Origin of the sequence: Nitrosomonas marina (assembly GCF_900111605.1) — a bacterium.
GTDB classification, from domain to species: Bacteria; Pseudomonadota; Gammaproteobacteria; order Burkholderiales; family Nitrosomonadaceae; genus Nitrosomonas; species Nitrosomonas marina_A.
Genome location: NZ_FOIA01000008.1, coordinates 1 through 57,671 on the forward strand (window position 1 = coordinate 1; position 57,671 = coordinate 57,671).

The 57,671-nt window shown below is 44.6% G+C and carries 52 protein-coding genes and 1 tRNA gene; 32 read left to right on the forward strand and 21 right to left on the reverse strand.

All coding sequences use genetic code 11. The features are described from left to right. Nucleotides 1–290 precede the first annotated feature (290 nt). A tRNA-Thr gene (locus tag BMY62_RS04925) sits at nucleotides 291–366 on the reverse strand. A gap of 176 nt (nucleotides 367–542) precedes the next feature. On the opposite strand from BMY62_RS04925, the gene BMY62_RS04930 reads away from it, so the two are divergent. Then, on the forward strand, nucleotides 543–1,559 hold the full coding sequence (locus tag BMY62_RS04930) for a metal-dependent hydrolase (protein ID WP_090657268.1): 1,017 nt from the start codon (nucleotides 543–545) through the stop codon (nucleotides 1,557–1,559). A gap of 23 nt (nucleotides 1,560–1,582) precedes the next feature. Here the strand turns inward: BMY62_RS04930 and BMY62_RS04935 are convergent, their stop codons facing one another. Beyond that, the gene (locus BMY62_RS04935; protein WP_090657269.1) at nucleotides 1,583–2,284 is read right to left on the reverse strand and encodes a type 1 glutamine amidotransferase; all 702 of its coding nucleotides are present in this window, start codon (nucleotides 2,282–2,284) and stop codon (nucleotides 1,583–1,585) included. Nucleotides 2,285–2,478: 194 nt separating this feature from the next. Here BMY62_RS04935 and BMY62_RS04940 point away from each other — a divergent pair, with 194 nt between their 5' ends. The 9 genes from BMY62_RS04940 (at nucleotide 2,479) to BMY62_RS04980 (ending at nucleotide 12,502) form a co-directional block, all read left to right on the forward strand. Beyond that, nucleotides 2,479–3,864 (forward strand): DUF2868 domain-containing protein, encoded by a 1,386-nt coding sequence (locus BMY62_RS04940; protein WP_090657271.1) that lies wholly within the window; start codon nucleotides 2,479–2,481, stop codon nucleotides 3,862–3,864. 6 nt (nucleotides 3,865–3,870) lie between these two features. Further along, a complete protein-coding gene (locus BMY62_RS04945) occupies nucleotides 3,871–5,280 on the forward strand; it encodes a GTPase/DUF3482 domain-containing protein (protein WP_256207429.1) in 1,410 nt (469 codons plus the stop codon). 194 nt (nucleotides 5,281–5,474) lie between these two features. Then, entirely contained in the window at nucleotides 5,475–6,701 is a 1,227-nt protein-coding gene (locus tag BMY62_RS04950) for a type II secretion system F family protein (protein ID WP_090657275.1), read from the forward strand. 115 nt (nucleotides 6,702–6,816) lie between these two features. Then, nucleotides 6,817–7,677 (forward strand): prepilin peptidase, encoded by an 861-nt coding sequence (locus BMY62_RS04955; RefSeq protein WP_177170293.1) that lies wholly within the window; start codon nucleotides 6,817–6,819, stop codon nucleotides 7,675–7,677. Between the two features lie 6 nt (nucleotides 7,678–7,683). Continuing rightward, nucleotides 7,684–8,280 carry a dephospho-CoA kinase gene (gene coaE / locus BMY62_RS04960; protein WP_090657278.1) on the forward strand — a complete coding sequence of 199 codons (597 nt, stop codon included), beginning with the start codon at nucleotides 7,684–7,686 and terminating at the stop codon, nucleotides 8,278–8,280. 265 nt (nucleotides 8,281–8,545) lie between these two features. Continuing rightward, nucleotides 8,546–8,959 carry a septal ring lytic transglycosylase RlpA family protein gene (locus BMY62_RS04965; RefSeq protein WP_090657430.1) on the forward strand — a complete coding sequence of 138 codons (414 nt, stop codon included), beginning with the start codon at nucleotides 8,546–8,548 and terminating at the stop codon, nucleotides 8,957–8,959. Between the two features lie 99 nt (nucleotides 8,960–9,058). Then, nucleotides 9,059–10,222 (forward strand): acetylornithine deacetylase, encoded by a 1,164-nt coding sequence (argE, locus tag BMY62_RS04970; RefSeq protein WP_090657280.1) that lies wholly within the window; start codon nucleotides 9,059–9,061, stop codon nucleotides 10,220–10,222. Nucleotides 10,223–10,353: 131 nt separating this feature from the next. Continuing rightward, nucleotides 10,354–11,898 carry an AbgT family transporter gene (locus BMY62_RS04975; RefSeq protein WP_218142936.1) on the forward strand — a complete coding sequence of 515 codons (1,545 nt, stop codon included), beginning with the start codon at nucleotides 10,354–10,356 and terminating at the stop codon, nucleotides 11,896–11,898. A gap of 277 nt (nucleotides 11,899–12,175) precedes the next feature. Continuing rightward, a complete protein-coding gene (locus tag BMY62_RS04980) occupies nucleotides 12,176–12,502 on the forward strand; it encodes a WXG100 family type VII secretion target (RefSeq protein ID WP_090657282.1) in 327 nt (108 codons plus the stop codon). Nucleotides 12,503–12,856: 354 nt separating this feature from the next. Here BMY62_RS04980 and BMY62_RS04985 read toward each other — a convergent pair whose 3' ends face one another. Both BMY62_RS04985 and BMY62_RS04990 read right to left on the reverse strand, forming a co-directional pair. After that, a complete protein-coding gene (locus BMY62_RS04985) occupies nucleotides 12,857–15,289 on the reverse strand; it encodes a spermine/spermidine synthase domain-containing protein (RefSeq protein ID WP_090657284.1) in 2,433 nt (810 codons plus the stop codon). Between the two features lie 8 nt (nucleotides 15,290–15,297). Beyond that, nucleotides 15,298–16,047 carry a protein-L-isoaspartate(D-aspartate) O-methyltransferase gene (locus tag BMY62_RS04990; RefSeq protein WP_090657286.1) on the reverse strand — a complete coding sequence of 250 codons (750 nt, stop codon included), beginning with the start codon at nucleotides 16,045–16,047 and terminating at the stop codon, nucleotides 15,298–15,300. A 307-nt stretch (nucleotides 16,048–16,354) separates the two neighbouring features. On the opposite strand from BMY62_RS04990, the gene BMY62_RS04995 reads away from it, so the two are divergent. Together BMY62_RS04995 and BMY62_RS05000 are read left to right on the forward strand one after the other, a co-directional pair. Next, on the forward strand, nucleotides 16,355–16,840 hold the full coding sequence (locus tag BMY62_RS04995) for a surface-adhesin E family protein (protein WP_256207430.1): 486 nt from the start codon (nucleotides 16,355–16,357) through the stop codon (nucleotides 16,838–16,840). 571 nt (nucleotides 16,841–17,411) lie between these two features. Then, nucleotides 17,412–18,296: an HDOD domain-containing protein gene (locus BMY62_RS05000; protein ID WP_177170295.1), complete on the forward strand. Its 885-nt coding sequence runs from the start codon at nucleotides 17,412–17,414 to the stop codon at nucleotides 18,294–18,296. Nucleotides 18,297–18,451: 155 nt separating this feature from the next. Here BMY62_RS05000 and BMY62_RS05005 read toward each other — a convergent pair whose 3' ends face one another. Continuing rightward, entirely contained in the window at nucleotides 18,452–18,934 is a 483-nt protein-coding gene (locus tag BMY62_RS05005) for a hypothetical protein (RefSeq protein ID WP_090657289.1), read from the reverse strand. A 368-nt stretch (nucleotides 18,935–19,302) separates the two neighbouring features. On the opposite strand from BMY62_RS05005, the gene ggt reads away from it, so the two are divergent. The 5 genes from ggt to folE2 all read left to right on the forward strand — a co-directional run bounded on the left by ggt (nucleotide 19,303) and on the right by folE2 (nucleotide 25,115). Beyond that, the gene (ggt, locus tag BMY62_RS05010) at nucleotides 19,303–20,973 is read left to right on the forward strand and encodes a gamma-glutamyltransferase (RefSeq protein ID WP_218142937.1); all 1,671 of its coding nucleotides are present in this window, start codon (nucleotides 19,303–19,305) and stop codon (nucleotides 20,971–20,973) included. A 204-nt stretch (nucleotides 20,974–21,177) separates the two neighbouring features. Continuing rightward, a complete protein-coding gene (locus BMY62_RS05015) occupies nucleotides 21,178–21,432 on the forward strand; it encodes an exodeoxyribonuclease VII small subunit (protein ID WP_090657291.1) in 255 nt (84 codons plus the stop codon). After that, nucleotides 21,422–22,315: a polyprenyl synthetase family protein gene (locus BMY62_RS05020; RefSeq protein ID WP_090657293.1), complete on the forward strand. Its 894-nt coding sequence runs from the start codon at nucleotides 21,422–21,424 to the stop codon at nucleotides 22,313–22,315. The genes BMY62_RS05015 and BMY62_RS05020 overlap by 11 nt, the downstream gene beginning before the upstream one ends. Before the next feature lie 41 nt (nucleotides 22,316–22,356). Further along, nucleotides 22,357–24,201, forward strand: coding sequence for a 1-deoxy-D-xylulose-5-phosphate synthase (gene dxs, locus BMY62_RS05025; RefSeq protein ID WP_090657295.1), 1,845 nt, complete (start codon nucleotides 22,357–22,359; stop codon nucleotides 24,199–24,201). 101 nt (nucleotides 24,202–24,302) lie between these two features. Further along, the gene (gene folE2, locus BMY62_RS05030) at nucleotides 24,303–25,115 is read left to right on the forward strand and encodes a GTP cyclohydrolase FolE2 (protein ID WP_090657297.1); all 813 of its coding nucleotides are present in this window, start codon (nucleotides 24,303–24,305) and stop codon (nucleotides 25,113–25,115) included. A 4-nt stretch (nucleotides 25,116–25,119) separates the two neighbouring features. Here folE2 and murJ read toward each other — a convergent pair whose 3' ends face one another. After that, nucleotides 25,120–26,676, reverse strand: a complete 1,557-nt coding sequence (murJ, locus tag BMY62_RS05035; protein ID WP_090657299.1) for a murein biosynthesis integral membrane protein MurJ — start codon at nucleotides 26,674–26,676, stop codon at nucleotides 25,120–25,122. Nucleotides 26,677–27,279: 603 nt separating this feature from the next. Further along, on the reverse strand, nucleotides 27,280–28,008 hold the full coding sequence (locus tag BMY62_RS05040) for a hypothetical protein (protein WP_090657301.1): 729 nt from the start codon (nucleotides 28,006–28,008) through the stop codon (nucleotides 27,280–27,282). A 454-nt stretch (nucleotides 28,009–28,462) separates the two neighbouring features. On the opposite strand from BMY62_RS05040, the gene BMY62_RS05045 reads away from it, so the two are divergent. From BMY62_RS05045 to BMY62_RS05055, 3 genes are read left to right on the forward strand one after another with little or no spacing between them, the layout of a single operon-like run. After that, nucleotides 28,463–28,816 (forward strand): HvfA family oxazolone/thioamide-modified RiPP metallophore, encoded by a 354-nt coding sequence (locus BMY62_RS05045; RefSeq protein WP_177170296.1) that lies wholly within the window; start codon nucleotides 28,463–28,465, stop codon nucleotides 28,814–28,816. 23 nt (nucleotides 28,817–28,839) lie between these two features. Beyond that, entirely contained in the window at nucleotides 28,840–29,700 is an 861-nt protein-coding gene (locus BMY62_RS05050) for an HvfB family MNIO-type RiPP peptide maturase (RefSeq protein ID WP_090657303.1), read from the forward strand. Beyond that, entirely contained in the window at nucleotides 29,669–30,457 is a 789-nt protein-coding gene (locus BMY62_RS05055) for an HvfC family RiPP maturation protein (protein ID WP_256207431.1), read from the forward strand. The genes BMY62_RS05050 and BMY62_RS05055 overlap by 32 nt, the downstream gene beginning before the upstream one ends. A gap of 75 nt (nucleotides 30,458–30,532) precedes the next feature. Here the strand turns inward: BMY62_RS05055 and BMY62_RS05060 are convergent, their stop codons facing one another. Then, entirely contained in the window at nucleotides 30,533–30,880 is a 348-nt protein-coding gene (locus tag BMY62_RS05060) for a putative signal transducing protein (protein WP_090657307.1), read from the reverse strand. A gap of 192 nt (nucleotides 30,881–31,072) precedes the next feature. Here BMY62_RS05060 and BMY62_RS05065 point away from each other — a divergent pair, with 192 nt between their 5' ends. Further along, complete coding sequence (locus BMY62_RS05065) at nucleotides 31,073–31,969, forward strand: recombination-associated protein RdgC (protein ID WP_090657308.1); 897 nt, start codon at nucleotides 31,073–31,075, stop codon at nucleotides 31,967–31,969. A 119-nt stretch (nucleotides 31,970–32,088) separates the two neighbouring features. On the opposite strand, the gene BMY62_RS05070 is transcribed toward BMY62_RS05065, so the two are convergent. From BMY62_RS05070 to BMY62_RS05100, 7 genes are all read right to left on the reverse strand, one after another. After that, nucleotides 32,089–32,787, reverse strand: coding sequence for a DUF6781 family protein (locus BMY62_RS05070; protein WP_090657310.1), 699 nt, complete (start codon nucleotides 32,785–32,787; stop codon nucleotides 32,089–32,091). A 46-nt stretch (nucleotides 32,788–32,833) separates the two neighbouring features. Beyond that, entirely contained in the window at nucleotides 32,834–34,147 is a 1,314-nt protein-coding gene (gene serS, locus BMY62_RS05075) for a serine--tRNA ligase (protein ID WP_090657312.1), read from the reverse strand. Between the two features lie 82 nt (nucleotides 34,148–34,229). Beyond that, complete coding sequence (locus tag BMY62_RS05080; RefSeq protein ID WP_090657314.1) at nucleotides 34,230–35,576, reverse strand: replication-associated recombination protein A; 1,347 nt, start codon at nucleotides 35,574–35,576, stop codon at nucleotides 34,230–34,232. Next, entirely contained in the window at nucleotides 35,554–36,195 is a 642-nt protein-coding gene (gene lolA / locus BMY62_RS05085; protein ID WP_090657316.1) for an outer membrane lipoprotein periplasmic chaperone LolA, read from the reverse strand. Before lolA ends, BMY62_RS05080 begins: the two co-directional genes overlap by 23 nt. A gap of 73 nt (nucleotides 36,196–36,268) precedes the next feature. Further along, complete coding sequence (locus BMY62_RS05090; protein WP_090657319.1) at nucleotides 36,269–38,569, reverse strand: DNA translocase FtsK; 2,301 nt, start codon at nucleotides 38,567–38,569, stop codon at nucleotides 36,269–36,271. Between the two features lie 141 nt (nucleotides 38,570–38,710). After that, on the reverse strand, nucleotides 38,711–39,652 hold the full coding sequence (locus tag BMY62_RS05095) for a GGDEF domain-containing protein (RefSeq protein WP_090657321.1): 942 nt from the start codon (nucleotides 39,650–39,652) through the stop codon (nucleotides 38,711–38,713). Between the two features lie 518 nt (nucleotides 39,653–40,170). Further along, entirely contained in the window at nucleotides 40,171–40,587 is a 417-nt protein-coding gene (locus BMY62_RS05100; RefSeq protein ID WP_090657323.1) for an RDD family protein, read from the reverse strand. Nucleotides 40,588–40,796: 209 nt separating this feature from the next. On the opposite strand from BMY62_RS05100, the gene BMY62_RS05105 reads away from it, so the two are divergent. Then, a complete protein-coding gene (locus BMY62_RS05105; protein WP_177170298.1) occupies nucleotides 40,797–41,390 on the forward strand; it encodes a TetR/AcrR family transcriptional regulator in 594 nt (197 codons plus the stop codon). Nucleotides 41,391–41,555: 165 nt separating this feature from the next. On the opposite strand, the gene BMY62_RS05110 is transcribed toward BMY62_RS05105, so the two are convergent. Beyond that, the gene (locus BMY62_RS05110) at nucleotides 41,556–43,871 is read right to left on the reverse strand and encodes a penicillin-binding protein 1A (RefSeq protein WP_090657326.1); all 2,316 of its coding nucleotides are present in this window, start codon (nucleotides 43,869–43,871) and stop codon (nucleotides 41,556–41,558) included. A 213-nt stretch (nucleotides 43,872–44,084) separates the two neighbouring features. On the opposite strand from BMY62_RS05110, the gene BMY62_RS05115 reads away from it, so the two are divergent. The 5 genes from BMY62_RS05115 to BMY62_RS05135 are packed head-to-tail and all read left to right on the forward strand — an operon-like array spanning nucleotide 44,085 to nucleotide 49,021. Then, a complete protein-coding gene (locus BMY62_RS05115; RefSeq protein WP_090657328.1) occupies nucleotides 44,085–45,188 on the forward strand; it encodes a pilus assembly protein PilM in 1,104 nt (367 codons plus the stop codon). Further along, nucleotides 45,185–45,772 carry a PilN domain-containing protein gene (locus tag BMY62_RS05120; protein ID WP_090657330.1) on the forward strand — a complete coding sequence of 196 codons (588 nt, stop codon included), beginning with the start codon at nucleotides 45,185–45,187 and terminating at the stop codon, nucleotides 45,770–45,772. The genes BMY62_RS05115 and BMY62_RS05120 overlap by 4 nt, the downstream gene beginning before the upstream one ends. 12 nt (nucleotides 45,773–45,784) lie before the next feature. Next, nucleotides 45,785–46,396 carry a type IV pilus inner membrane component PilO gene (locus tag BMY62_RS05125; protein ID WP_090657332.1) on the forward strand — a complete coding sequence of 204 codons (612 nt, stop codon included), beginning with the start codon at nucleotides 45,785–45,787 and terminating at the stop codon, nucleotides 46,394–46,396. Beyond that, on the forward strand, nucleotides 46,393–46,905 hold the full coding sequence (locus BMY62_RS05130) for a pilus assembly protein PilP (RefSeq protein WP_256207432.1): 513 nt from the start codon (nucleotides 46,393–46,395) through the stop codon (nucleotides 46,903–46,905). Before BMY62_RS05125 ends, BMY62_RS05130 begins: the two co-directional genes overlap by 4 nt. 10 nt (nucleotides 46,906–46,915) lie before the next feature. Then, complete coding sequence (locus tag BMY62_RS05135; RefSeq protein ID WP_090657335.1) at nucleotides 46,916–49,021, forward strand: type IV pilus secretin PilQ; 2,106 nt, start codon at nucleotides 46,916–46,918, stop codon at nucleotides 49,019–49,021. A 4-nt stretch (nucleotides 49,022–49,025) separates the two neighbouring features. Here BMY62_RS05135 and BMY62_RS05140 read toward each other — a convergent pair whose 3' ends face one another. Then, nucleotides 49,026–49,490, reverse strand: coding sequence for a tRNA (cytidine(34)-2'-O)-methyltransferase (locus BMY62_RS05140; RefSeq protein ID WP_090657337.1), 465 nt, complete (start codon nucleotides 49,488–49,490; stop codon nucleotides 49,026–49,028). A 38-nt stretch (nucleotides 49,491–49,528) separates the two neighbouring features. Further along, nucleotides 49,529–50,239, reverse strand: coding sequence for a ComF family protein (locus BMY62_RS05145; protein WP_256207433.1), 711 nt, complete (start codon nucleotides 50,237–50,239; stop codon nucleotides 49,529–49,531). Nucleotides 50,240–50,356: 117 nt separating this feature from the next. Between BMY62_RS05145 and bioB the strand changes: the two genes are divergently transcribed. The 5 genes from bioB to bioD are packed head-to-tail and all read left to right on the forward strand — an operon-like array spanning nucleotide 50,357 to nucleotide 54,920. Next, nucleotides 50,357–51,373, forward strand: a complete 1,017-nt coding sequence (gene bioB, locus BMY62_RS05150) for a biotin synthase BioB (RefSeq protein WP_256207434.1) — start codon at nucleotides 50,357–50,359, stop codon at nucleotides 51,371–51,373. Between the two features lie 25 nt (nucleotides 51,374–51,398). Then, nucleotides 51,399–52,574: an 8-amino-7-oxononanoate synthase gene (gene bioF, locus BMY62_RS05155; protein WP_090657339.1), complete on the forward strand. Its 1,176-nt coding sequence runs from the start codon at nucleotides 51,399–51,401 to the stop codon at nucleotides 52,572–52,574. 26 nt (nucleotides 52,575–52,600) lie between these two features. Next, nucleotides 52,601–53,377, forward strand: a complete 777-nt coding sequence (bioH, locus tag BMY62_RS05160; protein ID WP_090657340.1) for a pimeloyl-ACP methyl ester esterase BioH — start codon at nucleotides 52,601–52,603, stop codon at nucleotides 53,375–53,377. Continuing rightward, a complete protein-coding gene (gene bioC, locus BMY62_RS05165; protein ID WP_090657343.1) occupies nucleotides 53,355–54,233 on the forward strand; it encodes a malonyl-ACP O-methyltransferase BioC in 879 nt (292 codons plus the stop codon). The genes bioH and bioC overlap by 23 nt, the downstream gene beginning before the upstream one ends. After that, on the forward strand, nucleotides 54,234–54,920 hold the full coding sequence (gene bioD, locus BMY62_RS05170) for a dethiobiotin synthase (protein ID WP_090657344.1): 687 nt from the start codon (nucleotides 54,234–54,236) through the stop codon (nucleotides 54,918–54,920). Between the two features lie 10 nt (nucleotides 54,921–54,930). Here the strand turns inward: bioD and nudB are convergent, their stop codons facing one another. From nudB to BMY62_RS05185, 3 genes are all read right to left on the reverse strand, one after another. Next, nucleotides 54,931–55,398, reverse strand: coding sequence for a dihydroneopterin triphosphate diphosphatase (nudB, locus tag BMY62_RS05175; RefSeq protein WP_090657346.1), 468 nt, complete (start codon nucleotides 55,396–55,398; stop codon nucleotides 54,931–54,933). A gap of 40 nt (nucleotides 55,399–55,438) precedes the next feature. Continuing rightward, nucleotides 55,439–57,220, reverse strand: a complete 1,782-nt coding sequence (gene aspS / locus BMY62_RS05180; RefSeq protein WP_090657348.1) for an aspartate--tRNA ligase — start codon at nucleotides 57,218–57,220, stop codon at nucleotides 55,439–55,441. A gap of 85 nt (nucleotides 57,221–57,305) precedes the next feature. Continuing rightward, a complete protein-coding gene (locus tag BMY62_RS05185) occupies nucleotides 57,306–57,644 on the reverse strand; it encodes an FmdB family zinc ribbon protein (RefSeq protein ID WP_090657350.1) in 339 nt (112 codons plus the stop codon). Between the last annotated feature and the right edge of the window lie 27 nt (nucleotides 57,645–57,671).

The window sequence follows — 57,671 nt, forward strand, 5'->3', positions numbered from 1 at the left end:
CTAACAGCCGTATCGATGAGTTGTTGCCACTCGCTCCGAAATTTATCGAAGCATTAAAACTATAAAAATTCTAGACGGACGTAACGGACGCATACAGTTATTTTTCAAGAAAGGTATTTTGCAAATTTGTATTTAAGTTTGTCTGCTGATTAAAGAAGATAAAGAAGAAATTCAAAAAATATTTGATTCCAATAAAACTACTTACTGGGACTGTAACTAGGACTAAATTGAGCGAACAATCTTATTAGTTCATATAGCTATCAGTATTGGCATATAACTTATTGATTTAATGGTGCTGTTGAGAGGAGTCGAACCTCCGACCTACTGATTACGAATCAGTTGCTCTACCAACTGAGCTACAACAGCTTTTTTGGTGTGCGTTTGAAATAATCCAGTATTATAGTTGTTAGTGGTGGGGCGGGTAAATAGTTGATTTGCTTTTGTGCAGATTTTGCACGTATCTTCGTGTGTTATAACGTATATACTTACATTTTTTAGCCTCAGAATCAGAATTTTGTTATGTATCTACTCATTCATAGACAATGGATTTATTAACACAAGGGTTGCTTGGTGCGGGTATGGCACAGTCGGGGGCACGGCGTGATGATGTGCGTCTAGCTGCGGGCGTGGGTTTTTTTGCCGGATTGATTGCTGATGCGGACATCTTGATTCGGTCAGAGAACGATCCTTTGCTGAATATCGAGTTTCACCGGCATTTCACGCATTCTGTTTTCTTTATTCCGTTTGGCGCGTTAATCGCGACTTTGCTGTTGTGGCCATTTTTACGCAAGCGTTTGCCGTTTGCGCGTATTTATTTGTTTGCGTTTCTGGGGTATTGCCTGAGTGGAGTGCTTGACGCGTTTACCAGCTATGGTACGCATTTGCTGTGGCCGCTTAGTGATGCGCGTATAGCGCTCAATATGATTTCGGTTATTGATCCGGTGTTTACTTTAATCCTGCTGACTGCGGTTGTGGTCGCTTTCAGGAAATATACCGTTATTGCAGCGCGTGTCGGATTGTTGCTGGCTGGGATTTATTTGTCGTTTGGCTGGACGCAGTTGCAGCGTGCAGAAAGCGTTGCTGAGAAACTGGCTGTTGAGAGAGGACATACGATCGAGCGCCTGCTGGTTAAACCGACTCTGGCAAATCTGGTGTTGTGGCGTTCGATTTATCAGTTCGATGGACAGTTGTATGTCGATGCGGTGCGCGTTGGACTGTTTTCAGATGTGCGGGTTTATCCTGGAGACTCAATTGAATTGTTTGATTTTTCACGTGATATGCGCGAATTGCCGTTTTCATCCGTTCTGGCTGGCGACATTGAACGGTTCACGCATTTTTCCGATGGTCTGGTGGCTCTCTGGACTGGGCAGCCAGAGCATGCTGAGGTGTTGATTGATGTGCGATATTCCAATCTTCCCATGTCGCTGGCGCCGCTCTGGGGTATCGAGATAGACATGGCGCAGCCTGAGCAACACGCCAGATATACGCTGTACCGTGATGCTTCCGGTGAAACGAGGAAAAAATTCATGTCGTTGCTGATGGGACAGGATCTGGACTGAAACCCAGGTCAGTCTGGTACGTGCTATTTTAAAGCCGTGATCCACTTTGCGTACAGCCGATCGGCAATATTATTGAGCTTTATTACCCGCTCAGTCAGATTTTTTTCCATCTCCGCTGGAGACTGGACAGTCGGCTCATCCATTTGAATGATTTCCTGGAAATTGACATCGCTCCAGTCTTTAACCATGCGCTCGGTCATTTCAACGTGGCACTGCATACCCAGGTGAATACCAATGGCAAAGGCCTGGTTTTCGCAGTGTGGGCTGGAAAGAATACAAGTGGCTCCTTCCGGTAAACTGAAGGTTTCACCATGCCAATGGAAGGTTTCAAATTCTGATATGTCATTGAACCATGCACGAGCTACCGGGTTTTGCGCTACCTGGACGTCGCCCCAACCCATTTCTCTGCATACATTCTGTGTAACGATACCGCCAAGGGCCTTGGCTATTAGCTGACCACCCAGGCAATGTCCCAGAACGGGTATTTCCCGTGCCACTGCCTGCCGAATTATATTCAGTGTTGGCTCAATCCAGGGTAAATCATCATTAACGCTCATCGGGCCGCCCATAAAAACCAATCCGCTGTATGGTTCCGCGTTAATCGGCATTTCTTTGCCTGCATCGATTTTGATCAATTCCCACGGAATATGATTGTTGTCGAGAAATGTGGCAAAATAGCCGGGCCCTTCTATGGGCAGATATCTGAAAATAGCAACTGGCTTCATGAAGTGTTCGCTAACTATGAGTCTGAAAAATTAGTCCATATGTATGATGGGTACCGTCATCTTATTTTCTTCTGATAATGCCTGTCAATTTTATGCCGGTTTGCTGGTTCCTTGCAGTTGTATGATCGCTAAAATTTATGGTTGATCAATAGTCATAACCGGTTTTTTTTATTTGCTGTTATTTTTGTTATTCGATGTCAGTCAAAAAAAATTCATTCGATGATCTGGTGCGAGTTGAACAGATACGCACCATAGAAGCTGTAAAATCCGAGGAGCTGTCTTACGCTGGCGTGGCGGATATAAGAAACCAATCTATGGCGGATTTCAAATATGCCGATTTTACGCAAAGGCTGACCACACGCGCAAACTCTCTGATTCGTGATAACGAACTGGATGATGCAATTACAAAACCGCGTCAACAATTCAGGCGCGCTGGTCAGATTTGTCTGATCATTGCTGCGATTCTGGGCTGTCTGGCTGCAGCGAATGCTGTCAGTGTGTCGCAAACATTGAATATCTACTGGTTGCTTTCGGTACTGCTGGGTTTTCATTTGCTGTCGTTGATTTTGTGGACGACCGGCATTGTATTGAATTTGCAGGGACTGAGCAGTGGTGTTGCAGCGCAACTGGCTGGCTGGTGGCCTTTCCGAAAAAAAGAAAAGGATACAATGGAATCACTGGCAAGACTTGCCTGGTGGGAGAGCTGCCTGACTGGTATTATTGGAAAGTGGCGTGTCAGTGTGCTTACTCATCAATTCTGGCTGACTTATCTGGCTGCAGGACTCGTATTGCTGGTCCTGCTAATGTTGGCCAAACAATATAATTTTATCTGGGGAACCACGTTGCTGCCTGAACATAGTCTGCCCCGACTGACGGAATCATTAGGCAAGCCACTGGTCTTGATAGGCTTTGAGATACCTGACAGCCGGCAGATTGCTGCAAGCAGGATGGGAATAGTAGAGCAGGACGCAGAAACACGCGGCGCATGGGCGCGGTTTTTGATTGGCGTGCTGTTGATTTACGGTTTGTTTCCTCGTTTAGTGCTGCTTGTTTTATCAGCATTGATGCTGAAGTGGTCTGAACGCCGGTTTAAATTGGATTTGTATCTGCCATATTACATCGATTTGCGCCAGCGCCTGATGACGCGTAAAGACAGTTCTAAAATTATCGATGCCGATCCGCTTGCGAATAAGAAACCGGCAGAAGTAAACTATGCTACGGTTAACAACACAGTACCGGATCAGGCATATGCAGTTGGTATTGAGCTCGACGAAAAAATTGTCTGGCCTGGTTCGGTGGTTTGCCACCTGAATATTGTTGATCAGCAAACACAAGCGGAAGCGCTTCAACTGGTTAAATCACTGAATGGATCTCTACTCATTGGTGTTGCTGCACATCGTTTGCCAGACCGGGGTATTCAGCGTATCGTCAGCGATTTGCTTGCAGCTACCAGATGTAGCCCCTGGCTGGTGCTGTTGAATAAAAATCCGGCTGTACCCGTCGCTCACAGTCGGGAGCAGGCCTGGTTTCGTCTGGCGCAGGCTTGCGGAATTCCAGCCGAGCAGGTTATTACTCAGTAAATGATCATGGAAAACCTCTCACATCGCCTGTTAAATATTGCTGTCGTCGGGCATACCAATACCGGTAAGACTTCATTAATTCGCACTATGTTGCGTAGCGCTGAATTCGGCGAAATAGAGGATGCCGCCGGAACCACACGTCATGTGGAACAGGCCACAATTACGGCGGGTGACTTGCCTGTTCTGAACCTGCATGACACACCTGGACTGGAAGATACACACGCATTGTATGCGCATTTGAAAAAAATGAGTGGTAAGTCCAGATTGGTAGCGCCTGTGAATATTCTCGAGGAATTCGTCACGAATATCTCCATGCACGATCCCCTGGAACAGGAAGCTAAAGTCATTCGTCAGGTTTTACGCAGTGATGTTTTACTCTATGTCATTGATGTGCGTGAGCCTTTTCTGGAAAAATATCGTGTAGAACTGGAGATACTTACGCGGTCGTCGAAACCGATCATTCCGGTTTTTAACTTCATTGCTGAGCACAGGCAGGAGCTGAATCACTGGCGAGAACAATTAGCCGTCTACAATATCCATACAACACTTGAATTTGATACTGTTGCTTTTACGTTTGAAGCTGAGAAGCGTTTATATCAGAAAATTCAAACGCTGGTCGAAACACAATACGACACGCTGCAAAAACTGATCGACTATCGTGCCAAGGTCTGGAAACAGCTTTGTCTGTCCGGCGCAAAACGTATTGCGGAATTGATTGTCAGTGTGGCCAGCTATCGAGAAAGCAAGAATGTCAGGCCTGGCCATATTGCTGAATCGTTGAATGAAGACAAACTGCACGATTACGTCAGGAAAGCTGAACAAAACTGCCTTAAAGATTTGCTGTCAATTTTTAATTTTTCGGAGAAAGATGTTGCAATCCAGAAAATTCCGGTTAGTAACGGTCAATGGAAACTGGACATTTTTGCGCCTGGTATCATGAAAGCATATGGGCTAGATGTCGGCAGTGCGGCAGCAAAGGGTGCGGCAGCGGGTGCGGGTATTGATCTGATGGTCGGTGGCTTAAGCCTGGGAGCAGCAAGTGCGCTAGGTGCTCTCGCGGGTGCAGGATGGTCTACTTTCAAGCGTTATGGCGATGAAATTAAAGCGTCAGTGCGGGGTACGCAATGGCTTTGTGTCGATGAGAACACATTACAGGTGCTCTATCTGCGGCAAAAGCAGTTATTGGAAAAACTGATGCATCGAGGACATGCCGCTTATGACACGATGCAGGTTGATACGCCGGAAAAAATAAAACTGCCTGAAGACTGGTCTAATCTTATCAGTACGCTTCGCCAGAACCCTGCGTGGCATGAAGCTTCAACATCCCGCAATAACAATAAACAATATCTGGAAATAGAGTCCAAATTGATTGCGGGTATTTTACACAACGAAACGGAGCCGGCTGCGAAGCGCTGACGTATTCCGTTTGACTTGATCAAGCTCTATTTTCATAGCAGTGAGACGTTCGCTTCCAGTGCGGACAGTATTTCCCATGTCGGTTTATCTCTAAGTTATCGCGGTATCGTGCCGTATATACTGCCATCTATTGAAACGAAAATAGTCAGTTATCTCAGCTGATTAATTCGAATCCCCGATATTAAGGAGTAAATATGGGCGCTGTTACAGCACGTACTGATAAAAAAGTCAAAGAAGTCAGTTTTTCCTGGGAAGGGAAGGATAAAACCGGCAAACAGATCAAAGGTGAAATGCGTGCCGCCGGCTCTGTTGTCGTTACGTCGGCATTGCGCCGTCAGGGTATCAAAGTTACAAAAATCAAGAAAGTCAATGAATCGGGTGGAAAAATTACGGACAAAGATATCACCCTTTTTACCCGGCAGCTCGCAACCATGATGAAATCCGGTGTGCCATTGCTGCAGGCCTTTGATATCGTTGGCAAGGGACACGATAATCCAGCAATGAGAAAACTGCTTCTGGATATTAAAACCGATGTGGAAACCGGAAACAATTTAGCCGATGCGTTTCGAAAATATCCGCTGTATTTTGATAACCTGTTTTGTAACCTTGTTGGCGCTGGCGAAGCGGCGGGTATTCTCGATACCTTACTCGATCGGCTGGCGACATATAAAGAAAAGATTCAGGCCATCAAAGGAAAAATCAAATCCGCACTTTTTTATCCCCTTTCGATTATTGTCGTGGCTTTCATCATTACTGCGATCATGATGATTTTTGTAATTCCGTCATTCAAAGATCTGTTTGATAATTTCGGTGCGGATTTGCCTGGACCAACATTATTTGTTATGACGATTTCAGACTACTTTGTTGAATACTGGTGGGCGATATTCGGTTCAATCGGGGGCAGTATCTATGCCTTTTTTTATGCCTGGAAACGTTCAGTCGCCATGCAGCGGGTTATTGACCGGTTGATGCTCAGATTGCCCATATTTGGTAATGTTATTCGCAAGGCGACAATTGCCCGGTGGTCGCGGACGCTGTCAACCATGTTTGCCGCTGGGGTGCCACTTGTTGAATCGCTCGATTCGGTTGCCGGAGCTGCGGGCAATTATGTCTACTATGAGGCAACCAAGAAAATTCAGGTTGAAGTGAGTATAGGTAACTCCCTGACATCATCTATGGCGGGTACTGAATTATTTCCCCATATGGTATTGCAAATGGTCGCTATTGGTGAAGAAGCAGGTTCGCTGGATTCCATGTTGAGTAAAATTGCTGATTTTTATGAAGCCGAAGTGGACGATGCTGTGGAAGCGTTATCAAGTCTGATGGAGCCGATGATTATGGTGGTGCTGGGAACATTGATTGGTGGTATGGTTGTTGCTATGTATCTGCCAATCTTTAAAATGGGTATGGCAGTTGGTTAAGTGCTGAAAACCTGTTGTCCTACAAACTTGTCACCGCTGTGTGGTGCCAGTTTGCGATTAACGGGTAACCTTTTGTGTTTGATAAACTTTCTCGTGCTACCTAACATTTTTTTTAATGCCTATGATCGTACAGTTACAGGAGTCCATCTCACTATTGATTACTCTGACCGCCGTTCTTGGTTTGATGGTCGGCAGCTTTCTCAATGTGGTTATTTACCGTCTGCCCAAGATGATTGAAAGAAGCTGGCAGCAACAATGTGCGGAATTTCGGGGGGAGCAAGTTGAAGCTGCCCCTGCTTTCAATCTGGCCACCCCTCGTTCGAATTGTCCTCATTGCCAGCATAAGCTTGCATTCTGGGAGAATATACCTGTTATTAGCTATTTATTTTTGCAGGGGCGCTGTTCCGAGTGCCGTTCGCCGATATCCATGCGTTATCCCATGATTGAAGTATTCACTGGTGTAATCAGCGGTTTTGTCGCTTGGCATTTCGGCTGGGGCTGGCAGATGGTCGCTGCCCTTTTTTTTGTGTGGTCGCTTATTGCACTGGCTGCAATCGATATTGATACCCACTTGTTGCCGGATAATATTACATTACCGTTAATGTGGCTGGGTATCCTGGTTAATATGCAAAACGGATTTACTAATCTCCATTCGGCTGTGATAGGTGCAGTTGCAGGGTATTTGTCGTTGTGGATGGTATACTGGGTTTTCAAACTGATCACGGGCAAGGAAGGTATGGGGTTTGGTGACTTCAAACTGCTGGCAGCTATCGGTGCATGGCTTGGTTGGAGCATTTTGCCGCTGGTGATTCTGTTTTCGTCACTTGTTGGGGCTATGGTTGGTGTCGGTTTAATCATAGCGGCAAAGCTTAACAAAGACGTTATGATTCCTTTTGGCCCATATCTGGCCGGCGGGGCACTCATTGCATTATTCTGGGGACAGGAAATCAATCACGCATATTTTGGTCTATTCTGATTTTTCATGTTTGTCATAGGTTTGACTGGTGGCATTGGTAGCGGCAAATCCACAGCAGGTGAAATTTTTGCAGAACTGGGTGTTGATGTCATCGATACTGACCAAATTGCACGTCTGTTGACGCAATCAGGCGGCGCTGCCATTCCAGCAATATGCGGCTTGTTTGGTGATGCCTATATTACCGAAAGTGGTGCACTTGACCGGCAGAAAATGCGCCAGCTGATCTTTTCTGACAGTGCTCATCGACAAAAACTTGAACGGCTGTTGCATCCGCTTATTCTCGATGAAGTCTCTTCTCATGTTCAACGATCCCTCTCGCAATACGTGATCGTTGTTGTTCCCTTGTTATTGGAAACTGGGGACTATGATCACCTGATTCAGCGCGTTCTTGTTATTGACTGCGATGAACAATTACAGGTGACTCGAACCATGGCGCGCAGTCGATTGAGCGCTGCGGACGTCAAGGCTATTATGGCGACGCAGGTTGACCGCCAGTTCCGTCTAACAAAAGCGGATGATATTGTTCGTAATAACCGGGATTTTGGCCATCTTAGAGCGCAGATTGTCCGGCTTCATCATTTTTATCTTACCCTGGCTGAATAATTCATCATAGAATTTACTTGATCTTGGGGTGAAACCTGTAGTACAAGTAGCGCATTAACAAACAGTGACTAGTTGATCGACGTGCGGAGAGCATTTCTCAATGAAGATGAACCTAAATCAAACTTTAAATTGTCGCGTGCTGCCATTGCGCCCGGAAAGTAGCAATATCCAAAGTCTTTTCAATTTCCAAAGTTTTTTTTCAATCAGCTTATTGATTTTAATTGCCGTTTTTTTTTCAGGTTGCACGCAACCCTTGAAGGCCCCGATGCCGAGAACCTCAACGATCAAAGCGCCTTCTCCAATAAATGCGCCTTATAATCGTTCCTATACTGTAAGAGGCATAACCTATCATCCGATGCGTTCCGCTGTCGGATACAGTGAGCGTGGAATTGCCTCCTGGTATGGATCTGAGTCCGGCAACCGTACCGCAATGGGTGTCCGATTTAATCCCCGGGAATTGACTGCAGCACATAAAACGCTGCCGCTGCCAACAAAAGTCCGTGTGACCAATTTGAGAAACGGACGATCGGTTGACGTAGTGGTTAATGACCGTGGGCCGTTCAAAAAAAACCGCCTGATTGATTTATCGCATGGCGCGGCAAAGAGAATAGGACTTGATAAACAGGGACTTGGAAAAGTAAAAGTTGAATACCTGGAGACCCTGGCAAACAATCCCTGACCGCTGTTCTGGGATTGCATTTTTAATTGAGTTGAAATAATCATGAAGGCGTAGTTTCAAGGACAGTGCTTACTGCATAACTGTAAGTCGATAACGATTATGAAAAAAAGCACACCTGATCTTATGACCATGCTGCATCGGCTCATTGCCCTGCCATCCATGAGCAGTGTTAATCCGGCATTTGACACGAGCAATCGTGCCGTGGTCGATTTATTGGCAACCTGGTTCGAAGCCCTAGGTTTTACAATAGATGTCATGCCATTGACCGAACAGCCACATAAAGCCAATCTTGTGGCAACTATTGGACCTGTTCAGGAAAAGACGATGCCTCATGGATTGATGCTGGCCGGTCACACCGACACAGTTCCTTGCGAAGAGAAGTTCTGGCGGTTTAACCCCTTTCAGTTGACAGAGCAGGATAATCGTTTGTATGGACTTGGTACGGCCGATATGAAAGGTTTTTTCGCTCTGGTTATCGAGGCATGTAGACAATTTGATGCTACCCGGTTTAAACAGCCACTGGTCATTCTGGCAACAGCCGATGAAGAGAGCTCAATGGAAGGGGCTGCCATGCTGGCGCAGAAACCACTGCCGGCGCGTTATGCTGTTATTGGCGAACCTACAGGACTCAGACCGGTCAACGCTCATAAAGGCATGATTATGAACGGTATCCGGCTGATCGGACGTGGTGGACATTCCAGTAATCCGGCACTGGGTTTGAATGCAATGGAACCCATGCATCTGGTACTTGGAGAATTATTGCGCTGGCGAGACGATTTGCAGAGTCGCTATCAGGATAAACGATTCACTATTCCGGTACCGACCTTGAATCTTGGCCATATTCATGGCGGTGATAATCCCAACCGTATCTGTGACCAATGTGAGGTTCATTTCGATATCCGTTTGTTGCCGGATATGGATATTCAATCTGTTCATCATGAATTGCATTTACGTTTAAAAACCCTGCTCGCGAATACGGAGATACAATGGGAATTGTTTCCGTTAAAACAGGGTACACCTCCAATGCTGACGCCCAAAGAGTCGCCAATTGTCAGAAGCTGTGAACAATACACGCATGCCGAATCACATGCTGTTGCATTCTGTACCGAAGGTCCCTACCTGACACAACTTGGCATTGATACTGTCATTCTGGGTCCAGGTAATATCGCCCAGGCACATCAGCCCAATGAATATCTTGAATTGTCAAACATCCGGCCATGTGTGGATATTCTGACTGATTTGATTGCAGAGTATTGCCTGTAGCAAATATAAGCTGATTAGTGCTCGAAACAGTCTCGTTTATTAGCAGCTTGTCATAATGCAAGGCCTGTACACAAATAACTGGTTGCCTGAACTGTTGGTAGTCAGATATTCGAAATGATAAAAGAATAGGCATGCCCGAGGATATGCAAAAGAAAAAACTTAGCTTTTCCATACGTATGCTTGAAACCGTCGAACGGGCAGGCAACAGGTTGCCTGATCCGGCAATCCTGTTTGTAGGATTGCTGCTTGCTATCTGGCTATTGTCGTGGCTGCTTTCGTACATACCGTTCGATGTCATTGATCCACGTACTGAAGCCCCGCTCATTATCCATAACCAGTTGTCTGGCGCAGCAATAACCGAATTTCTGTCGGTTATGGTGACTAATTTTTCGCATTTTCATCCGGTAGGTGTAGTGCTGGTGGCAATGATGGGAATTGGTGTTGCTGAGCACACTGGTTTTATCAATTCTGCATTACGGGCTTTGCTGAGTGTTACATCGAAACGATTTCTGACCCCCATGGTCATTTGCGCCGGCATCATCAGTCACTCTGCTGTCGATGCAGGCTACGTGCTAGTCATACCGCTGGGTGGTGTTATATTTTATGCTGCAGGAAGGCACCCATTGACCGGAATTGCTGCCGCTTTTGCAGGTGTTTCAGGTGGTTTTTCAGCAAATTTCTTACCTTCATCGCTTGATCCGTTATTGCAGGGTCTGTCGCAGGCAGGAGCCCGGATTCTTGATCCCGATGTTGTGTTGAATCCGCTCAACAATTATTTTTTTACATCTGCTTCTTCCATTTTGATTGTCGGGCTTGGATGGTATGTGACTGAGAAGATCGTTGAGCCACGCCTGCAGCATATCGAATATGCCGGTGATTCCGGGGGGCATACTGATATGCGAGCACTGCAACCAGAAGAGCACAATGGTTTGCGTGCAGCCGGATTAATTTTTTTGCTAAGCATTGCTGTCTTAATCGCTACAGCCTGGCCGTCCGATTCGTCATGGCGGGATGCCTCGGGTGATCTTACTTCCGGCTCTGCCCCGATCATGCGTTCCATAGTTTCATTGATTTTCCTGATGTTTGTTATACCAGGTTGTGTTTATGGTATTGTGGCTGGTACGGTGAAGAGTGCCAAAGATATCATTGATGGTATGACTAATGCCATGCACCAGATGGCTTATTATCTTGTCATCATGTTTTTTATCGCCCAGTTTGTATATGCGTTTGGACAGTCGAATCTTGGTGTTCTGCTTGCTCTGCAAGGTGGGGCAGCACTAAAGGCTTTGGCAATGCCTTCGACGATTACCATTATTGGGGTTGTGCTAATTACCGCATTCATCAACCTGTTTGTAGGTTCATCCAGTGCAAAATGGGGAGTGCTTGCACCGATTTTTGTGCCCATGCTGATGCAACTTGGTATTTCGCCTGATTTGACACAAGCAGCGTACCGTATCGGTGATTCGAGCACCAATATCATTACACCGTTGCTGCCATATTTCCCGCTTGTAGTTGTGTACTGCCAGCGCTACACTAAACATGCAGGGATCGGGACAGTAGTAGCGATGATGCTTCCATATTCAGTAGCTTTTCTTGTAACGTGGACCTTATTTTTGCTGTTGTATGCTTTTGTGGGCTTACCGCTCGGTGTTCAAGCAAGTTATATTTACCCTTAGCAGTATTCACTTGTCTAATTCTGTTATTTGTATTGATGATTATTGTATTAATGATGGTGTTGAATAGTCTGGATTTTTACCTAACGCAAAGCAATGACGAAAGTCGGATATCAAATTGTGAATTTGCTGAAATAAAAAGTGGATGTTAAGATGAAAATGAAATGTGTGCTGAGTGGTTTTATGTCTGTTTCGGACAAGCAGCTGTGGTTATATCGTTCTTGAAATGTGCATGCACACATTGTGATAATTCTTTTACAAAGGATATGGAGGAACGAGTATGAGAAGTGTATTTTGGATACTGTCGTTTGTTACTTTAACTTTCTTTATGGTGGCTTGTGCTGATCAGGATTCAGCAGAAAGTATGGGTGAGTCGATTGATCAGACCATTGAAGATACTAAAGAAACCTTGAGTGACGCCACCGACGAGGTTAACAACAAACTGGACACTGCTGCTGAAGATACAAAAGAGGCCATGGATAGCGCCATGGAAGGCGCAGACGAGACAATGGAAGAGCTGGGGGACGCACTCGAAGATGCTGGTGATGAAGTTGAAGATGCCAGTGATGACATCGAGGAAAAAGCAAGATCCAGCAGTGGTTATTAGGAAGTCAATTTAAACAGCCTTGCGTTAATTCCAAATTAGCGGATAACGTAAGCGTTAGTTGTTCCGTTTAAACCGGTAATCGATCAGAACATAGCCTTCACGGCGAGGAACCGCTACCGGTTTAAACGGTTAATGGGACAGTCTACAGAAATGCCCTTTATGGATGGAACGTTGCGAGATGCTGGCTAACGCTTTTATCGAGGCGGCACTGTAAAATAAATTGTGTAGCTGTCTGGTTCAAAGATGCCAAATTAGTCGGTTCCCGTAAATCCGGTGATAAAAGGGTGGCAGTAGCCACTTAGAAAAAATAATCTGTGTCTTTGCAGTTGCAGATATAGGACAGACGAGTGGCTTTTAACTGCGCTGTATCGGGAAACTGGCCCAAGCCAGGCTATATAACACTAAAGCAAGTACAATCACCGCATTAAACCCAATTGAAATAGCCAGCAAAGTAGCCAGCACGGCGCTCACAACTGAAGCACACCCGTTGATACCCCATGCCCAGGGAATCATTTCCGGGGCTATGTTACCTAGTTTTGCCAGAGCCAGTGGAAATGGCATTCCCATCAAAAAAGCCAGCGGTGCGACCAAACTGACAGTCAGAATAATCTTGTGCGGCATGGTTAATGACTGGTTGGTTGAGAAAATCGACTGTAAAAAAGCCATGTATAGAAAGCCAAGTACAACAATGCCAATTACTGCAAAGGTGATTGCAGGTTGATAAAGGCCGGACTGGATTAATCGCTGGGAAAACCCGCTACCCAATCCGGCAAACATCAGAAAAGCTGTCAGTATGATCGCTACGGCATACAGCGGATGATGCAGAAACAGGATAAATTTTTGAATAAAAGCGATTTCAATAAATAAAAATGCCAGTCCGATGGCTGAAAAATATATGATTACGCGATTTCTGCTGATTGCTGCTGTGACTGGCGAGGCTGTCATGATTGTTTTTTTAAAAAAAAGTAGAGGCAGTAATATCAAAATAGTGCTGGCAACGAGCGCTTGAAAAAGTGTTGCAATCAGTACCAGATAGCCGCCTTCAAGGAGGGGCAGTCCGCCGCTGTTGCGTAGCGAGATGATTTCCGGCAATACCGACCATTTGAAAAAGTGAAAGAAATAAGGGCGATCATCAGTCGCTGGTTCCAGTGCAAACTTGTAGCGTTCGAAAAAATCCTTGCGCTCATTGTTAATGATCGCATTTGCAGCCTGAAAAAAATAGGATTCCGCCAACTGATTAAACTGATTTGTTTCGTCGGGGGTGATGCCGGGATACCAGTCAAGATCAAAAGAGCGTGCATTGCAAAACGTTTTTAGTGCCTCAATTTCTTCATTTGTGAACGGGCGGTTTTTGATCAGTAAAGTGCCGGTTTGCCAACTGCGAAGAAATACTAACTGGTTGCCGGGGTTCGTTGCACCTGAATTATCCAGAGCATCAACAGCGGTCGCTAGCAGCTTAAGGTTGTCGCGAGGTGGCAGCTTTATCCAGCGTGTAATTGCCAGATATCCGTCGGGCTGCAATTTTTTTAACATATCTTGCAGCGACTCGACGGTATAAAGATAACTTTCATTCAATGCATACAAACCCGCCGACGAAGCCGCAAACGAATCCAGTAATGCAATTTCGATCAGGTCATAATGTTCTTGTGTTTCACTGATAAATCCGCGCGCTTCTCCTTGAAAAAGCTGTACTGTATCGCCATTCAGCAAGTGGCCGGTAAATTCGGCATAATCTTCATGCAGCAGACGAATAAGTTGTGGATTTAATTCCACAGCATCAATTTGCTGTGCCTGATGATACCGTGCCTGTAAAATGCTGCTGCCACCACCAGAACCCAGAATCAGCACTTTGTTCAGCTGTGCAAGGTGGTAGGGTGCCGCCGATGTTGTCTGGTCTAAATAAGCATAGTCAGCAGGATTTCCGGATTCGCGTGTTATGGCAGTAAGGCCGCCCCCATCGGTAAAAACTCCGATTTGCTCGGGTGGTTCGGTTTTTGCATTCAGGCTTAATCCTGGCGCATGCCGCAACGGAATGATGTCGTTTTGTACGATTGAAAGCAGGCCCAGCGGACTGGAGTACTCGCTGATGATTTCGGTACCCTGTATGCGCTGTATTTGGACCAGTTCTTTGTAGGGAGATAATCGCAACTCGTTGTTATTATGTAATATTATTATTGTAATGCCTATCACTAACGATACAGTATAAACTGTGTTTCGTTGCTGAAATCCTAGCTCCCATGCAGCAAGAACCAGTGCCCCCAGTCCAATACAGCCAATAATAAAAAGCGCTTGTAACGGCATGGCTACAAACAGTAATAAAACAATTCCCAGACTACCCAGTCCTGCGCCCATTAAATCAAATGCATAAAGACTTGCGATACGCCAATGAAAGCAGGTTAATGCCAGTGCAATTGCATTGGCGGCAAAGAAAAAAGGAAGCGCCAGTAACAGGTAAATACCGAGCAGTCGTAGCGGTTGCCAATAGTCCCAAAGAATTTCGTCAGGATTGAAAGGTATTGACTGCGCCAGCAAAAAACAGCCGATGCTGCTAAGGGCGAACAGCATGATATTAATAAGAAAAACATGAGAGAATCTTTTGCTGAAAGAGTCCTGAAAAATCGAGATAAATGTGCCGCTTGCGCCAAACCCCAGTAATGCCAGACTGATGATCATATAGGCAAAATGATGCCATTGAATAATAGAAAACAGCCGCATCAGCAGAATCTCATACCCGAGTATGGCGGATGACAGTAGCGCTATTGTAAAAAACGGCGGCCTGATTTTCATCGAATAAATCAATGTTTACCTGTTAACGGTACAAAAGCAACAGGCAATAATTGCTGCGTGCGGACTTTGCCTTCTTCCGATTTTTCTACCAGTAATAGTTCTTGAACCATAAACCGTGAGCCTACTGGAATCAGCATGCGACCACCGGGTTTTAACTGTTTGATCAGTGGAGGCGGTATGTGGCTGGCGGCAGCCGTCACGATTATTGCATCAAAAGGAGCATGTTCTTCCCAGCCGTAGTAACCATCGCCGATTTTAAGCGTGATATTGTCGTAACCAAGTCGCTGCAGACGCGCCTGTGCCTCTTTGCCCAATGGCTCAATAATTTCTATACTGTATGCTTTGCTGACCAATTCAGCAAGTACCGCAATCTGGTAACCTGAGCCGGTGCCGATTTCAAGGATACTGTCATTTTTACCAACATGCAGTAAATTAGTCATTATGGCTACAATGTAGGGCTGTGAGATCGTTTGCCCGTGACCAATCGGCAATGGCCGGTTGTCATATGCACTGTGCTGCAGTTTTTTTGGTACAAATTCGTGGCGAGGCACAGAATTGAGTGCGCTAATGACATTGTCATCAAGCTTTTTATTTGCCAGATTACCGTATCCGGTTTTGATTTCCGCTTCTATGGTTTCAATCATTTTTGCTCTTTTAACTGCAAAAGGGTCTTTGGCGAGGCCATCAGGTAAGGCCAAGATTGAAAGGGAAAGCGTCAACCAAAGTAGTATAAACTGTTTGAGAATAAGGTAATTCATAAGTCCCTCATAATAGATTGGGTAATTTGTAGTATGGGGTTTTGGGTGTTTTATACAATTCACAGTAGCAGGAACTAATAGTAGTTTTTCTACATGCAGCTGCCTGATCTTCAGTAAAATGAAAACAATTGATGTTTGCTTTAAACATGGCAGGGTGTTCGGATTTTCTCCTGTTTAATAGAATATCAATAAAAATATATTTTTATCAGTTTGTTGTTGTGGTTTTTTTGAAAAAAAAACAGTTTTTGGAAAATGCGTATTGCGCTGATAATTTGCGTTAGTGTAGTGATAATGTAAGAATCTCAATATGGATAGAAAGTTTAATCTGATAAAACCATTAGATGAGATCAGCCTGTTTAAGTCGCAGACTGAGATGTGTTCCAAACATATACCGACTATGAAAAAAATATTAATAATTTTGATGCTTACACTGATAACCTTGCCTGTATGGGCAGAGTGGACTCAGATTGCAGAAAGCGATGAGAAGGGTGCTTTTGTTGTTTATGCAGATTTAACTTCGGCCCAAAGAGCTGGAGGAAGGGTCAAAATGTGGGTTTTGTATGACTATAAATCTGAACAAAGAGCATCCGGTACCAATTTTTTATCTAAAAAAATACGTCGAGACTATAATTGCAGAGAGGCAGGTATAAGAACACTCGCTTTTTCATTATTCAGCTGGAATATGGAGAAAGGAGAATTACTACGTTCCTATAATCAGCCCCAGCAGTGGGAACGTGTGCAGCCGGATAGTATGAAAGAGGTTGAGTGGACTGCTGCATGTACCGAGCCGTAGTTATGTGTGACAAAGCTACTGAATTGAGCTGTTTTGGCCGTAGAGAATTTTCGTTTAGATTCGTTGCTGTGAACAGAACAGCTGTTAATAAATTCAAGGAATCGCATTTTTATTGGCGATTTTTAGGTTTTTTCTGTTGATGTGCCATTATTGCGTTATCAAAGCGAATGAATAATGGTCTGTAAATTTTGATCGTGTAAATTTCTAACACTAACGATAGTGTCTTAGTTATTCAGGTGTTGTTATTCAAATTGGACGCCTACAGGCTACTGCAATAATCTGAGTTATCGTTCCTCTCCGTTTTAAACAGCAGCTGCTACCACGGTTTTTTTATAAAACACCATACCTGCTTTTACTCCGTACATGCTATTGCTCCTATCTGGGTCGAAATGCAACATTCAAAATTGGCTTTGTAATAATGTACTCGGGGTATTTTTTAACAGTATGCTAAAGATTGAGTCAGGAGTTACGATAAAAACAATACGAATTTCATGGTTTTGACAGATCTAAATTGTTCAGGATTTATATTTAAATCTGAAAGCTCAGGAGAACAGAGGGAAAGGTGAAAGTTTTGAATGTACATAATAGGCAGGTACTCAATGAAAATTTACGCGAGACACTGCAACAAACAGAATTGATTCCCCCGCTTCCGGAAACAGCCAGTAAAATTTTATTGCTTCGTAATAAACCGGATGCACACCTGGATGAGTTGGTTTGTGTAATCGAAAGCGATCCCTCTCTGGCGGCTTTTGTCATGAAATACGCACGGATGGCTATATTTGGATACGGCGATCGAATAACTTCTGTGACGCATGCTGTCTCCCTGGTACTTGGTTATGCAACGGCATTAAATGTGACCTTGAGTGTGGCCGCGTCAGGCTCGCTCAAAATGCCGAATTACGGACCGCTCGGTCGTGTTTGCCTCTGGAGAGACGCGCTTCTGTGTGCTCAATTATGTCGTCAAATAGCAAGGGCTTTGGAAAAAAAACATTGTATAAATCCAGAACTTGCTTATCTGGGTGGATTGCTTCATAACTTTGGCTATCTGATGTTTGCGCATTTTTGTCCGAGAGAGTTTGCGAGTCTCAATGAGATGATAGGACAAAATCCAAATCAGGACATCAGGCCGCTTGAAATTCAGCATTTTGGCATTACTCATGATCTCATCGGTCTCTATCTGCTAAAGGCCTGGTGTCTGCCTGAGGAGGTGATTATGATGGCGGCCAAACATCATTATCCTGACAGTGTTGGCAAGCATGTGAACTACGTAAAACTTGTTGCTACGACTAATCGGCTGTTACACAAAGATGGTGTGCCTGATGCCTGCGAACATATTGAAACGTCAGCGATGATGGATGAACTAGGCATCAACGAAGCTGATGCAGAAATTGAACTTGAAAAAGTCGTGGAATGCCGTTCCGAACTTGAAGAACTGGCTCGTGGCCTTATGGCTTGAACTTCTGAATATCTATTATACACAGCATCCTGTTTCGCACCGTGTAAAGTGGCATGCCATCAATCGACCGATAACCGATCACATGGATAATCATTTACAAACAGAGCGACATAAATTTTCAAAATCGAATGCGCACGCCTGCATTCAGATATCCGTTATTTCTTGGAAAATTCAAGTAAGTCAGAAACAAGTTTATGAAATACTTTCTTCGGATCGTTTTCATCAACTGAAGTGCCATTCCCGGTTCCTGAAGAAGCGTTTGTAGATTGCTCGGATGCGGCACAGATCTCATCTGTAATGTTACGACAGAAGTCGCAATATTTATTCCAGGCTGTGTTGTAGCTGAGCAGTTGCTTCTGCGGAATAAAAACTCTTAATACCTCGAAATTATGCTGCATTTCGGGCAAACGGGAACATAAATATTGATTGACATTTTCCGGCCAGCGAATATGTTTGGGGTACATAGGTGCCAATTCGGTTTCAATCGTATTGCGGAAATTTTCAATTGCTTCCTCGCGACGTTTGCGGTTGACTATTTCAACAGCTATGGCAACCAAACCCACGAAACCAAATAAGAAAAACGGCCATAGTGGTACGGTTTCAAAATATTTGGAAATTTGATCAATATACTCTTCCAAGGTAACCCCTTCATTTACATAAAATTAATAGACTGCTGTATTGTCGGTTTTTTTAACGCGCTATATTTGTATTGATTTTACTACTGTCAACTTGTGTCGGTGGAAACTGGAAAATCCACAGTGTAGTCGCTAAATATTAAGAGCAAGTAATATCATATTAACTGAGTAACTGCCTGTTAATATCTGCAATATTTTCTTAATTAGATGTGTAGCTGACCACAGGTTTTTTTTCAATGATGTATTAAAAAAACCTGTGAATCTTGCCATAGACAAATCATTGTATCAATATGATAACAGTCATAAGAATGGAATAATTACTTTTATTAGAAGCAAGAAATTTTATTTATATGTTGATTATGCAGTTATGTTTGAAAAAAAGCAGCTATGGTTTGTGCATTTTGAGCTTCATTGTATGGGCCGGAGTTATCTGTCAGGCTTATGCGGGTACATCCGCTGCTGTTGTGTCGGCACATCGTCTGGCGACTTCTGCTGGTTACGAAATTCTGGACCAAGGCGGTAATGCATTTGACGCCGCTGTTGCTGTGAGTGCTACGCTGGCTGTTGTTGAGCCATATGCCTCAGGTCTGGGAGGAGGAGGATTCTGGTTACTGCATGAAGCAGATGTGGATCGAGATATTATGATCGACGGGCGTGAAATTGCACCCGAAGAAGCTTCTGAAACCATGTATCTGGATGGTAACAATCAGCCTGTTCCGGGTAAATCTTTGAATGGCCCATTAGCAGCCGGAATCCCCGGTACTCCTGCGGCACTGGCTTATATATCACGGCGATACGGCCGGTTGGACTTGGCACAAAGTCTGGCTCCGGCGATTCGTCTGGCGCGGGAAGGCTTCAGAGTTGATCATAGATTTGCTCAAGCACTTGAATTTCATAAGAAAAAGCTTGCGAAATACACAGATACCGCGAAGATATTTTTGCCTGACGGAAAACCGCCTGAACCCGGCCAGCTTTTTCGCCAGTCTCAGCTTGCTGCAACATTAAGTGCGATTGCGCAGTCGGGGAGTAAGGGCTTTTATGAAGGTCCGGTAGCACATGAATTGATTCGTTCTGTTAGAAACTCGGGAGGCGTGTGGCACGCGCGGGATCTGGCCCGTTATCGTGTCATTGAACGAAAACCCATGCAGTTCAGGTATGAAAATGCGCTTATCACTTCTGCGTCATTGCCGTCAGCAGGAGGTTTGACCCTTGTTCAGGCATTAAACATCCTTGAATCGTTGAATTTTGAAGAAAGCAATGTATCCGAGCGTGTGCATCTGGTCGTTGAAGCATTGCGGGTCAGTTATAAAAATCGTGCCGAATTACTTGGGGATAGTGATTTTGTGCAGGTTCCGATCGAACGGCTAACCAGTAAAGCTTATGCACGGCAACAAGCGGCCTTGATAAACCCAGAACGAGCCGGGATAAGTGTGCCATCACAACCGGTCAATAATGAAGGCAAAGAAACCACACACTTTTCAATCCTTGATAAAGATGGAAACCGTGTTGCTGCTACGATGAGTATCAATACTTTTTTTGGTTCCGGATTTGTTGCAGGGAACACCGGAATTTTACTAAATAATGAGATGGACGACTTCGCAATGGGCACGGGTATTCCCAATGTCTTCGGCTTGTACGGTTCGCAGGCAAATGCCATTGCGCCGGGTAAACGTCCCTTATCGAGTATGTCACCCACTTTTGTGGAAACTGATGAAAACATTTTGATTTTCGGAACACCTGGTGGATCGCGCATCATTAGTATGGTGTTGCTGGTGATTCTTGATTTTGTGAATAATAATCAGACAGATCCTCAAAAATTGGTAGCTAAACCGCGTTTTCATCATCAATATCTGCCCGATTTTATTCAGATTGAACCCGAAGCATATGGCTCCAATTGGATACAAGCATTGCAATACAAAGGGCATGAAGTGCGTGCAATGCCGCGAAAATGGGGCAATATGCAAATGATACTTGTCGATAAACAAAACCGACAGTCGCTGGTCGCGAGTGATCCGAGAGGAGTAGTAGATATACATTATTGATTCATAATACAGAAAGTAATAGTGTAGCAACAAGGCACTGCGGTAATCCTGTATATGACCGAATTTGAAAGCATTGATCTAATGATCAGGCTGGCATGGTAAAATAAAATTGACCAATGGCTGTTATTTACGTTATTTTCAACGATTACAAACTAAACGCATATTCTTGGCTTACAATTATTCTTATTCTTGTCACACAGCATTATGGCAAAAACAACAAAAGTATCCGCTTCCTCGCAGCCAGAAAGCTTTGAAGCAGCGTCGGCAGAACTCGAGAATATTGTTGCAGCAATGGAAGCAGGGCAGATGTCTTTGGAAGCTTCATTGACCGCATACAAACGTGGCGCCGAATTGCTGCAATATTGTCAGAAGCAACTGCAGGATGCTCAACAGCAAGTACGTATTCTTGAGGCTGATCTGTTAAAAAACTATACAATGCCCGAAGTCCATGACCGCTGATTTCCAGAGCTGGGCGAGTCATTGTCAGGCATCTATTGAAAATTTTTTGGATTCACGTTTGCCTTCAGTAGATTGCGTGCCAGTACGTTTGCACCAAGCGATGCGGTATGCAGTACTTGGTGGTGGAAAACGAGTGCGCCCGCTGTTGGCATTTGCTGCTGGTGAGTTGGGACAGGCCGATGTCGCAAGTGTAACGGTAGTAGCAGCGGCTGTTGAGTTAATTCATGCATATTCACTTGTTCATGACGATATGCCATGCATGGATAATGATGTGCTCAGACGCGGCAAACCAACTTGCCATGTCGAGTTCGATGAGGCAACCGCGTTATTGACAGGGGACAGCTTGCAGACGCTCGCGTTTGAATTGGTTGCGGAAAAACAGCTGACTGAGGATGCAAAGACACAGCTAAGCATGATCAGACAGCTTGCAAATGCTTCCGGCTCCAGGGGTATGGCGGGTGGTCAGGCATTTGATCTGGATAACGTGGGGAAAACACTGGCATTGCCAGAGCTGGAGTTCATGCATATTCACAAAACCGGTGCATTGATACGAGCTGCTGTGATGCTGGGCGCACATTGCAGCAACCGGTTAAATGACGAACAACTGAATCAACTGGATCATTTTGCTAAATGTGTCGGCCTTGCATTTCAAGTCGTCGATGATCTGCTTGATGCAGAGGCCACCACTGCAACACTTGGAAAAACTGCTGGTAAAGACGCCGAAAATAATAAACCGACTTATGTCAGTATCATGGGTGTTCGTGAAGCACGAGAGAGAGCGGAAAAGCTGCAACAGGACGCCGACCGGATATTACGAGAGTTTGGGGACGCTGCTCTAAGGCTTCGCCAGGTCACCGATTTTATTATAAAACGTGAATTCTAATTGTTTTCATATCATAAAGTTAATAAATTTTCAGAATTTGAATGTACTCACTGCTAGATCGTATCAATTCTCCAGCTCAATTACGCGAACTTGAACTTAAAGATTTATTTGAGTATGCCAAGGAATTGCGTAGTTTTCTAATAAACTCAGTTTCTAAAACCGGCGGTCACTTGTCATCCAATCTGGGTACCGTTGAGTTAACAGTAGCACTGCATTATGTGTTTAATACACCGCATGATCAGCTGGTCTGGGATGTGGGCCATCAAACCTATGCGCATAAAATACTCACGGGTAGACGAGAAGCAATGGGTAGGCTGCGCATGCAGGGTGGTATTTCGGGATTTCCAAGGCGTGATGAAAGTGAATATGATGCATTTGGAACCGCGCATTCAAGCACATCTATCAGTGCGGCTCTCGGTATGGCCGTCGCAACCCAGTTGGAAAAAAGTGACCGACGTGCAGTTGCAATTATCGGTGATGGCGCGATGAGTGCGGGTATGGCATTTGAAGCACTGAATAATGCGGGAGTTATGGATGCCAATCTGCTGGTTATACTGAATGATAATGATATGTCCATTTCGAAGCCGGTTGGTGCGCTGAATAATTATTTTGCAAAGTTGATGTCAGGTCGATTCTATGCAACTGCACGCCGGGCGGGTGAAAAAATGCTTGGTGTAGTGCCGCCTATGCTGGAGCTGGCCAAGCGCGCAGAAGAACATATGAAAGGGATGGTGACGCCCGAAGGCACGCTTTTTGAAGAGTTTGGATTTAATTATATCGGTCCTATAGATGGTCACGACCTCAAAGTGCTGATTACAACGCTGAGGAACATCAAATATCTTGAAGGGCCACAATTCTTACATGTGGTTACCCGGAAAGGCGCGGGGTATAAGGTTGCTGAGGAAGATCCGATTCTGTATCATGGGGTTAGCAAGTTCAATCCGGAAGAGGGTATTGTTGCCAAGCCATCTAGCAAACCAACCTACACCCATATTTTTGGTGAATGGTTATGTGATATGGCAGCCAGTGATACGCGTCTGATAGGCATTACACCGGCGATGCGGGAAGGGTCTGGGCTGGTTAGGTTTTCTCAGGAATTTCCCGATCAGTATTTTGATGTTGGTATTGCAGAGCAGCATGCGGTGACATTTGCAGCAGGTGCAGCTTGTAACGGATTGAAGCCAGTTGTGGCGATTTATTCAACGTTCCTACAGCGGGCTTATGATCAGTTGATACATGATGTGGCTATACAAAATCTGCCGGTTCTTTTTGCGATAGACCGGGCGGGACTGGTCGGCGCTGATGGCCCAACACATGCAGGAAGCTTTGACTTGTCGTATTTGCGCTGTATTCCCAATATGACTGTCATGACGCCATCGGATGAGAATGAGTGCAGGCAAATGCTATATACTGCTTTCAAACTTGATACGCCGTCTGCAGTCAGGTATCCACGTGGAACGGGACCAGGCATCGAAGCTCAAAAAAATATGGTTGAGTTACCTATTGGTCGTGGTGTGGTTCGTCGAAAAGGTGAAAAAATTGCTTTTCTCGCCTTTGGCAGCATGCTTGCACCATCCCTGTCAGCCGCTGAAGAATTGAATGCTACAGTCGCCGATATGCGCTTTGTAAAGCCGTTAGATAATGAATTGATTGCAACTTTGGCAGATGATCATGATCTACTAGTCACAGTTGAAGAAAACACTATCATGGGAGGCGCCGGGAGTGCGGTAGTCGAATCGTTGAGTAGACAGAAAATATATGTGAGAACATTGCAATTGGGACTTCCTGACGTTTTTCTTGAACAGGGGGATCATGCTAATATGTTGGCGGACTGTGGATTGGATAAGAGCGGCATTGTCCAGTCCGTGCGGGAATATCTGTCCTGATTGGTTGTGAGTCGCACAAGCCGGATCATTTAAATGGTTTTAAGTCTGTTTGTATTTAGTATCAACATAATTAACAATCTCTAAAATAGGATGGGATAGACATGAATAAAGAAATAGATTTGCCCATCGCTGATGTACAGAGTACACACGATACACGACGTATAGCAATTGACCGAGTCGGCATCAAAGCAATTCGTCATCCGGTTGTGGTTGCGGATAAAGATGATGGTGTACAGCATACTGTTGCCATGTTTAACATGTATGTAAATTTGCCGCATAAGTTTAAGGGCACGCATATGTCCCGGTTCGTTGAAATTCTCAATAGCCATGAACGGGAAATATCAGTGGAGTCGTTTAAAACCATCTTGCAGGAGATGGTAGAAAAGCTGGAAAGTGATTCCGGCCATATTGAAATGACGTTTCCTTATTTTGTCGACAAAGCAGCACCCGTCTCCGGCGTCAGAAGTCTGCTGGATTATGAAGTTACATTTATAGGCGAGATCAAGAACAAAGCATATGCTTTTACGATCAAAGTGGTTGTGCCGATAACCAGTTTGTGTCCTTGTTCAAAGAAAATATCCGACTATGGTGCACACAACCAGCGCTCGCATGTAACAATTTCCGCGCGCACCAACAGTTTCGTATGGATTGAAGATCTGATTAAAATTGCTGAAGATAATGCATCATGTGAGCTTTACGGATTGCTTAAACGTCCAGACGAAAAATATGTAACAGAAAAAGCCTATGATAATCCCAAGTTTGTTGAGGATATCGTCAGAGATATAGCCGATACCCTGAATAAGGATGAGCGAATCGATGCGTACATAGTTGAATCAGAAAATTTTGAATCAATACATAATCATTCGGCTTATGCATTGATCGAACATGATAAAAAAACAGCAGTTCGTATCTGATCACTCAGGTTTTTTCAGGTGTATCTTCAAACTGGTTCTTGGAAAAGTCTCTTAGTCTGAGTCCCAGTAACCATAGGGCCACAAAATAGCTGCATGCACCTGTTAGGATAATTATTGCAAGACGACCTGCACGCGTGATCGCAGTATCAGCAAGCCACGACGCATCCGTTCCAGAAGTGAACCACAGTGCGACGCTCATGACTAGCAGGGCGGTAGCTACCCTGACCAGAAAAATGGCCCACCCGGGTTGTGGCTGATAAATCTTTTGAATGCGCAGGTTGTAATACAATAAACCGGCATTAAGGCAAGCACCAAGCCCAATCGCCAGCGCGAGTCCAGCATGTTTGAGTGGAATAATAAAAGCAAGATTCATTAATTGGGTTGCAATCAAGGTGATGACTGCAATTTTAACCGGAGTTTTGATATTTTGTCGTGCGTAAAATCCGGGTGCCAGTACTTTGACCAGAATAAGACCAATCAAACCCAAACTGTAAGCCACAAGAGCATCCCGGGTCATGAAAACATCATTATCGGTAAAAGCGCCATAGTGAAACAGTGTTGTGATCAGCGGTGTCGATAACAACGCTAGTGCTAGTGCAGCTGGTAATGTCAGCAATACTGTCAGGCGCAATCCCCAGTCTAATAATTTGGAATATGCTTCTGTGCTGTTACTGCTGTAATGTTTTGCAAGCGATGGCAATAATATCGTCCCGAGTGCAACACCCAAGAGGCCGGCCGGGAATTCCATCAGTCGATCAGCATAGTAAAGCCATGAAACGCTGCCAGTTATGAGTAATGACGCAAATATCGTATTAATCAGCATACTGATTTGCCCAACTGATACCCCAAATACAGCTGGCCCCATTAATTTCAGAATACGCCAGGTTCCAGTATCATTTGTTTTAAGCCGAATTCGTGGCATTAGCTTTAGACGCGTCAAATATGGAATCTGGAAACACAACTGTAACGCTCCACCTATGAATACAGCCCATGCCAGTGCCAGCACGGGAGGGTCGAAGTAAGGGGTTAGCCAAAGTGCGCTTACAATAAAAGAAAGATTCAATAATGCCGGTGTCAGTGCTGGCACATAAAATTTTCCATAGGTATTAAGAATGCCACCTGCAAGCGAAACCAGAGAAATAAACAGAATATATGGAAATGTAATTCGCAGTAACTCAACGGTTAAATTGAATTTTTCGGTATTGGCGGCAAAGCCGGGTGCGCTGGCATAGATGATCATAGGTGCGCCCATCACGCCAATCAGCGTAACAATGAAAAGTGCCAGAGCCAGCAGTGTTGCAACATGATCAATCAGCAAGCGAGTCTCTTCGCTTGTACGTTTGTTTTTATATTCCGCCAATATTGGAACGAATGCCTGAGAAAAGGCGCCTTCAGCAAATAAACGCCTTAGAAGATTTGGAATGCGAAATGCTACAAAAAATGCATCTGCAGCCATTCCTGCTCCAAAAATACGCGCAATAATAACATCACGTATAAAGCCAAGAATCCTGGAGATAAGGGTCATACTGCTGACAGCAGCCAGAGCACGCAATAAATTCAAGGTAAGTAATTAACTACTGTAAAAGTTGTACCAAAATTTGCTCTGATTTTAAGCGATCTCATTATTCAATCGATAAAACTAATACAACGATGAACTTGATACAGCTTCATAATTAAAATTTACTATTTTTGTTAAAAATTTCATGCTATTTTTACCTTACAGCAGGTATTGCTGCTGGAAACAGGAAAGCTGAATGAATCTTAGTTTCGAATCAGTTTGCTCGGCACAGTTATCAGTATTTATTAACACTGAAGATAGTTGATGCAGAATCAACCAGGTGCAGGTACGGGATTGTTGATTTTACGGCGACAACTGATAGGTCCTTTATTGTGTGTTGCTGATATGTCATGACTCATCATGAAGAATTTTGTGAATATGGCTGGGTACGAATCAGAAGAAACTTTGCATGCCGTAATAACTTGCATAAACATTTAATCAGTTCCAGCGAGCTAGTCTTCTAATCCGGTACGGGCGCTTCTTAGCTTAAACACCGGTTGAAATCGATTGTCAGTGTGAATTGTAGTTGGCAAACAGATATATAACAAGTGTCTGAATTCGCTAAGGGAAATTGCATTTGTTGCGATTTCCCTTCAGATGATACCGTCAGCTCAGATAGCAGCCAATTTTCCTAATAATGTTAGCTTCAGGCCATGTCCATTCCAGAAGGTATTCTGCGCCAAGCCTGGGTTCTTTAATTTCTGTTTCTATCCGGGTTTCGCCAGTGACTACAGGTGGTAACAACGCTTCTTTATTGCCATTGTATAAACAGTATGCTTGGGCAGAAGAAATGGGGCGCCCTTTGGGCAGTTCAACGATAAGTTTGAGATGATCGGTTTCATCCCCCACGACATGGGAGAGTGAGCAGTTAGTCTGACTGTATGCACCCGTACATGTGTACGACAACGTTGTATCCAGCCCATTTGTTGATTTCGGATTTACAGGTAATGCCATGCTGACCTGGTAATTGTTATTTGTATCTTTTGTTTGTTCGATGGGTGACTGGTTATTAATGCGGAATCCGCTGATTGTCCCTGTCGGACTAATATTCTTAAACCAGAAGACAGTATTGTCGACATGGCAGGGCGTGGTTTTTTGTTTTTGCACCAACTCAGCTTTGTTACCGCACGTGTCTTTAACCGTCAGGATCTTTTCCAGTCCTGAAATACTGAAGGCACCTTTGTTTTGCTGCAATTGTTCGTAAATTAATAAAGCAGCACTGATTATAAACAATAAACCTATTATCATGAAATCACTCATCAGGATTACTGTGATTCCAAATAGTATAATCAGGATATTGGCATAAAAAATTAGCTGGTTGCGTTTGTCAAACATTCATTGCTCCTCAAATCTGGCATCAAATTATTGCGTTGGTTATTATATTCATAACATGGGTATTTTTTCTGTAATAGCATGTAATATTATGTATTACTCCGCTATTTACTGATTAGATTCACTGCGTGTATTTGCGAAAAGCGTGTTATTTCTCTCTTTTGCGTTTGGCAAAATACAGACATTTTCAGCAGTGTCTTTGCAGGGCTGAGTGTATCAGAGAGCAGCTTGCAAAAAAAGCAAGAATGTGTAATGTTGTTATTTTAAAAAAAAGATACTATACGTATAGTGGTTATTTATATAGTCAGTGTTCTTCAGGACTTTACATGCATTAGTTGGCACATGTAATAAAATAACCGTAACCGGGTGAACATCAATCAATAATTGATTACACGGTGTTGTAATTACTTCTTGGTGAATGATTCAGCCATTTTTCAAATGCTATATGGAGAAAATAATGTCCAAGAAATCATTAAAACCTGTTTCCCTGGCTGTTGGTACGGCTTTTGTTGCTACCCTGGCCGCAGGTAATGTCTCATCTGAGGTTTCTTCTGCTGATAACCCATTCGTCATGAACGAATTATCCGGCGGCTATATGCAGCTTGCCTATGGCGGCGGCGGAGATAAATCAGAGAAAAAAGACAAATATGGCGAAGGCAATTGTGGCGGCAAGAAAGCCAAAGAAGAGGGGAAATGTGGCGAAGGCAAATGCGGCGATGATATGAAAAAAAATATGGAAGGTAATTGCGGCGGCAAGAAAGCCGAAGAAGAAGGTAAGTGCGGCGAAGGCAAGTGTGGTAGTAGTAAATAGCCTGTGCCCAGGTATTTTTTTTCATGAGCACACTAGAGTATCCTGTTCATGGTGCGGGACTTGGTCTGCGGCGTACGATGATGCGTTCGCTGACAGACCAAGCTGCATGTCCGGTTGATTTCTGGGAAATTGCTCCAGAAAACTGGATAGGTGTTGGCGGTTACTATGGTAAGAAGCTGCACACGCTTACAGAACAATATCCGTTTATATGTCATGGTTTATCGCTGTCGCTAGGTGGTCCTTCGCCGCTTGATGAAGCATTCTTGTGGCGGCTCAAAGGCTTTTTGAAAGAACATCAAATACGTTGCTACAGTGAACACCTGAGTTATTGCAGTGATGACGGCCATCTTTACGATTTGATGCCAATTCCATTCACAACAGAGGCGGTCCATTACGTTGCAAAACGAATAAAACGGGTTCAAGATTTTCTGGAACAGCGTATAGCAATAGAAAATGTATCGTATTATGCGGCACCGGGACAGCAAATGGCGGAGATAGATTTTCTGAATGCAGTTCTTGAAGAAGCTGACTGTGACCTTCTGCTCGATATCAACAATATCTATGTCAACAGTGTCAACCACTGTTACAAAGCAGAGGAATTTTTAAGGCAGATATCTGCCGAACGAACTCGTTATATCCATATAGCAGGCCATTACAATGAAGCAGAGGACCTGATTGTAGACACGCATGGGGCTGATGTTATTGAGCCGGTCTGGTCGTTACTTGAAAAAGCGTATCAACAATTTGGAGTCATACCAACGTTGCTGGAAAGGGATTTTAATATCCCCGCTTTGCATGAGCTGGTTTGCGAAGTGGACCATATTCGAGCGCTACAGTCCCGCTGGCAACATCGTGCCGAAATCGATTATAACCGGCATGCCTGAACGATCTGTGTTCATGCAGCAGCAATTTGATTTTGCTGCATATATTCGGGATCCCGGTGGTCATACACGTCCACATGATATAGAGGAACGGCGCATGAAAATTTATTGCGACCTGTTCTATAACAATGTCGAAGCATTTATGGCCAATACGTATCCGGTTTTGCGAAGTATTCTGCGAGATGAACACTGGCACGCTATAATCCGCGACTATTTCGCAAACCATAAGTCTCATACACCCCTTTTCCCTGAAATGCCGCGTGAGTTCCTGAAATATTTACAGAACGAGCGCAGTTTTAACGCGGAAGATCCACCCTTTATGCTGGAGCTCGCGCATTATGAGTGGGTCGAGCTTGCGTTATCGACACTTGAGGAGAAAACAGATCCGAAACAATTCGACGCGCAAGGCAATGTACTGTCCGGAATTCCGGTAGTTTCTCCCCTCGTATGGTTACTGAGTTATCAGTTTCCGGTACATAAAATCAGTCCAGAATTTCAACCCCAGACCCCAGATGAACTGGCAACAAACCTGATTGTATACCGTGACATAGACGATGAAATTCATTTCATTGAGGCCAATCCGGTTACGGCACGCTTGCTCAAACTGATGATTGACAATGAATGCGACAACGGCCAGGCAGTTCTGGCACGAATTGCTGCAGATCTGCAACATCCAAAACCTGACCTTGTTGTCCAGCATGGCCAAGAAATCATGCTGGATTTTTTGAATCGGGGCATTTTATTAGGTGTGCGTCACTGATACGCTTCAACCACACGGTCTGTGAATGTATTCGTTGTAAGGCGCACTGAATTTAATGTGACAATTTTGTCATGACTATTTCTGTGGATTTTTATTAGATATATGGGATCCGGCGGTTTCGAGTCCGCAGCCGCAATGCCAGCATAACTGGAAATTAGAGGGATTTTCTTCACCGCATGTGGAACATTGGATGGTTGTTTCGGATTGCGGAATCGACTCATAATGTTGAATAATTTTACGACCCCGTTCATAATCCGCGTCTCGTACCACCCAAACCTCTGGATAAGCATGTGTAAACGGTATATCACCTGTACCGCCTTGCGCATGTTGGTTAAACAATTGAGCTGGGATAAGAGCATGCTCTAGCATATCCAGTACAATTTGAGCTTCCATAATGCTATTTGCTGAGTAAATTTTTTTCATGTTGTCTTTTTTTCTGATAATTGCCAGGTATGCAGCAGGTAATAATCATCAACAGGCTGATTCATGGAAATCTTATTATAGCTTGGTTGGTTTTCAACAAACCGGAGATTATTTTAAATGTTGTTCGAATGTGTAGTAAGCGGTTGTATGCTATTCGTAATGTTATTTTTTCTTTATTGATCGATACAAAGCATGTGGTTTAAAAATTTACTGATTTACCGTATAACAGATGGAAAAATTGATCCCCAGCAACTGAATGAGGCATTAGGGAAGTCAGTTCTGCAAGATTGCCTGCAAATGGAAATGCAAAGCCGGGGATGGATGCACCCAAAAGATGGAACAGATCAGTTTGTCCATACCTGTAATCAGCATTTGCTGATAGCGTTGGGCATCGAAAAAAAATTGTTGCCAAGTGCAGTTATCAATCAATATGCTGAAGAGCGAATAGCAGTGATGGAACAGCATCAGGGCCATAAAGCGGGCAAGCGTCAGATAAAAGACATTAAAGAGGCCGTATTGATCGAGTTGATGCCCCGTGCATTTATTCAGCGTCAAATAACATATGCCTGGATTGATTTGAACGAGGAACTGCTGGTGATTGACGTTGCCAATCTGAAAAGAGCTGAAGAACTTGTTGATCTGTTATTAAAAACAGTGACAGGTATTCGATTGACACCACTTGCAACAAATATTTCCCCTTCAACACTGATGACCCGCTGGCTGTCGGGAGATGAGCCGCCAGCAGTTTTTACAATTGATCGCGAATGTGAGCTACAGGGCGTGGACAGTGAAAAATCAAAAATTCGATATACGCATCATGTGTTGGATATGGACGAGACAATCAGACATATCACGGCGGGTAAACGGGTAATTCGTTTAGCCTTGAGCTGGAGAGACAGGATTTCTTTTGTACTTCACGACAATTTTCAGATCAGGCGTATCGAACCGCTTGATATTATTACAGAGTCATCGGAGGCGACAGACTCGGATGATCTTTTTGACAGTGATTTTGCACTGATGACAGGTGAGTTAAGCCGGTTCTTGCCTGACCTTATACATGCACTGGGCGGCGAGAACCGGGCAGGTTAACAGTGATAAAGCACAAAAGACCTGTTTTTTATGAACAGTCTGTCCGCCAACCTGCCTTGCCGGTTATTCTGGAAAGCTGGCTGTAGAGTTATAGCTTAGACGACCAATATTAACGAATGCTAATGCTTGTGTTTCGAATGATCCTTGATACCTGACAGAACACCGGTAGCAATTTTATGAATAAAGCCGGCTGTTGTTTGCGTAAGCTGCGCTCCGGCTTCTATTTGCGCATGTCCGACTGAGGCGGCCTGTTGGGCAAAGGTGGCGAGAGTTTCTTTCAACTGTTCGCCGACAATAGTACCGTTGTTTTTGGCATGTTTGGTGATGTCTTGCAGTATATCTGAGATTGTTCCTTTGGCCGCTGAAGCTGTGTTTTGTAACGTGTCCAAAAACAGGCTTTCCAGGCTTTCCAGATCGGAACGCGTATGGACCAGTTCCTTTTCGGAAAATTTTTGTGCACGGTCAGCTGCTTCGAGCACTGCTAGTTTGGATGCTTCTGCCAATCTTGCAAGCGCCGAATCCAACCCGGAAATAGCGGCAGTAATCTGAGATTTTGCGGTTTGAGTCTGATTATTCGCCGCAAGGAATTTTTGCTGAGCGCCTTCATGAATGCCATTAGTCACTGCAGTGACTATACGTCGGATAGAGTCGATATCCAGCCGGTCAGCTTTCATAGCCTTCAGTGTTAAGCGATGTACAGTCTCCTGGACATTGACACCCTCTACAAGCGCGTCATGAATATCCCGTTCCAATTTGCTCAAATCATCGTCAATATCTGTCGTGTTGTTTTGATGCATTTCGCCGTTATCTGTTTGCATAGTCACTTTCCTGTCAACATAAAATTAATTAAAGTTTCAATTATTTTCATTGTCCTCCCGCAGTACACAATTGGTCAAGACCATTCATATAGGGACGCAGCATTTCAGGAATAGTAACGCTACCATCAGCGTTCTGATAGTTCTCTAAAATAGCGACCAGCGTTCTGCCGACGGCCAGGCCAGAGCCGTTCAGGGTATGTAAGAGCGATGTTTTTCCATTTTCGTTGCGAAAGCGCGCTTGCATGCGTCTGGCCTGGAATGATTCACAATTGCTGCAGGAAGAGATTTCCCGGTAGGTTTTTTGTGCGGGCAGCCACACTTCAATATCATAAGTTTTTGCTGCTGAGAAACCCATGTCGGCTGTACACAGCGCAACAACTCGATATGGCAATTCCAGTTTCTGCAGAATGGTTTCAGCATGCCCAACAAGTTCCTCTATCGCAGCGTAGGATGATTCGGGATGAACAATATGTACCAGCTCAACTTTGTCAAACTGGTGTTGGCGAATTAAACCGCGAGTGTCTCTGCCATAACTGCCGGCTTCCGAACGAAAGCAAGGCGTATGTGCGACGAATTTTAGTGGTAAAGACTGCAACGGTACGATCTCGTCGCGCACGATGTTGGTCAGTGAAACTTCGGCAGTGGGTATCAGATACAGTCCGGGTGAATGCTCATTTTCAACGGCGTTTCCACCGGCCTTGACTGCGAATAAATCCTCCTCGAATTTTGGCAGCTGGCCAGTGCCATGCAGACTGTCATGATTGACCAGATAAGGAGCATAGGTTTCGATATAACCGTGTTCCTGTATATGCGTATCCAGCATAAATTGCGCCAAAGCGCGATGTAATCGAGCAAGATTTCCTTTCATTATGCTAAAACGTGCGCCGCTCAGTTTCGTGGCCGTCTCAAAATCAAGCAATTTCAGCCCTTCTCCAATGCTGACATGGTCCCTTATCTCAAAGTCAAACGATGGAATGGCACCCCAGCGGCGAATTTCCTGATTGTCGGTCTCTCCATCACCTTTCGGAACGCTGTCATGTGGCAGGTTGGGTACATCGAACAAAATCTTTTGCAATTCGGTTTGAATCTGTTCCAATTGGGTAACGGATTGTTTCAAGGCATCCCCTAGATTTGAAACTTGGGCAAGAATTGCAGTGGTGTCCTCGCCTTTACTCTTGGCCAGACCGACCTGTTTTGATATTGTATTACGTTTGGCCTGTAATTCTTGAGTATGAGTCTGAATTTTTTTTCGTTCAGCCTCCAGTTGATTAAATCGATCAACCGGAAAGGAGAAATTTCTACTGCTTAGTTTTTCGATAACGTAATTGAGATTAGTGCGTAATAATTGGATATCTAGCATGGAAACTCCGGGTGACAGGTAATTGAGCGATTATGTTTTTGTCTGAAATTTATGCGTAGTCTGCTGTTATATCGGAAATCGCCTAACTTTTTTTTCCAAAAGACTTGCGTTCTTTGGCCTTTTGATCCAGATTGTGCAAATAATTCAGTTTTTCCTGTATCTTGTTTTCCAGCCCGTTGCCTGTTGGTTGATAAAATTGTATATCTGGCATTTCTTCAGGAAAGTAACTTTCACCGGCTACGTAAGCTTCAGGATAGTCATGCACGTACCGGTATTTATCTCCGTACCCCATTTCCTTCATCAACTGCGTGGGGGCATTACGTAAATGCATTGGCACCGGTCTGGATTTGTCTTTAGCAACATAGGCCCGTGCTTTTTTATAGGCTAGGTATGCTGCATTACTTTTGGGTGCACAGGATAAATATAGTACGGCCTGTGCCAGCGCCAGTTCACCTTCAGGACTGCCAAGTCGTTCATAGGTTTCGCAAGCATTGATAGTCACTTGTATGCTGCGAGGGTCTGCCATGCCAATGTCTTCGGTGGCCATGCGTATTAGACGCCGTCCGATATACAAAGGATCGGCACCGCCATCCAGCATGCGGCATAACCAGTAAATCGCTGCGTCCGGTGATGATCCGCGTACCGATTTATGCAGCGCAGAGATTTGATCGTAAAATGCGTCGCCACTTTTATCAAATCGGCGCGAGCTGCGGGATAGTGCATTTTGTACCGCTGATATATCGATTTCATCGGTTTTACTGTTTTCGCAAGCAATAATCATATGTTCCAGCATATTTAACATACGTCTTGCATCGCCGTCTGCATAAGCGATAATTAACTGACGCGCTTCATTAGTAAACGTTTGCCGAAATGACATTGAATTTAGCGCCCGGTTAAATATTAGCGACATGTCGTCATCGGTCAGGGCTGATAATGTATAAACCTGCGCGCGCGATAGCAGCGCATTGTTCACTTCAAATGATGGGTTTTCCGTAGTTGCGCCGATAAATGTAAACAGCCCCTGTTCGACATGTGGCAGAAAGGCATCCTGCTGGGATTTATTGAAACGATGTACCTCGTCGACAAAAAGAATTGTATGCCGTCCATTTCGCTGCAAAACAGCCTGTGCCTTTTCAATGGCGTTGCGAATATCCTTGATGCCTGATAATACAGCTGATAGCGCTATAAATTCCGCATTAAATACACGAGACATTAATCGCGCCAGTGTTGTTTTTCCGGTACCTGGCGGGCCCCATAAAATCATTGAATGCGGTTTGCCGGATTCAATTGCGATGCGTAACGGTTTGCCTTCACCAAGTAAATGCTGTTGTCCGATTATATCGTCAATGGCCTGGGGGCGTAGCTGCTCCGCGAGCGGAGCAGCGGGTGAATGTAAATCCAGAAAATTATTCACTGATGACATCGGCATCGTCCGGTGGCGCAAATTCAAAATGATTGTCGGGCAGCACGGGGTTTTTAATCAGTTCTGAAAATGTCAGATAAGTGGTCTGTCCGAAATTGTCTCTTAATGCCATATACTGCAAAACGCCATCTTGAGAAAAGCCCAATTGAATAAATTCGAAAGCGCTGTCCCTGTTTTTAGGAATTGCTTCCATCCATTCAATTTCATCCTGAATACCGAGATCGATTAATTCAAAATTATCTTCAATTGCGCTGTTGCCAGCCAGGAGCGCAGCCGGACTGCTACCAATGGCAATATTGAACTCTCGGACCGTAACCTGGTTTAAATCATGATCGTAAAACCAAACCTTTCTGCCGTCACCGACGATAGATTGTTCGTAAGGTGTCTGATAGATCCAGCGAAATTTGTCAGGCCGTTCAAATTCAAGCGTTCCGCTGGATTTCTGAACGTTACGGGCGTTTTTATCCAGCAATGTTTGTGAGAAATGGGCGCTTACAGTTTGCGTTTCTCGAATAAAGGTTCTCAATTGATCAACTGCAGCGGCGACAACTTCGCCGGGTGACCAGATCAGCAGAACTAGAGAAAAAATCCATTGTGAGTATTTAAGATTGGTTGTTTGATACATAACTTGTTGATAATCCGTGGCTATTCACGCAGTGATTATTGCAATCGTAGTGCGATAAATGATTTAATCGAGGCTACTCATTGCGTGCAGGTACGAGAACCTCGCGGTTGCCGTTACTTTGCATGGCAGATACCAGGCCGGCGCGCTCCATTTCCTCGATCAGGCGAGCTGCCCGATTATAGCCAATTCGCAAGTTTCTTTGTACCAGAGAAATAGAAGCTCGACGAGTCTTGACTACAATCTGAACGGCTTCATCGTAGAGTGGGTCCTGCTCTCCACCAGCCTGCCTTTTTGAATCGTCTGCAACATTTCCCGTATTATCTTCCTCTGTTGTATGCAGAATTTCTTCGACATAACAGGGTTCGCCATGCTCTTTAAGGTAATCGACAACCTTGTGGACTTCATGATCTGCAACATAAGCACCATGGACGCGCTGGGGATAACCGCTGCCTGGTGGCAAATACAGCATATCACCCTGGCCAAGCAGCGTTTCTGCGCCCATTTGGTCGAGAATGGTTCTGGAATCTATTTTGCTTGACACCTGGAAAGCTACTCGGGTTGGAATATTTGCTTTAATCAGACCGGTTATGACGTCGACGGAAGGACGCTGAGTGGCCAACAGCAAATGAATACCTGCTGCTCGTGCTTTCTGCGCCAATCTGGCGATCAGGTGCTCGACTTTTTTTCCTGCAACCATCATTAAATCGGCTAATTCGTCAATTACCACGACTATCAATGGCAGTTCCCCAAGCTGTTCCGGTGCCTCCTCTGAAGCCAGCGGATTCATGATAGGCTCTTCTTTTTTGGCGGCTTCACGTATTTTATGGTTGTAGCCGTTCAGATTGCGCACACCCAGAGACGACATCAATTTATAGCGACGCTCCATTTCCGATACGGACCACCGCAGGGCGTTTGCCGCTTCGCCCATATCCGTCACAACCGGTGTAAGTAAATGGGGTATACCTTCATATACCGACAATTCCAGCATTTTCGGATCGACCAGTATCAGACGAATTTGTTCGGGTGTGCTTTTATAGACCAGGCTTAAAATAATGGCGTTTATAGCTACTGATTTACCCGATCCTGTCGTTCCCGCCACCAGTGCATGCGGCATTTTTGCCAGATCGGAGACAACTGGTCGCCCGCTGATATCTTTTCCAAGTGCGATCGTCAATGGTGAGGCCGTATCCGCATACGGTTGCGAACTGAGAATTTCAATTAGTCGTACAACCTGTCGCTTGGGATTGGGAATTTCCAGTCCCATCGTGGTTTTTCCCGGAATGGTTTCAACAACACGTATGCGAACAACCGACAGCGCACGTGCCAGATCTTTGATCAAGTTAATAATCTGATTACCTTTAACACCTACTGCTGGCTCGATTTCATACCGGGTGATGACGGGACCGGGGTAGGCAGAAACAACTTTGACTATAACACCAAATTCTTTCAATTTATTCTCGATCAACCGCGATGTTGATTCAAGAACATCTTTGGACAACACCTCGACATTCTTGTCAGGCTCATCCAGTAAATGCAGTGGGGGTAAGGTCGATTCCGATAAGCTGGGAAACAAAGATTTCTGCTTTTCTTTTATCGCACGCTCTGATTTTTCTATAGTAGTTGCCGGTAGCTCAATGTGAATTGAACGCGTGTCGAGCGCAGGTTTTTTTTCCGTTGCAGATAGTTTAACGGGTTCATATTCGGCGTTAATCCACTGTGTTTGTTGAGTGCGTCTGCTGTACCATTGTTCCTGAAGCCAGAAAATGCTGTTTTCAATGATTTCGCCAATTTTTTCGACAAAGCGCACCCACGATAGCCCGGTGAATTGGCTAAAACCTATCGCAATAAGTATTAAAAGTGTCATGGTTGCGCCGGTAAATCCAAGTAACTGTGATAGATAATAATTGATAGCTTCCCCAGAGATACCGCCGGACCCATAAGGCAGGTTAATATCCACAGAATGAAAACGCAGTGACTCTAGTCCGCTGCTTGCGACCAGCAATAATAAAAAGCCACTGATTGACAGGAAAATTGAATGGCGGTCAAATATGCCGGCAACATCAATACGACGGTAGCTCCAGGAAACGGCAGCAAGACAGAATGCGACCCACCACCATGCCGATGCGCCAAAAAGGTAGAGTAAAAAATCTGACAGCCAAGCGCCAATATGTCCGCCAGCATTTTTAATATGATCGTTGTCGCCGCTGTGTGTCCATCCCGGGTCTCCGCGATCATAGCTGTAAAAGATTAGAATGAGATAGAGTGCGCCACCTACAAGCACCAGCCAGCCGGACTCGCGCAGCAATCGGGATACGCGCGGCGGAAGAGTGCGGCCGGTTGATTTGCTGGCCATTGATTTATTGATCAAACTCATGGATATTTCAAAGCAATAAAGCTTTATATAATCTGATGAGTCTGGAATTATATAAGAAAATTGTACAAAAACGTTGATTGCCTGGATCAGGCTGTATTCATTGAGGGACTTTTTACCTCCAATGCCATGATTTGCAGAGAATCAACCTGATCTGGGCCGGCACAAAATAGCAGGGATGTGAGATTTGTCCGACCGGTATGTTTCCGGTAATGTCGCTACATGGTTTTTACCATTTTGTTTTGCTTTGGCTAACGCATCTTCGGCGCGATTGTACAATTTCCAGATATGATCCTTATCATTTAACATAGTAATGCCTACGTTAACAGACAAATCATGTTCTGTATCATTCTGGTTTAATTGATAAAATCTTTTGCACAGCGCTTCTGTTGCATCTTTGGCTTTACTGATATCCGTTTCTACATATACGACTGCAAATCGATTCAGATCAATTCGATATAATTGATCGGAACTCCGGATGGATTTTCTGATTTCGTCGGCAAGTGTCTTGATATACTGATTGTCAATGTGAATAGCCGAGTTTTCAGTTGTATTTGTGGTACTACTTGAATCAGATATATCAAAAATCGCCAGCGATAAATTCCGTTTGTATCGCTTGCTTCGTTTTATTTCTGTTTTGGTTTCTTCTTTAAAAGCGCGGCTGTTTTTGCATTGAGTCAGAGGGTCGACATTGGTGTCTATCACGAGCATGTCGAGTTCATAATTGATTCTTTTGATTTTAAGCACCATATAAGCAGTAATGGTTATGATCAGTAATGCCAGCAATCGATTTGTTACAACGACATCCATAGGTGCGACAATATAAGGCGAGAGAAAAACTCCTGTCAGAGTGAGAAAGAAGCCTGTGACAGTTGTAACGTAGGTGCTCCAGTTATCTTTAAGCCATATGCTTGCGAACACGATCAGTGCATAAGGAGTGCCGGCAGCCACACCAAGAGGTGTTAGCAGATCAAATAAAAAAATGCTGATCGAGGATAGGAAAAGAAACAACCAATAGATATGATTGGCATATTGATTTTCAGGCAATTTTAAACGGTTAATTTTAGGAAAAATTAGTGAACGCATATGGCCATCCTCTCATCAGAATGTTGTGACATCAATTACAAACTACTTCTACGTCATAATTTAGACTTTATTAATTGGAATTTCACTTCACACTTCACTTAAACAATAGGTCAATTCTAACATATCAACCTTAATATACCCCGTTTCTTGTTATACTATAATATCCAGAATTAATTACCTCAGTATAAATAAGACAAGTATTTTGGTTGTTTGTTTTTTTAGAAGTGAAAAATGAAGGGGGAATCAGAAAAGTGATGAGTGACTTTCATCAAAGAGTAGTGGCCATTCTGCATTAAATTGCTTATAAACTGCAAAAAATTGCAATGAATTTTTTCGGTCGCAACCAACAAATATGGAGAAGGTCACAATAAAGCTGGAGTGAATACGCGTAATATTCATAACCAGAATGGATAATAACAGCCTTGTTGCTTTTGAGTTGAGGATATTTTGCTCTGGTATCTATTCTCTTGAATATGGCTAGAAATCATGCAGTGTATACGCGAAAAATTGTTTGGAATTCAGCTTAAGACATTGATAAGGCGGGTGCCTGCCAGTCTGTCATGGAGATACTGGTGATCCCGGTCAACGAGAGCCCAGAACATTCCAGCACCAAATAACAATACACCGATTACCGCGAGCAAGTACCGGGTAATCGCTGTTCGTTTATCCAAGCTGGCACCATTCACAGTTACAACGCGTATTTTCCAGGTTTGCATCGCCAAAGTCTGTCCACCATGCGTCCAAAACCAAATGAAATAATAGCCCATGATTATCAGTAAATAGAATTGATATAACGGAATAAAGTAATTGGCATTTGCATCACGAAAAATAAGGTGAAAAATAAAACTGGCAATAAAAATAACTGCCAGCAAAATTAGAAACTCATAAAACAGGCTAATTAACCGCCGCCAGAAACCAGGGTAAGAAAATTTCATAATTTGGTGGTTTTGCTTGAGTTGTATTGAACATTTTAACAGGTGATTATAACGCAGCCAGGCATTAGCTCATCAAGATTGTATTAAGGTTAATCATTTCCAGGCATGTATCAGTTGCCTGGAAATGATGGCTTATCTGAATAATGCTTTTTTTAATTATAGTCAGTATGGAAACAAGTAAAAAGTTAATAAATAAACAGCAGAATAACATGCCCAAGAAAGGAAGACCGCTGGGATATGATCCGGAAGAAATGCTTGAGACATCAATGCTGCTTTTCTGGAAGAATGGTTTCGATGCTACTTCCCTGGACGATATTCTGAATGCTGCAAAGATTTCCAAGAGCAGTTTTTATCACATGTTCGGTAGTAAACAGCAATTGTTTGAGCGTTGTCTTTGCAGATATTGTGATTCACAGTTGGCTCAAATTGAGAAAAAATTGCAGCAATCAACTACGGGCCGCGATTTTATTGAATCGTATTTGCATGATTTGGTCGCTGCTGCCAGTCATAATGAAGATCGATATAAAGGTTGTTTCGTTGTCAATACTATTTATGAGTTTGTGGATCGTGATGTCAGTATCTCAAAGCTGATATCGAATATGATTGAGCAATTTAATCAGTTGCTACAAGTCGCCATAAAGAAAGGACAAACAGAAGGTGTGATTACTACAGATAAAACGCCATCAGCGCTGGCCTGCTTTTTAATGAGCAGCATAGCAGGTATCAGGACAATGATTTATGCCAAGGCGGAAACCGATCAGCTCGAAGATATTGTAGATGTCACATTGGCAGCTCTCGACTGAATATATTCTGTACGCTATCAACTGTGTAAGGTAAATTAGTGTGTGCTGACTTAGGCCATTAGCAGCAACTTCAATAATGAATTGAATTGAATTGAGGAGACTGGACAGCTTTTTATTTGGGATACCCATTCGAGTGCACTACAAGCATTACAGATTCTGTGTAGATTAAAATAACTGATCTTTCAGGTTTTGTGGCACATACTCGGGCTCATAGAATTGTTCCGTGGATATGGGCGGTAATTGTTCCCGAAAGAAATATTCTGTAATGCCATTTGAAAGAACCCTCAACCCGGTTTCCGGGTTGATTTTATCAACTACGATTCCATTCGGCGGAGAGTACTTGGCTTCGGGTTCATTTTTGAGAGCGGTCTCCATGTACTGTATCCACATTGGCAGTGCAGTCCGTCCTCCCGTCTCATTTTTTCCCAGAGACTGGGGTTCATCATAGCCAATCCATGTAACAGCTGCGAGGTTTTTCTGAAAGCCGCAAAACCACGCATCAACAAAATTACTGGTCGTGCCAGTTTTTCCGGCCAGATCTGTTCGTTTAAGCTGTTTTGCTCTGGCAGCAGTGCCATAATTGATTACATCCTGCATCATGCTGGTCATAATAAATGCGTTACGAGGGTCAATCACACGTTCTGTCTCTTTTGGTGCTGTGTTTCTCGTCTGTTCAAGTATATTGCCGTGATTATCCTCTATGCGGCTGATGAAATACGGTTTAATCCGGAATCCTCCATTTGCAAATACAGCATATCCGGCAGCGATTTGTAATGGTGTTACTGAACCCGAACCTAGAGCCATGGGTAAATAGGGGGGATGTTTGTCCGCTTCAAAGCCAAATCGGGTGATGTAATCCTGAGCATATTGAAGATCAATCGCCTGCAAAATGCGGATGGATGCCAGGTTCTTGGATTTGGCCAATGCCTCGCGCATGCGAATTGGTCCGCTATACTTGCCGTCAAAATTTCTTGGTTCCCATAACTTGCTGCCTGTCTGTGCTGCGCTGAAGGAAAGTGGGGCGTCATTGATAATAGTGGCTGCCGTGAATCCTTTTTCTAGCGAAGCAGAGTAAATAAATGGTTTAAAGCTTGAGCCAGGTTGTCGCCAGGCTTGTGTGACATGATTGAACTGGTTCAGATGGAAATCAAATCCGCCAATAAGCGCCCGGATTGCTCCATTGTTTGGATCAATGGATACAAGTGCAGCTTCGACTTTGGGCAATTGCACAACATGCCAGTTTTGTTTGCGGTCTTGCTGGATATGGATTATCGCACCCTGGCTGATATGTTTTTTGTCAGCGGATTTCTGGGCATTCAGGTGCTTTTCAACAAAGCTCAATCCTTCCGACTTTATGGCAATGATTTCTCCACCTTTTTTGTATACCTGAATTTCATTTTTTTTAACGGTTAATACGACGGCTGGAACAATGTCATCACTTTCATCAATATCGTCAAATGCCTCTTCCAGCACTTTTTCCTGATCAGTACCATGCTTTGAAAGGTCAACATGCCCGACTGGACCGCGGTAACCTCTGCGTCTGTCATATTCGAGTACGTTTGAACGCAGCGCCTGGTATGCTGCTTGCTGGTCGGAAAGACGGATGGTTGTATAGACTTTGATGCCCCTGCTATAGGCTTCTTCCTTCAGTCGATCATAAATGATCTGCCTGACCATTTCTGCAACATAGTCGGCAGGCATAGCAAATTCCCTGGTCTGCTTGACGATTGGAACAGGTTGATTTTCAAGTTGTTTGAATTCCTGATCAGAAATGTGATTGAGTTTATGAAGACGGGACAGGACATAACGCTGCCTGGCTTTTGCACGTTTAGGATTGACTACAGGATTAAAACTGGAAGGTGCTTTTGGCAAACCGGCCAGCATTGCTGCTTCAGCCAGATTAATTTCCTGTAACGTTTTGCCAAAATAGGTTTGCGCAGCTGCAGCAAAACCGTAACTGCGCTGTCCAAGGTATATCTGATTGATGTACAGTTCCAGTATTTTATCTTTGCTTAAACTGTGCTCAATTTTAAATGCGAGCAGCGCTTCACTGAATTTTCGTGTCAGTGTTTTTTCTCTGGTCAGAAAAAAGTTTCGCGCTACCTGCATGGTTATCGTACTGGCACCCTGGCGCACGCCTCCTGCAGTAAAGTTAGAATAGGCTGCTCGCAACACACCTAAATAATCAACCCCGCTGTGCTCATAAAAGCGGTCATCCTCTGCTGCGAGGATGGCCTGTTTTAGATGGGCTGGCACTGCATCAATCCTGACGAGATCGCGGCGTTCGGTTCCAAACTCACCAATCAATAAACCTTCTTCACTATAAATCCGTAAAGGTATCTTGGGTTGATAGTCCGTTAATGTATTTAACGATGGCAGCGATGAAAAAGTCACAAGTGCTGCAAAAATAAGCAGCAAAACACTGATCAGGCCCAGTGCGAAAAAAGTAATGAATGAGTAATAAAGCCAACGAGTAATCATGAAAATGAATCGAAGCACGTGAACAAAGTCAAGTTAAAACAGTTTTGGAGGGTATATCTCCCTTTTTTCCACAAATCCATTTTTTTTGAGTCTGTCAGAATGTAGTCGTATTGCAGGTCATTCGGGATTAACAAACTATTTTTCAGGATATCAACTTAACTCTTGGAAAATTTGAAAATTAACTAACATGTGAGTATTACCTCAAATAACGCAATGTTCAAGGGAAAATTTGATTTTAATCTAGACTTTCTGAAAATGAAGTCACCCTCATTAATCGGTGTAGACATCAGTTCATCATCGATAAAAATGGTTGAATTATCGAAAGTCGGTAAAACGAGTGGCAGTTATCGTGTTGAGCGATATGTGATCGAGCCAATGCAGGCGGATTCGGTTCAGGACGGTGCAATCGTAAATATGGAGACTGTCAGCGAGAGTATACAGCGCGGTTGGAAACGACTGGGCTCACGCTGCAAGAAAATAGCATTGGCTTTGCCAGCTTCCGACGTTATTACCAAAAAAATTATCGTTCCTGCCGGGCAACGGGAGGAAGATCTTGAATTTCAGGTTGAAAATGAAGCCAGCCAATATATTCCATTCCCATTGGATGAAATTAATCTTGATTTTCAAATTATAAGACCTTTGCCTAACAATCCAGATGAAGTTGAAGTTCTGATTGCGGCATCACGAAAAGAAAAGGTCGAGGATCGAGTGGCGGCCTCATTAACAGCCGGTTTGAAAGCAGTCGTGATGGATGTGGAACCGTATGCTGCCCAAACAGTATATGAGTTGATTCAGGATCAATTTCCCGGCGGTAGCGATGATCCAGTGATTGCTTTGGTGGATATTGGCGCTACTGTCATGAAGACTAATGTCCTGCACAAAGGGGAGTCTGTCTATCTGCGGGATCAACCATTTGGTGGCGATCAACTAACTCAAGAAATTCATAATCAGTTCAATTTATCGCTTGAAGAGTCAGAAAAAGCAAAGCGGAATGGTGGATTACCGGAAAATTACAAAACTGATGTGCTGCAGCCATTTTGTGAAACGCTCGCAATTGAAGTGATGCGGGCCATTCAGTTTTTTTATACATCCACGCAATATACAGAAATCGATTACATTTTGATTGCTGGCGGCTGCGCTGCGATACCCGACCTCGACAAGGTTATCGCAGAACGGACGCAGGTTGGTACGTTTGTCGTGAACCCGTTCTTGAATATGGAATTCTCCAGTCGAATTATTCCCAGGCAGATCAAAAATGACGCGCCTTCTCTTTTAATTGCTTGTGGTTTAGCTATGCGTAGTTTTGACTCGTTATGATACAAATTAATCTTCTTCCTCATCGTGAAATAAAACGTAAGGCACAACAGCAACAGTTCGCAGTTTCTGCCGGCATTATCTTTGCGGTTGGTCTGCTTACAATTTGGGGGGTGCACTACATGATCAACGAAAAAATTGAGTTTCAAAGAGAGCGGAACCAGTACCTTAACAACCATATCGCAATTCTTGATAAGCAGATCGAAGAAATCAGAGAGATCAAAAATCAAACCCAGGAATTGCTTGCAAGAAAAGGGGTTGTCGAAACGTTACAGGGTAATCGCTCCGAAGTCGTTCACTTGCTAGATCAGTTAGTAAGATTGCTTCCTGATGGTGTCTATCTAAAAAGTATCAAACAAGAAGACCGTACAATCAATCTCTCCGGTTTTGCGCAATCAAATGCATGGGTTTCAACACTTATGCGCAATCTTGAGTCTTCGCCATGGCTGGAATCACCAGCTTTGATTGAAATCAAAGCAGTGACGGTCAATAGCATGCGACAAAATGAATTTAATTTGAATATTAAGTTGAAACCCGTCGCAGATAGTAATGGTGAATTCGCTGTCGCCGGTTCTAATATTTTATGAGATTCGTGCATTATGAATATGCTTGAAGAATTACGTCATTTAGATCCAAATGATCCCGGAAGATGGCCGGCTTCGGTAAGAACGACGGCCCTGCTGGCCTTAATGGTGATCATTCTTGCCGCAGGTTATTATTTTGTCTGGCAAGATCAATTGAACAATCTCGATAACATTCGAGCAGAAGAACAGACTTTGAAGGACACTTATATTGTCAAAAAGCGAAGTGCAGTTAACTTGCCTGCACTCAAACAACAGTTAGTCGATATAGAGCGTTCTCTTAGCGCGCTTCTCAAGCAGCTTCCCAATAAATCAGAAATGGAGGCACTACTGGTTGACATTAATCAGGCAGGGCTTGGTCGAGGGCTTCAGTTTGAGCTATTCAAACCTGCTGAAAGCGAGATTATACGCGAGTTTTATGCAGAATTGCCCGTTACCGTCAGGGTGACCGGCGGCTATCATGACATTGGGTCTTTTGCCAGTGATATAGCCCAACTTCCTCGGATTGTGACGTTAAATAATATCACTATTGTTCCGAGTGCTGACAACGCGTTAACACTGGATGCTGTTGCCAAAACATTCCGATATCTCGACGAAAATGAAATGTTTAATCAGGGAGCACAACAGTGAAGAAATTAAGAATCATGGCGATTTTAGTTGCAGCGTCGTTGTTGACGGCTTGCGAATCTGGAGATCTTGCCGATCTTGATACGTTTATCAGCAACGCAGGCAAAGGACTTCGTGGCCAGGTTGATCCATTACCGGAAGTCAAAACCTTTGAACTGTTTGCTTATGATGCTTTTGATATTCCAAGTCCTTTTGAACCGAGGAAAAAAGAACAGGCGCAAAGTGCTGGTAATGGTATACAGCCTGATTTGACGCGCAGAAAGGAATATCTTGAGAGTTTCCCGTTGGAGAGCCTGGAAATGGTTGGTTCGCTGGAACAGAATGGAATTATATACGCAGTGGTGAAAACTCCAGAAAAAAGCCTGCTTCGCGTTGGTATTGGAAATTATTTGGGTCAGGATTTCGGCAAAATTAACCAGATTTCTGAGTCAGAAATTGAATTAAGGGAATTAGTGCAAGATGGTGTCGATGAATGGTCAGAGCGTATCAGCACGCTTATGCTCAAAAATTAGGAGTCTAGCAATGAAACTATCCAGCAGCAAAGTTAAATTATTCATATCATGGTTTGTCGCGTTGTTCTTGCTAGTATCATATTCCGTCCATGCTGATACCTTGCATGAGAAAACAATAAATCGGCTCAATTCACTTGATATTTCCACGATTGAAGATGGCAGGGTGGTTGTCAAGTTTGGGCTTGATCAACCACTTTCAAGTCCTCCGATTGGTGTCTCTCTCAGTAATCCACACCGGGTCTATTTTGACTTTCATCATGTTTCCAATGGGTTGGGAAGAAATTTTCAGGAGATTGAAGAAGGTGACTTGCAAAACATCAATATTGTACAGGTCGGTGAACGCACACGAATCGTCTTTAATCTGCATGGCCTGATGCATCATGAAACATTTTTACAGGAAAATATTTTATTAGTCAGTCTGAAATCCATCGATGAACACCAGAATGCAGGGCCGGTTGCACGTTTCTCTAACGATGGTCCGGAAAAAGAACTAAATAGCGTACTTGATATTGATTTTCGGCGTGGAGAAAGTGGCGAAGGTCGCATTATTGTTGATTTAACGCATGCCGGGGCGGGTATTGATGTTCACCAGCAGGGAGAAAAACTCGTTGTTGAGTTTATTGATACCTATCTACCCAGTAATCTGGAGCGGAAACTGGATGTAACAGATTTCGCCACCCCTATAAATATTGTTGACACGGTTATGCTGGGTGATAATGTGCGTATGGTGATCGAGTCATCCGGACGCTGGGAACATACGGCGCGCCAGGCTGACACGCAATTTGTGCTGGAAGTGCGCGCATTGGCTGAGAATGAAGATGAGCTCGCAGAACGCAGGCGTGCAAATGGCGGTTATGTTGGCGAAAAACTGTCGCTAAACTTTCAGGATGTAGAGGTTCGAGCGGTATTGCAGGTGATTGCAGATTTTACAAACCTGAATATTATTGCCAGTGATTCTGTCGGCGGCAATCTGACGTTACGATTAAGAGATGTCCCGTGGGACCAGGCACTGGATATCGTTTTGCAAGCCAATGGCTTGGCAAAACGTCAGACCGGAAATGTCATTTATGTTGCGCCGAGCAAGGAGATGGCAGACAGAGAATTGCTGGAGCTGGAGGCGAAACAACAGGTCGCTGAAATGGAACCGCTTGTTACAGAAACGTTTCAGTTGAATCATCGCAGAGTTGATTCAATTGCATTTGAGGGTATGCTGAGTGATCGTGGCACGATAAATCTTGATGAAATCAGCAATACCATGACTGTGACCGATATTCCATTAAGAATCGCCGAGGTCAGAAAGCGTATCAAGCGTCTGGATGTATTTGAAAGACAGGTTATGATAGAAGCCCGGATAGTCGAAGCGACAGAAACTTTCAGCCGCGATCTGGGTGCCCGGTTTGGCGTGAAAAATGTGTCCAAAGTAGGTAACAATCGTCTGGGGGTATCTGGCAATGTGACCGATTCAAGTAATCTGGCGATCGGCGAAGAAGTTCCTGCAGGAGATAACCTGAACGTAAATCTACCGGCCGCAGCAGGCGCAGGGTTATTGGGAGGGCCAGCTGCCTTGGGCTTGAGCTTGTTGAAAATCAATAACTCCCGACTGATTAATCTGGAGCTGTCAGCTCTGGAAACTGATACGAAAGGGCGCGTCATTGCCAGCCCGCGGGTGGTAACCGCACATGGTGTGGAAGCAATTATCGAGCAAGGCGACCGTGTGCCTTTTCAACAGGCGACGAGCAGTGGTGCAACGAGTGTGCGCTTTGTCAATGCGGTACTGAGTCTCAAGGTGAAACCATTGATTACGTTTGATAATCAGATAGACATGGAGCTTACCGTCAATCAGGATAAGATTGGTGAAAGTGTTAGTGCCTTTTTGCCACCCGCAATTAATACAAAGCAGGTGACAACCAAAGTTCTGGTTGAGAATGGAGGGACAGTGGTTATCGGTGGTATCTTTGAGCGTACAGAAAATAATATTGTAAACAAGGTTCCACTGCTGGGTGACATTCCTTACATTGGGTATCTTTTTAGAAATACGTCCAAACGTGACGATAAGCGGGAGCTGCTGGTTTTTGTAACCCCGCGGATTTTGAATGAAAGGCTGAATTTGCAGTAGCAATCTAAACACCGGATTGGAAACCGAACTGTCGCCATGCTTCGTACGCGATGATGGCGGCAGTATTCGACAAGTTCAAACTGCGACTGCCGTAAACCATGGGTACACGCAGGTGCATGTGATTCGAAATGTTGTGTAATACATCTACAGGCAGTCCTTTCGTTTCTGAGCCAAATAAAAAAGAGTCGTCATGGCAAAATTCGATTGTGTCATATCGAATTTTACCTTTGGTAGTAATAGCAAACAGCCGACTGGAATCAATTTGCTCCAGACAATCACTCCAGTTGTTGTGAATTTTGATATTAGCGAACTCGTGATAGTCAAGGCCGGCGCGTAGCAGCTGTTTATTGCGTAACATAAATCCTAGTGGTTTAACCAGATGCAGTTGCGTACCTGTATTGGCACATAATCGAATTATGTTACCTGTATTTTGCGGAATTTCCGGTTGAAAAAGAATAATGTTAAACATGTGCGGCTGGTCTTAACTGTCTGCTTCCGTTTTTTTACCTAAAAACAATAGTCGGATTGCATCCAGAAGCGCTCTTTCTGTGCTCTGGTTACAATCCAGTTCGTAATTCTACATGCACCCTGCTTGCGTAATTGATTTGCTAGTTCATTTAATGTTGCACCTGTTGTCATGACATCATCGACGATTGCAACGTGCATACCTGATAGATTTTGATTACAGATAAAAGCCTTCTTTACATTATCGCGACGCATTTTCCACGGTAGTTCCGCTTGCGGGAGTGTATTCTTGATGCGCTTGCAGCTATCGTGGCAAAATTGAATACGCAACTGTTGTGACAGATGACGACCAATTTCTATCGCCTGGTTAAATCCTCTTTCTTGGAGTCGTTTGGGGTGCAAAGGCATAGGAATAACCAAATCCGGTTGGTCGGTTGATTGCTGGTGCCGAATTGTTTCTAACAGTAGTTCTGCCAGAACAGGTGCAATAGCAAGTTGCTGTCGGTATTTAAGTGCGTGTACGAGCATGTCTGCCGGGAAAGTATAAATTAACGCTGCGATGGTTGTAGAATATGCAGGCGGACTGGCCAGGCAGCTGCCGCAGATGTTGGTCGTGCCAGTGATAAGGGTTTTTGCGCATATTTTGCAAACATTGGCGGTCAGCCTGGACAGACTTTTAGAACACCCGCTGCAGAAATCGTGACTGGAAACCGCACCACAGAGTATGCAGTTTTTATGAATCAGCAGTTTCACATTGTTCCTCTAAAAACAGCCGTTCAAATTGACAATACTGTTCGAATCCGTAATCATCCTGCCAATTATAAATTGAAATCGGAAAAAGCAGTTCCAATATATTCGAGGGAAACAGATATGCAATGTAATTCAATCCAGTCAGGCATGGCTGATAATCAAAATGATCATGAAAACAGGGGATTGAAAAATAGTAAATCACAAAGATGGCATACTGAATCGGTACAGACGCTGCTGGATATGCCTTTTAATGATTTGATTTTTAAGGCGCAAGAGGTGCATCGCCAGTATCATGATGCGAATACGGTACAATTGTCGACGCTTATATCCGTCAAAACAGGTGGGTGTCCTGAAGATTGCGGCTATTGTCCGCAAGCTGCGAGATATCATACCGGTGTAGAAAATCAGGCGACGCTTTCTGTAGAGAATGTAGTGACCGCAGCGGCTGCAGCCAAGGAGCAGGGCGCTACGCGTTTCTGCATGGGGGCGGCCTGGAGAGGTCCGAAACAACGAGATATCGAAATAGTATCGGAAATGATCAGTGCGGTAAAAGCGCTTGGAATGGAAACATGCGCTACTTTGGGTATGTTGAAACCTGGCCAGGCCAAGCAGCTGGGTGATGCCGGTCTGGATTACTATAATCACAATTTGGATACCTCTCCCGACTACTATGATGCCATCATCTCCACGCGTGAATATCAGCATCGCCTGGATACTTTGCAACAAGTACGTGAAGCGGGTATCAATGTCTGCTGTGGGGGCATAGTAGGAATGGGAGAGACCCGTGAAACACGAGCTGGTCTGATTGCCCAACTTGCTAATCTGGATCCATATCCTGAATCTGTGCCGATCAATCACCTTGTGCAGGTTGAAGGCACGCCTCTGTATGGAACGGCCAAACTTGATCCACTGGAATTTGTCAGAACCATAGCGGCAGCACGTGTCACCATGCCCAAAGCAATGGTGCGGTTATCGGCTGGGCGGCGGGAAATGTCTGAGGCAGTGCAGTCTCTGTGTTTTCTGGCAGGCGCTAATTCGATATTTTATGGTGATAAATTATTGACCACCGGGAATCCAGAAGTTGAACAGGATCAGGCATTGCTCAATAAGTTAGGTATGCAATCTTTGGCAGTTTGATTTGAAATGATGAATCAGGTCATGCATGTATTCTGATCTGGCTGAGCAATTATCGATTCGTGAACAGCAGGGGTTAAAACGTTATCGATCAATTCTTGATAGCCCTCAGTCAAGATCTGTCAACATTGACGGGTGTGAATATTTATCCTTTGGCAGTAACGATTATCTGGGACTGTCCAATCATCCAGACTTAGTCCAGTCAGCATGTCTGGGCGCGCGGCGATATGGCGTAGGCGCCGGGGCGTCGCATTTGCTATATGGCCACAGCAGCGCACACCATGAGCTCGAAGAGGCAGTAGCACGGTTTACAGGCTTCCCTCGTGCATTGTTGTTTTCCACTGGCTATATGGCCAATATCGGAGTGGTGACCGCGCTTGTCGGGCGTCATGATGCAGTTTTCGCTGATAAACTAAACCATGCGTCGTTGAATGACGCGGCGATATTGTCCAGGGCGCAATTGGTTCGCTATCCCCATCTTGATTTGTCAGTACTTGAGCAGCATTTGAAAAAATCAAAGGCCAAACGCAAACTGGTTGTTTCAGACGCAGTTTTCAGCATGGATGGCGATATTGCACCCATTCCGGATCTGGTAGTAATGTGTGAACGTTACAATGCTATGCTGCTATTGGATGATGCACATGGGTTTGGCGTACTTGGCAGAGATGGCCGCGGAACATTATTTACCGAGAACAACAAACCGGCGCACAGCCACATCGTTCTACATTCGCCGAATATTATTTATATGGCGACACTTGGAAAAGCCGCTGGTGTTTTCGGTGCATTTGTTGCTGCCTGTCCGGTTGTTATCGAAACGATGATACAAACCGCCAGGAGTTACATATATACAACCGCGGGCCCACCACTGTTGTCGCATGTGTTGTTGCAAAGCCTGGCATTAATTGAGCAAGAGAGCTGGCGACGCGCACATTTGTTTCATTTGATCAATCGGTTGCAGCAGGAACTGGATATGTCCGGCTGGCGGATATTGCCATCTAAAACACCAATTCAGCCTGTACTTGTTGGTAGTACACGGAAGGTTGTGCACATTAGCAGCAGTCTGAAGGCACAGGGCATTCTGGTGCCGGCAATTCGTCCGCCGACGGTGCCGCAAAACACGGCCAGGCTGCGTATATCATTATCAGCTTCGCATCAGGAAACGGATATTGTGCGTCTGGCTACAGTGCTTCGGCATCTGGCGTAGTAAACTGCTTATCCGGATTTTATTTTATGTCAAGTACGGCTATTCATATCGAAACATCTGGCAGCGGAACCGACATGGTTTTGATTCATGGCTGGGCGATGCACGGCGGTATCTGGCAAAATATTCGTGATCGACTGTCCCAGCAGTTCCGTTTGCATATTCTCGATTTGCCCGGCCACGGATTCAGTTCTCACCGTGAGCCAGGCGATTTCGAGCATGTTGTCAGTGTTGTGCAGGAAAAACTGCCGAAAAACTGTATTGTATGTGGCTGGTCGCTTGGTGGTCAGGTGGCGATGGAGCTGGCGCTGCGGGATTCCGCGCAAGTCATGGGTCTTGTTCTCGTGTCAACCACGCCCTGTTTTGTGAAGCAACCTGACTGGCCCTGGGGTGTGGAAAGTAAATTTCTGCAGTTTTTTATGGAAAATCTGCATCAAAATTATCGTACTACGATCAATCGTTTTTTGACGCTCCAGACCAGGGGTGAACGCGAGATGTCGGGTACACTGGCGCAATTGCGTCAATACTTTTTTGAGCGTGACCAACCAGATTACGATGCGCTATTAAAGGGATTGCTGATTTTGCAAACAAATGATATGCGTCAGAAGCTATCTCAAATCAAACAACCAGTATTGCTGCTGCACGGTGAAAATGACATGATTACACATTCATCAGCTGCACGTTGGATGAATGCGCAGCTGAGGCATTCGAAACTGGTTATGTTTCAACAGTGCGGACATGCGCCGTTTCTGGCTGATCCGGATAAATTTATTTCCTGTGTTAATGAATCATACTATTCTGAATAAACGTCTGCTACGCCATTCATTTGAACGCGCAGCACAGAGTTATGATCAATCTGCCGTGTTACAACGTGAGGTTGGAGATAGGATGTTTGCACGTCTGGACTATATTAACTATGTTCCAAATACAGTTCTCGATGCCGGGTGTGGAACCGGGTACTGTACCCGGAAACTCGGTGAGCGCTATGCACACAGCCGATTGATTGCTGTGGATATTGCACAGGCTATGCTGCTGCAAGCTCGGCCTGCTGAAACAGGTTGGCGGCAGTATTGGCCATTTAATCGCAGACAAGAACACTATGTGTGCGCAGATGTAGAACGACTGCCGCTTCGTGAAGACAGTATCGAAATGATCTGGTCGAATCTGGCGTTACAATGGTGTAATGATCTGGATCTGACGTTTTGTGAAATGAATCGCGTACTAAAACCGGACGGTTTGCTGATGTTCAGCACATTTGGGCCGGATACATTGCGGGAGCTCAGGCAGGCATTTAGTCTGGTAGACGATTTTGTGCATGTCAATCAGTTTATCGATATGCATGATATCGGTGATCTGCTGGTACGCAATCGATTTGCAACACCCGTGATGGACATGGAATATATTACCCTGACATATGCGGATGTTGTCAGTGTGATGCATGACCTCAAAGCGATTGGTGCGCATAATGTGGCGCAAGGCAGACGGCAGGGGTTGATGGGAAAAACAAAATGGCAGAAGGTGATCGACAATTATGAATCCTTGCGTATGCAAGGAAAGTTACCAGCCACATACGAGGTTGTTTACGGCCATGCCTGGAAGCTGCCGCCCAAGGAAACGGTATTGACGCCAGAAATACGGAAACAAATAATGATGGGTGGGTAGGTGCTATCTGGGTTTTTTATTACCGGAACAGATACGGGTGTTGGCAAAACGCTGATCAGTTGCATGCTGCTGCATGCATTGTCTAAGAACCATAACAAAGTTGTCGGCATGAAACCGATTGCCGCTGGCAAAGAGAATGGTAAATGGCTGGATGTTGAATTACTGCGCACAGCGGGAAGTGTGCAGGTTACTGACGAATTGTTAAACCCGTATGCGCTGGAGCAGGCAATCGCGCCGCATATAGCGGCACAGTCTCAGGGGATCGAGATAGACATGTCGACCATCGAAAATGCATTTCATGCCCTCGGAGAACTGGCAGACTATGTGATCGTCGAAGGTGCAGGGGGATTTATGGTACCTGTCAACGCCACTCAGGATACTTCGGATATCGCACGGTTATTTGATTTGCCTGTGATTCTGGTGGTCGGTATGCGTCTGGGGTGTATAAACCATGCCTTGTTGACAGTACAGGCAATCCGCAGCGCGGGACTGCAGTTGTTTGGCTGGGTGGCCAATTGTATTGATCCCGAGATGCGGGCGGTCAAAGAAAATATTGCTGCGCTACGCTTTCGGATTGAGCAGCCGCTGCTGGGAACTGTACCGTACGATTCCGCACCTGATTTTCAAGCGTTAAGCCGTTTAATCGATTTGTCTGGGTTAGATAGCCGGCGTCGAGATTCGCGCTAAAGATGCTCCATTAAATTGGCGACAGAGAAAAATTGTTCGTTTCAGTCAAATGTTGAGGGAGATTGCGAATCGCTTCGGCATTACTCCATGAAAAAACTCTGTCTGCAGCCTGGTGCCAGGGTAGCCAGAGATAATTAAGATGTTCCTTTGGAGCAGTGACGATTGGCTTTTTTTCGGGCAGACAAAGGCTGAAAACATGCTCGGTATTGTGCGTTATGTCTGGTGAATAACGCCAGCGCCATTCTTTGAATATTTCGAAACGGTATTCGGTTTCCCAGTCCGATAGCGGGTAATCGTAAGGATTTAGACCGGTTTCTTCCTGAATTTCACGCTGTGCAGTTTGCCGTAGTGTCTCGCCTTCGTGTTGACTGCCTGTCACGGATTGCCAGTACCCCGGATGGTCTGCACGTTCGAGTAATAAAACATCCAGTACCGATGTATGAATCACAACCAAAACGGATACAGGCAGTTTATACATGGTAATAGTAATGTGTTGTTAACAGTGAAATAAACGGCAGCTAGTTTTTTGGTTGATCAATTTTGCGCAGGCGTATGTTCAATTCCCTGAGTTGTTTTTCGTCAACGGTATCCGGTGCGTGTGTTAATAAACACTGTGCACGTTGTGTTTTTGGAAACGCGATTACGTCACGAATTGATTCAGAGCCGGTCATCAGTGTAACAATGCGATCCAGTCCAAAAGCGATCCCGCCATGTGGCGGGGCGCCATATTGTAGTGCTTCCAGCAAAAAGCTGAATTTCTCCCTGGCCTCATCTTCAGAAATGTTCAGCGCCCGGAATACTTTCTTTTGCACATCCTCGCGATGAATACGAACAGAGCCTCCGCCGATTTCCGAGCCATTCAGAACCATGTCATAGGCTTTTGACAATGCTTGGCCTGGGTTTTCAAGCAGTAAATCTTCATGACCGTCAGCTGGAGAAGTAAACGGATGGTGCAGTGCCTGCCAGCGGTTTTCTTCTTCGTCCCACTCAAACATCGGAAAATCGACAATCCATGCAGGGCGCCAGTCTGAAGTTGCATGGCCATGTTGATGCCCGATTTTTATCCGCAATGCACCAAGTGATTCATTAACAATGCTGGCCTTATCCGCGCCAAAGAAAATCAGATCACCATTCTGCGCCCCGGTTCGTTCCAGAATAGTGAATACTGTTTTTTCGGGCAGAAACTTCAAAATCGGCGATTGCAGGCCTTGCAGTCCGTCTTCGCGTTTATTAATTTTGATATAAGCCAGTCCTTTGGCTCCGTATATGCTGACGAACTGCGTGTAATCGTCAATTTCCTTGCGGGTCAGCTGGCTGCCGTTAGGTATCCGCAAAGCAGCGACACGGCCATTGGGTTTGTCTGCCGCATCCTTGAATACCTTAAAGGGTACACCCTGCATGATGTCGGTCAATTCTGTCAATTCCAGCGCAACACGAAGATCCGGCTTGTCGCTGCCGTATTTGTGCATGGCCTGTGCATAGGTCAACCGTGGGAAAGGATCGGGTAAATCAATATTGCTTGCTGCTTTGAACAAATGACGGATCATTTGTTCCATCAGCGTCATGATTTCTTCCGCAGTAAGGAACGAAGTTTCTATATCGATCTGGGTAAATTCCGGTTGCCGGTCGGCACGCAAATCCTCGTCACGGAAGCAGCGCGCAATCTGATAGTAGCGGTCAAACCCTGACACCATGAGCAATTGTTTGAACAGTTGTGGTGATTGCGGCAACGCAAAAAAATGGTTGACATTGACGCGCGACGGTACCAGATAATCGCGAGCGCCTTCAGGTGTTGATTTGGTCAGGATAGGTGTTTCGATATCGAGAAAGCCCTGCTGATCAAGAAAAACGCGTACAGCCATGGTGACCTTGTGTCGCAAGCGCAGATTGGATTGCATGACCGGCCGGCGCAAGTCGAGATAGCGATGTTCCAGGCGGACAAATTCGCTGATATGTTCATCATCCATCAAGAAAGGTGGTGTTAACGATGTATTCAATATTTCCATGTTAACAACCAGCACTTCAATTTCACCGCTATGCAGCGATGGATTGACAGTACCCTCGGGGCGTCTTCTGACTTTTCCGACGATCATGAGTACAAACTCGTTACGTATTTTCTCCGCAAGCTCGAATGTTTCAATGTTATCGGGATCGCAGACAATTTGAACCAAACCTTCGCGATCACGCAAATCAATAAAAATTACACCGCCATGGTCGCGCCTTCTGTGTACCCAGCCATACAGGGTAACGATTTCATCGAGATAATGTGTGTTGATGGCGCCGCAGTAATTTGTTCGCATGGTTCAGAATGTGTTTGACGAATGTCGTGGTCAGGATATAGGAATATTAATAACGTTAACGTGTTGAATGTGCCGGTCCTGGATGTCAGTTTGCAGCTGCAGTCGTGGTTGAACCGGATTTGTCAGAGGTTTGCACAGATGAGGTTTCCGTTTTGGATGTTTTTTCTTTTGCATTTGTTTGACTGTGTGTATGTTTTGGCGATATGTCGTCTTTTTCTTTTTTGGCTGCCGGTTGAGGAGATTTGTTTTTGAAGTCCGTTACATACCAGCCGCTGCCTTTCAATTGAAACCCGGCGGCGGAAATCTGTTTGGCATAGTGTTCACTGCCACAATCAGGGCAGGCCTTGATCGGTGCATCGCTCATTTTCTGGATGTGTTCTTTTTTTGAACCACATGAATTGCAAAGATATTCATAAATGGGCATAAAAACCTCCAACAATTCAAAATTTAA

Excerpts from the sequence above, each read along its gene's own strand:
- BMY62_RS04995 (WP_256207430.1), top strand. The coding sequence starts at position 16,355 with ATGGATAGAAAGTTTAATCTGATAAAACCATTAGATGAGATCAGCCTG.
- BMY62_RS05050 (WP_090657303.1), top strand. The coding sequence starts at position 28,840 with ATGAGCACACTAGAGTATCCTGTTCATGGTGCGGGACTTGGTCTGCGG.
- BMY62_RS05120 (WP_090657330.1), top strand. The coding sequence starts at position 45,185 with ATGATACAAATTAATCTTCTTCCTCATCGTGAAATAAAACGTAAGGCA.
- serS (WP_090657312.1), bottom strand. The coding sequence starts at position 34,147 with ATGCTAGATATCCAATTATTACGCACTAATCTCAATTACGTTATCGAA.
- BMY62_RS05020 (WP_090657293.1), top strand. The coding sequence starts at position 21,422 with ATGACCGCTGATTTCCAGAGCTGGGCGAGTCATTGTCAGGCATCTATT.
- BMY62_RS05140 (WP_090657337.1), bottom strand. The coding sequence starts at position 49,490 with ATGTTTAACATTATTCTTTTTCAACCGGAAATTCCGCAAAATACAGGT.
- BMY62_RS05070 (WP_090657310.1), bottom strand. The coding sequence starts at position 32,787 with ATGCAAACAGATAACGGCGAAATGCATCAAAACAACACGACAGATATT.
- lolA (WP_090657316.1), bottom strand. The coding sequence starts at position 36,195 with ATGTATCAAACAACCAATCTTAAATACTCACAATGGATTTTTTCTCTA.
- BMY62_RS04945 (WP_256207429.1), top strand. The coding sequence starts at position 3,871 with ATGGAAAACCTCTCACATCGCCTGTTAAATATTGCTGTCGTCGGGCAT.
- BMY62_RS05080 (WP_090657314.1), bottom strand. The coding sequence starts at position 35,576 with ATGCCGATGTCATCAGTGAATAATTTTCTGGATTTACATTCACCCGCT.
- BMY62_RS05060 (WP_090657307.1), bottom strand. The coding sequence starts at position 30,880 with ATGAAAAAAATTTACTCAGCAAATAGCATTATGGAAGCTCAAATTGTA.
- bioH (WP_090657340.1), top strand. The coding sequence starts at position 52,601 with ATGTCAAGTACGGCTATTCATATCGAAACATCTGGCAGCGGAACCGAC.
- BMY62_RS05125 (WP_090657332.1), top strand. The coding sequence starts at position 45,785 with ATGAATATGCTTGAAGAATTACGTCATTTAGATCCAAATGATCCCGGA.
- BMY62_RS05110 (WP_090657326.1), bottom strand. The coding sequence starts at position 43,871 with ATGATTACTCGTTGGCTTTATTACTCATTCATTACTTTTTTCGCACTG.
- BMY62_RS05105 (WP_177170298.1), top strand. The coding sequence starts at position 40,797 with ATGCCCAAGAAAGGAAGACCGCTGGGATATGATCCGGAAGAAATGCTT.
- bioC (WP_090657343.1), top strand. The coding sequence starts at position 53,355 with ATGAATCATACTATTCTGAATAAACGTCTGCTACGCCATTCATTTGAA.
- BMY62_RS05100 (WP_090657323.1), bottom strand. The coding sequence starts at position 40,587 with ATGAAATTTTCTTACCCTGGTTTCTGGCGGCGGTTAATTAGCCTGTTT.
- aspS (WP_090657348.1), bottom strand. The coding sequence starts at position 57,220 with ATGCGAACAAATTACTGCGGCGCCATCAACACACATTATCTCGATGAA.
- bioB (WP_256207434.1), top strand. The coding sequence starts at position 50,357 with ATGCAATGTAATTCAATCCAGTCAGGCATGGCTGATAATCAAAATGAT.
- BMY62_RS05040 (WP_090657301.1), bottom strand. The coding sequence starts at position 28,008 with ATGTTTGACAAACGCAACCAGCTAATTTTTTATGCCAATATCCTGATT.
- argE (WP_090657280.1), top strand. The coding sequence starts at position 9,059 with ATGAAAAAAAGCACACCTGATCTTATGACCATGCTGCATCGGCTCATT.
- BMY62_RS04950 (WP_090657275.1), top strand. The coding sequence starts at position 5,475 with ATGGGCGCTGTTACAGCACGTACTGATAAAAAAGTCAAAGAAGTCAGT.
- BMY62_RS05115 (WP_090657328.1), top strand. The coding sequence starts at position 44,085 with ATGTTCAAGGGAAAATTTGATTTTAATCTAGACTTTCTGAAAATGAAG.
- BMY62_RS05045 (WP_177170296.1), top strand. The coding sequence starts at position 28,463 with ATGTCCAAGAAATCATTAAAACCTGTTTCCCTGGCTGTTGGTACGGCT.
- BMY62_RS04990 (WP_090657286.1), bottom strand. The coding sequence starts at position 16,047 with ATGAATTACCTTATTCTCAAACAGTTTATACTACTTTGGTTGACGCTT.
- BMY62_RS05185 (WP_090657350.1), bottom strand. The coding sequence starts at position 57,644 with ATGCCCATTTATGAATATCTTTGCAATTCATGTGGTTCAAAAAAAGAA.
- BMY62_RS04985 (WP_090657284.1), bottom strand. The coding sequence starts at position 15,289 with ATGAAAATCAGGCCGCCGTTTTTTACAATAGCGCTACTGTCATCCGCC.
- coaE (WP_090657278.1), top strand. The coding sequence starts at position 7,684 with ATGTTTGTCATAGGTTTGACTGGTGGCATTGGTAGCGGCAAATCCACA.
- BMY62_RS04935 (WP_090657269.1), bottom strand. The coding sequence starts at position 2,284 with ATGAAGCCAGTTGCTATTTTCAGATATCTGCCCATAGAAGGGCCCGGC.
- BMY62_RS04930 (WP_090657268.1), top strand. The coding sequence starts at position 543 with ATGGATTTATTAACACAAGGGTTGCTTGGTGCGGGTATGGCACAGTCG.
- BMY62_RS05065 (WP_090657308.1), top strand. The coding sequence starts at position 31,073 with ATGTGGTTTAAAAATTTACTGATTTACCGTATAACAGATGGAAAAATT.
- BMY62_RS04940 (WP_090657271.1), top strand. The coding sequence starts at position 2,479 with ATGTCAGTCAAAAAAAATTCATTCGATGATCTGGTGCGAGTTGAACAG.
- BMY62_RS04975 (WP_218142936.1), top strand. The coding sequence starts at position 10,354 with ATGCCCGAGGATATGCAAAAGAAAAAACTTAGCTTTTCCATACGTATG.
- BMY62_RS05095 (WP_090657321.1), bottom strand. The coding sequence starts at position 39,652 with ATGCGTTCACTAATTTTTCCTAAAATTAACCGTTTAAAATTGCCTGAA.
- BMY62_RS05090 (WP_090657319.1), bottom strand. The coding sequence starts at position 38,569 with ATGAGTTTGATCAATAAATCAATGGCCAGCAAATCAACCGGCCGCACT.
- bioF (WP_090657339.1), top strand. The coding sequence starts at position 51,399 with ATGTATTCTGATCTGGCTGAGCAATTATCGATTCGTGAACAGCAGGGG.
- nudB (WP_090657346.1), bottom strand. The coding sequence starts at position 55,398 with ATGTATAAACTGCCTGTATCCGTTTTGGTTGTGATTCATACATCGGTA.
- folE2 (WP_090657297.1), top strand. The coding sequence starts at position 24,303 with ATGAATAAAGAAATAGATTTGCCCATCGCTGATGTACAGAGTACACAC.
- BMY62_RS04965 (WP_090657430.1), top strand. The coding sequence starts at position 8,546 with ATGCCGAGAACCTCAACGATCAAAGCGCCTTCTCCAATAAATGCGCCT.
- BMY62_RS05135 (WP_090657335.1), top strand. The coding sequence starts at position 46,916 with ATGAAACTATCCAGCAGCAAAGTTAAATTATTCATATCATGGTTTGTC.
- BMY62_RS05015 (WP_090657291.1), top strand. The coding sequence starts at position 21,178 with ATGGCAAAAACAACAAAAGTATCCGCTTCCTCGCAGCCAGAAAGCTTT.
- BMY62_RS04980 (WP_090657282.1), top strand. The coding sequence starts at position 12,176 with ATGAGAAGTGTATTTTGGATACTGTCGTTTGTTACTTTAACTTTCTTT.
- BMY62_RS04955 (WP_177170293.1), top strand. The coding sequence starts at position 6,817 with ATGCCTATGATCGTACAGTTACAGGAGTCCATCTCACTATTGATTACT.
- dxs (WP_090657295.1), top strand. The coding sequence starts at position 22,357 with ATGTACTCACTGCTAGATCGTATCAATTCTCCAGCTCAATTACGCGAA.